Origin of the sequence: Alcanivorax sp. HI0007 (genome assembly GCF_001635525.1) — a bacterium.
Taxonomy (GTDB): Bacteria; Pseudomonadota; Gammaproteobacteria; order Pseudomonadales; family Alcanivoracaceae; genus Alcanivorax.
Map to the genome: position 1 here is coordinate 1 of NZ_LWEJ01000248.1, position 40,438 is coordinate 40,438.

The 40,438-nt window shown below is 59.3% G+C and carries 39 protein-coding genes; 26 read left to right on the forward strand and 13 right to left on the reverse strand.

Features of this window, described 5'->3' with window-relative positions:
* The 21 genes from A3714_RS13345 to A3714_RS13445 all read left to right on the forward strand — a co-directional run.
* Positions 1–678, forward strand: a 678-nt coding sequence (locus A3714_RS13345) for an OB-fold nucleic acid binding domain-containing protein (RefSeq protein ID WP_231867861.1), incomplete at its 5' end; no start/stop codon positions are given.
* A 341-nt stretch (positions 679–1,019) separates the two neighbouring features.
* On the forward strand, positions 1,020–1,991 hold the full coding sequence (locus A3714_RS13350) for an acetyl-CoA carboxylase carboxyltransferase subunit alpha (RefSeq protein ID WP_062818017.1): 972 nt from the start codon (positions 1,020–1,022) through the stop codon (positions 1,989–1,991).
* Between the two features lie 142 nt (positions 1,992–2,133).
* Positions 2,134–3,423: a tRNA lysidine(34) synthetase TilS gene (gene tilS / locus A3714_RS13355; RefSeq protein ID WP_063509001.1), complete on the forward strand. Its 1,290-nt coding sequence runs from the start codon at positions 2,134–2,136 to the stop codon at positions 3,421–3,423.
* A 291-nt stretch (positions 3,424–3,714) separates the two neighbouring features.
* Complete coding sequence (locus A3714_RS13360) at positions 3,715–5,616, forward strand: ATP-dependent DNA helicase RecQ (protein ID WP_063509002.1); 1,902 nt, start codon at positions 3,715–3,717, stop codon at positions 5,614–5,616.
* A 426-nt stretch (positions 5,617–6,042) separates the two neighbouring features.
* A complete protein-coding gene (locus tag A3714_RS13365; protein ID WP_062818020.1) occupies positions 6,043–7,671 on the forward strand; it encodes a CTP synthase in 1,629 nt (542 codons plus the stop codon).
* 17 nt (positions 7,672–7,688) lie between these two features.
* A complete protein-coding gene (gene kdsA, locus A3714_RS13370) occupies positions 7,689–8,531 on the forward strand; it encodes a 3-deoxy-8-phosphooctulonate synthase (RefSeq protein ID WP_063509003.1) in 843 nt (280 codons plus the stop codon).
* A gap of 20 nt (positions 8,532–8,551) precedes the next feature.
* Positions 8,552–9,844 carry a phosphopyruvate hydratase gene (eno, locus tag A3714_RS13375; RefSeq protein ID WP_062818022.1) on the forward strand — a complete coding sequence of 431 codons (1,293 nt, stop codon included), beginning with the start codon at positions 8,552–8,554 and terminating at the stop codon, positions 9,842–9,844.
* A gap of 57 nt (positions 9,845–9,901) precedes the next feature.
* Complete coding sequence (locus A3714_RS13380) at positions 9,902–10,207, forward strand: septum formation initiator family protein (RefSeq protein WP_062818023.1); 306 nt, start codon at positions 9,902–9,904, stop codon at positions 10,205–10,207.
* Positions 10,204–10,917 carry a 2-C-methyl-D-erythritol 4-phosphate cytidylyltransferase gene (gene ispD, locus A3714_RS13385; protein ID WP_082844775.1) on the forward strand — a complete coding sequence of 238 codons (714 nt, stop codon included), beginning with the start codon at positions 10,204–10,206 and terminating at the stop codon, positions 10,915–10,917. The genes A3714_RS13380 and ispD overlap by 4 nt, the downstream gene beginning before the upstream one ends.
* Positions 10,918–10,919: 2 nt before the next feature.
* A complete protein-coding gene (gene ispF, locus A3714_RS13390) occupies positions 10,920–11,405 on the forward strand; it encodes a 2-C-methyl-D-erythritol 2,4-cyclodiphosphate synthase (protein ID WP_063509651.1) in 486 nt (161 codons plus the stop codon).
* Positions 11,402–12,418 (forward strand): tRNA pseudouridine(13) synthase TruD, encoded by a 1,017-nt coding sequence (truD, locus tag A3714_RS13395; RefSeq protein WP_063509648.1) that lies wholly within the window; start codon positions 11,402–11,404, stop codon positions 12,416–12,418. Before ispF ends, truD begins: the two co-directional genes overlap by 4 nt.
* A 38-nt stretch (positions 12,419–12,456) precedes the next feature.
* The gene (locus A3714_RS13400) at positions 12,457–13,119 is read left to right on the forward strand and encodes a protein-L-isoaspartate(D-aspartate) O-methyltransferase (RefSeq protein WP_063509647.1); all 663 of its coding nucleotides are present in this window, start codon (positions 12,457–12,459) and stop codon (positions 13,117–13,119) included.
* A 180-nt stretch (positions 13,120–13,299) separates the two neighbouring features.
* On the forward strand, positions 13,300–14,208 hold the full coding sequence (locus tag A3714_RS13405; protein WP_063509646.1) for a DUF368 domain-containing protein: 909 nt from the start codon (positions 13,300–13,302) through the stop codon (positions 14,206–14,208).
* Between the two features lie 87 nt (positions 14,209–14,295).
* Positions 14,296–15,096, forward strand: a complete 801-nt coding sequence (locus tag A3714_RS13410) for a peptidoglycan DD-metalloendopeptidase family protein (RefSeq protein ID WP_063509645.1) — start codon at positions 14,296–14,298, stop codon at positions 15,094–15,096.
* A gap of 28 nt (positions 15,097–15,124) precedes the next feature.
* On the forward strand, positions 15,125–16,045 hold the full coding sequence (locus A3714_RS13415) for a cation diffusion facilitator family transporter (RefSeq protein ID WP_063509644.1): 921 nt from the start codon (positions 15,125–15,127) through the stop codon (positions 16,043–16,045).
* A 118-nt stretch (positions 16,046–16,163) separates the two neighbouring features.
* The gene (locus A3714_RS13420; RefSeq protein WP_063509643.1) at positions 16,164–16,793 is read left to right on the forward strand and encodes a hypothetical protein; all 630 of its coding nucleotides are present in this window, start codon (positions 16,164–16,166) and stop codon (positions 16,791–16,793) included.
* Positions 16,790–18,328: a GMC family oxidoreductase gene (locus A3714_RS13425; RefSeq protein ID WP_063509642.1), complete on the forward strand. Its 1,539-nt coding sequence runs from the start codon at positions 16,790–16,792 to the stop codon at positions 18,326–18,328. Before A3714_RS13420 ends, A3714_RS13425 begins: the two co-directional genes overlap by 4 nt.
* A gap of 513 nt (positions 18,329–18,841) precedes the next feature.
* Positions 18,842–19,438 carry a hypothetical protein gene (locus tag A3714_RS13430; protein WP_063509641.1) on the forward strand — a complete coding sequence of 199 codons (597 nt, stop codon included), beginning with the start codon at positions 18,842–18,844 and terminating at the stop codon, positions 19,436–19,438.
* A 9-nt stretch (positions 19,439–19,447) separates the two neighbouring features.
* The gene (locus A3714_RS13435) at positions 19,448–21,046 is read left to right on the forward strand and encodes a GMC family oxidoreductase N-terminal domain-containing protein (RefSeq protein WP_063509640.1); all 1,599 of its coding nucleotides are present in this window, start codon (positions 19,448–19,450) and stop codon (positions 21,044–21,046) included.
* Positions 21,047–21,259: 213 nt separating this feature from the next.
* Complete coding sequence (locus A3714_RS13440; protein ID WP_063509639.1) at positions 21,260–22,417, forward strand: iron-containing alcohol dehydrogenase; 1,158 nt, start codon at positions 21,260–21,262, stop codon at positions 22,415–22,417.
* Positions 22,417–22,848 carry a thioesterase family protein gene (locus A3714_RS13445; protein WP_063509638.1) on the forward strand — a complete coding sequence of 144 codons (432 nt, stop codon included), beginning with the start codon at positions 22,417–22,419 and terminating at the stop codon, positions 22,846–22,848. The genes A3714_RS13440 and A3714_RS13445 overlap by 1 nt, the downstream gene beginning before the upstream one ends.
* 77 nt (positions 22,849–22,925) lie before the next feature.
* On the opposite strand, the gene A3714_RS17760 is transcribed toward A3714_RS13445, so the two are convergent.
* From A3714_RS17760 to A3714_RS13490, 9 genes are all read right to left on the reverse strand, one after another.
* Positions 22,926–23,903, reverse strand: a complete 978-nt coding sequence (locus A3714_RS17760; RefSeq protein WP_062817203.1) for an AgmX/PglI C-terminal domain-containing protein — start codon at positions 23,901–23,903, stop codon at positions 22,926–22,928.
* Positions 23,900–24,400, reverse strand: coding sequence for a biopolymer transporter ExbD (locus A3714_RS13455; RefSeq protein ID WP_062817204.1), 501 nt, complete (start codon positions 24,398–24,400; stop codon positions 23,900–23,902). Before A3714_RS13455 ends, A3714_RS17760 begins: the two co-directional genes overlap by 4 nt.
* A complete protein-coding gene (locus A3714_RS13460) occupies positions 24,397–24,927 on the reverse strand; it encodes a biopolymer transporter ExbD (RefSeq protein ID WP_062817205.1) in 531 nt (176 codons plus the stop codon). Before A3714_RS13460 ends, A3714_RS13455 begins: the two co-directional genes overlap by 4 nt.
* 43 nt (positions 24,928–24,970) lie before the next feature.
* Positions 24,971–25,660 (reverse strand): MotA/TolQ/ExbB proton channel family protein, encoded by a 690-nt coding sequence (locus A3714_RS13465; protein ID WP_062817206.1) that lies wholly within the window; start codon positions 25,658–25,660, stop codon positions 24,971–24,973.
* A 140-nt stretch (positions 25,661–25,800) separates the two neighbouring features.
* Positions 25,801–26,088 carry a hypothetical protein gene (locus tag A3714_RS13470; protein ID WP_062817207.1) on the reverse strand — a complete coding sequence of 96 codons (288 nt, stop codon included), beginning with the start codon at positions 26,086–26,088 and terminating at the stop codon, positions 25,801–25,803.
* Positions 26,088–26,840, reverse strand: a complete 753-nt coding sequence (locus A3714_RS13475; RefSeq protein WP_082844774.1) for a tetratricopeptide repeat protein — start codon at positions 26,838–26,840, stop codon at positions 26,088–26,090. Before A3714_RS13475 ends, A3714_RS13470 begins: the two co-directional genes overlap by 1 nt.
* A complete protein-coding gene (locus A3714_RS13480; RefSeq protein ID WP_231866117.1) occupies positions 26,821–29,760 on the reverse strand; it encodes a tetratricopeptide repeat protein in 2,940 nt (979 codons plus the stop codon). The genes A3714_RS13475 and A3714_RS13480 overlap by 20 nt, the downstream gene beginning before the upstream one ends.
* The gene (locus A3714_RS13485; protein ID WP_063508340.1) at positions 29,757–31,673 is read right to left on the reverse strand and encodes a lipopolysaccharide assembly protein LapB; all 1,917 of its coding nucleotides are present in this window, start codon (positions 31,671–31,673) and stop codon (positions 29,757–29,759) included. The genes A3714_RS13480 and A3714_RS13485 overlap by 4 nt, the downstream gene beginning before the upstream one ends.
* Entirely contained in the window at positions 31,670–32,188 is a 519-nt protein-coding gene (locus tag A3714_RS13490) for a hypothetical protein (protein ID WP_062817209.1), read from the reverse strand. Before A3714_RS13490 ends, A3714_RS13485 begins: the two co-directional genes overlap by 4 nt.
* 165 nt (positions 32,189–32,353) lie before the next feature.
* On the opposite strand from A3714_RS13490, the gene A3714_RS13495 reads away from it, so the two are divergent.
* Both A3714_RS13495 and A3714_RS13500 read left to right on the forward strand, forming a co-directional pair.
* Positions 32,354–33,214 carry a fructosamine kinase family protein gene (locus A3714_RS13495; protein ID WP_231866118.1) on the forward strand — a complete coding sequence of 287 codons (861 nt, stop codon included), beginning with the start codon at positions 32,354–32,356 and terminating at the stop codon, positions 33,212–33,214.
* A gap of 11 nt (positions 33,215–33,225) precedes the next feature.
* Entirely contained in the window at positions 33,226–34,341 is a 1,116-nt protein-coding gene (locus tag A3714_RS13500) for a 4-phosphoerythronate dehydrogenase (RefSeq protein ID WP_063508341.1), read from the forward strand.
* Here A3714_RS13500 and A3714_RS18100 read toward each other — a convergent pair.
* Positions 34,313–34,513 carry a PA1571 family protein gene (locus A3714_RS18100; RefSeq protein ID WP_348720684.1) on the reverse strand — a complete coding sequence of 67 codons (201 nt, stop codon included), beginning with the start codon at positions 34,511–34,513 and terminating at the stop codon, positions 34,313–34,315. The genes A3714_RS13500 and A3714_RS18100 overlap by 29 nt on opposite strands.
* 73 nt (positions 34,514–34,586) lie before the next feature.
* Here A3714_RS18100 and A3714_RS13505 point away from each other — a divergent pair, with 73 nt between their 5' ends.
* Positions 34,587–35,729, forward strand: a complete 1,143-nt coding sequence (locus A3714_RS13505) for an ATP-NAD kinase family protein (RefSeq protein ID WP_063508344.1) — start codon at positions 34,587–34,589, stop codon at positions 35,727–35,729.
* Between the two features lie 134 nt (positions 35,730–35,863).
* Here A3714_RS13505 and htpX read toward each other — a convergent pair whose 3' ends face one another.
* Complete coding sequence (htpX, locus tag A3714_RS13510) at positions 35,864–36,760, reverse strand: protease HtpX (RefSeq protein ID WP_062817211.1); 897 nt, start codon at positions 36,758–36,760, stop codon at positions 35,864–35,866.
* 123 nt (positions 36,761–36,883) lie between these two features.
* Between htpX and A3714_RS13515 the strand changes: the two genes are divergently transcribed.
* A complete protein-coding gene (locus tag A3714_RS13515; protein WP_063509037.1) occupies positions 36,884–37,801 on the forward strand; it encodes a class I SAM-dependent methyltransferase in 918 nt (305 codons plus the stop codon).
* A gap of 137 nt (positions 37,802–37,938) precedes the next feature.
* Here the strand turns inward: A3714_RS13515 and A3714_RS13520 are convergent, their stop codons facing one another.
* Both A3714_RS13520 and A3714_RS13525 read right to left on the reverse strand, forming a co-directional pair.
* Positions 37,939–38,454, reverse strand: coding sequence for a hypothetical protein (locus A3714_RS13520; protein ID WP_063509035.1), 516 nt, complete (start codon positions 38,452–38,454; stop codon positions 37,939–37,941).
* A 183-nt stretch (positions 38,455–38,637) separates the two neighbouring features.
* Positions 38,638–39,867 (reverse strand): pyridoxal phosphate-dependent aminotransferase, encoded by a 1,230-nt coding sequence (locus A3714_RS13525; RefSeq protein WP_063509034.1) that lies wholly within the window; start codon positions 39,865–39,867, stop codon positions 38,638–38,640.
* 102 nt (positions 39,868–39,969) lie between these two features.
* On the opposite strand from A3714_RS13525, the gene A3714_RS13530 reads away from it, so the two are divergent.
* Positions 39,970–40,438, forward strand: a 469-nt coding sequence (locus A3714_RS13530) for a DNA-3-methyladenine glycosylase I (RefSeq protein WP_063527192.1), incomplete at its 3' end; no start/stop codon positions are given.

The following is a 40,438-nucleotide window of genomic DNA, read 5'->3' on the forward strand; positions in this document are numbered from 1 at the left end:
CCGGCTACCGCCGTGGAGTGGAAGCCGGCCCGGGCCTGGAACGATGACACCCGCCTCAATGGCGAGCGGGACACCCTGGGCCTGTTCCTTACCGGTCACCCCATTGATCAATACGAGAGTGAAGTCCGCCAGTTCGTCTCCGCCCGGTTGAACTCGCTGCAACCCACGGCCAAGGGTGAGGCCGCTACGGTGGCGGGGTTGGTGGTGGCGCTACGCATCACCCGCAGCAAGCGCAGTGGCGAGCGTATGGCGTTTGTGACCCTTGACGACAAGACCGGTCGGGTCGAGGTGTCGGTGTTCGGCAAGACGTTTGCCGAATATGGCGACCTTGTGCAAAAGGATGCGCTCCTGATCTTCAAGGGAGGCGTGCGGAATGACGACTACACTGGCGGCTTCAATCTGATAGCCGATGAGATCATGGACATGCGTCAGGCCCGGGAAACCTTCGCCCGCCGTCTGCGCGTGGCCGTGCCGGTCAGCGAAGCGCTACCCCAGCGACTGCAACAGACCCTGGCGCCGTATCAGGGCGGTAATACCCCGGTATTGCTGGATCTGGATCACCCGGTTGCCGCCGCCAGCTTCTGGATGGGGGATGCCTGGAAGATCAGTCCCCACGAGTCACTGGTGGAGGAACTCCGTGTGCAGTTCGGGGAAGACGCGGTACGGATGGAGTACTAGTTACAAGTTGAAAGTTAAAAGTTGAAACGCGGGAAGGGCTTGTCGAGCTTCAAGGCCGAGGTCGCGATTCTCGGTTCGGGCCGGGTTCGCGACGGTTGATTGGGTCGGGGGGCTGCGGCGTTACCCGCGTTGTAACTTTCAACTTTGAACTTTCAACTTCTCCTGAAACAGTTTGCAACCTAGCGGTGCGCTTCGCGTCTCGACCTTGTCATCCGGTTACGGCTACACTTGTGCAGGCCAATTTCCGGCGTCATGGATGACGTTTCCGCCAGCCATGCGCCAGACACATGGCGTACTATCCCGGCGCTTGCCAGCAAAACACCATAAACAGGCTCAGACATATGAACCCGAACTTCCTCGAATTTGAACAACCCATCGCAGACCTGGAAGCGAAAATCGAGGAGTTACGACTGGTTGGCAGTGGTAGCGAAGTCAATATTTCCGAGGAAGTGGCCAAGCTGCAGGAAAAGAGCATTTCGCTCACCGAAAACATTTTCAGCAACCTGAGTGCCTGGCAGATCTCCCAGCTGTCCCGCCACCCCAAGCGGCCTTACATGCTGGATTACATCAAGCGGATTTTCGCCGACTTCGACGAGCTGCACGGGGACCGGGCCTTTGCTGACGATCCGGCCATCGTCGGTGGCATTACCCGCCTGAATGCGCAGCCAGTGATGGTGATCGGTCATCAAAAAGGCCGCGAAGTGAAGGAGAAGGTGCGTCGCAATTTCGGCATGCCCAAGCCGGAAGGGTACCGCAAGGCCCTGCGACTGATGGAAATGGCCGAGCGATTCAAGATGCCCATTCTCACCTTTATCGACACCCCGGGTGCCTTTCCCGGTATTGATGCGGAAGAGCGGGGGCAGTCTGAAGCCATCGCCCGCAACCTGCGGGTCATGTCCCAGCTGAAAGTGCCGATCATCGCCACCGTCATCGGCGAGGGCGGCTCCGGCGGGGCGCTTGCCATTGGTGTCTGCGATCATCTGCAAATGCTGGAATTCTCTACCTACTCGGTGATCTCCCCGGAGGGTTGTGCCTCCATTCTCTGGCGCAGTGCCGACAAGGCGCCGGAAGCCGCCGCCGCCATGGGCCTGACTGCCGGTCGACTCCACGAGCTTGGCATTGTCGATCAGGTGATCAAGGAGCCCCTGGGCGGAGCCCACCGTGATTATGACCAAGCGGCCGATGCGATCCGCAAGGCCCTGGTGAAACAGCTGGATGCGCTCAAGGCCCTGGAGATAGACGCGCTGGTGGACCGCCGCTACGACCGCCTGATGAGCTACGGCAACGTGGATAGCGTCCCCGCTGACGAATAACCGATTACTGCCTCCCTGACTACCGGGTTAAGGCCCGGGCCCATGGATAGGGCAAGCGTCCTGCAACTGCTATGCTTGCAGGGTATGCGCTCAACCCTGAAGGTTGATCCTGTCTGTTTCCGTGCGAGTGATGACCTCCCCGATGCCAACGTCGCCACTGATTCCCGATCTGGCAGAACAGGCCCCGCCAGGGCCGCTGCTCCTTGCCTTTAGTGGTGGGCTGGATTCTTCCCTGCTGTTGCAGCTGCTGGTTGAGGCTGGGCTGGGGCCACGGTTGCGCGTGGTGCATATCAATCATCAACTGCAGCCAGACAGCGCGAACTGGGCAGCTCACTGCGAGCAGAGAGTTGCCGGCCTGGCTTTGCCATTCCGGGTGGTCACGGTAACGGTCAATACGGACAAGGGCATCGAAGCCGGGGCCCGCCAGGCCCGCTATCAGGCCCTGTTTGCGGACGCCCGGCATGACGGCGCCACGGTGATCACTGCCCATCACCGGGATGACCAGGCGGAAACCCTGTTGTTGCGATTGTTGCGTGGTGCCGGCGTGCAAGGCCTGGCGGCCATGGGAGCGCTGGATCATCGTCAGGGGACGACCCTCTGGCGCCCCCTGCTGGACCTGCCTCGCTCTGCATTGGAGCGCAGTGCCCGGGAGAGGGGGCTGCAATGGCAGGAAGATCCCAGTAATCAGGATCAACGCCTGCGCCGCAACTATCTGCGCCACAGTATTTTACCGGCCCTGCGTCAGCGCTGGCGGGGTGCCGATGAAATCCTGGCCCGAACCGCCAGGCACATGAGTGATGCCAGTGAATTGCTGGACGAAAGGGCGCAGGAGGATGCCGACGCCTGTGGTGTCAACGGTCAACAATTTCCATTGGCCGGATTGGCAGCCTTGCGCCCGGCCCGACAGCGCAACCTGTTGCGCTGGTGGCTCCATCGCCAGGGCGCCAGTGCGCCCAGCGCCGCGGTGCTTGCCGAATTGCTGGCCCTGCAGGATGCCGCGGAGGATAGCCAGGCCAGGGTGGAATGGGGGCACTGGGCCGTGCGCTTGTTCCGGGGGGCACTGTATTTGCTCCCCCGTGAGGCCCTGGCACCCTGGCAGGGCACCTTGTCCTGGCCGCAGGGGGCGCCGCCGCCATCACTGCCATTCTGGCAACTGTCGCCCACAGCCGGGGAGGGCGCAATAAGCCTGATGCGGCCGCCAGGCGATCTGACCCTGCGTCCCTTTACCGGTGGCACGCGTTTGCTGCGCAACGGCATGCACCAGCGCATCAAGGAACTGTGGCGAGCGGCTGGCGTGCCCCCATGGCAGCGGCATCAATGGCCACTGCTGTATCGGGGCGAGACGCTGGTATCGGTGCCGTTGGTGGGGGTGGCCGATGGCGAAGAGGCTGATCAATGCGAAGAATGGTTTTTGTTGCCGCACTCCCGTTAGCGATGTGAAGTGATGTATGCACCGCGAATGCTGGTTAAGGTGCAGTTCGCCTCCGGCTCAGTGCACCCTGCGATGACATGGGATGGGGGTAGGAGCTGGACGTATCGTTGGCCGTCTCCACACCAATACAGGCGACGAGCCTCATTGGCCAATGTCCTACGGGGTTGATCAACACTGACTGATATAGACGGGGATTTTGGGTCTGTACCCTGAGGTCTTGGATCTGCAAGGTGGCTCCCATGACCTCTGCCTCCTTGCTCTGAACTTCCGTCTGACTACCGAAGAGCCCTCATGCAAGACGTGCAGCAATTACTTCAACAGACATTCAAACTCCAGACCTTCCGTCCCGGTCAGCAGGCCGTCATCGACGCGCTACTGGCCGGGCGTTCGGCGCTGGCCGTGTTTCCCACCGGCGGTGGCAAGAGCCTGTGTTATCAGTTGCCGGCATTGATGCTGGATGGGCTGACGCTGGTTGTGTCGCCGTTGATTGCGCTGATGAAGGATCAGGTAGACCAGCTTAATCGGTTGAATATCCCGGCAGCACGACTGGATTCCAGTGTGGATGCCGGTGAGCTGCAGGCGATCTATCAAGGGCTCGACGATGGCACCATCAAGCTGCTCTATGTGGCGCCGGAGCGCCTCGCCAACGAGCGTTTTCTGGCACGGCTGAAACGCCTGTCGATCAGCATGATGGCAGTGGATGAGGCGCACTGTGTGTCCGAGTGGGGACATAACTTCCGCCCCGACTATCTGAAACTGGCGCAGCTGGCCGGGGATCTGAAGGTTGGGCGGGTGTTGGCACTGACGGCTACGGCCACTCCGCAGGTGGCAGAGCAGATTTGCAGCAGTTTCGATATCGCCAGGGCGGATCATATCCAGACCGGGTTTTTCCGTCCCAATCTGGCCCTGGCGGTGCGCCCTTGCCGCACCGACGAGCGTGATCGGTACCTGCTGGAACAGCTCACCCGCCGGCCTCCCGAGCCCTCCATCGTGTATGTAACCTTGCAGAAGACTGCCGAGACTGTGGCGGCCTTTTTGCAGAAACAGGGATTGAAGGCGCAGGCCTACCACGCCGGGCTGAAAGACGAGCCCCGCCATCAGGTGCAAGAGGCCTTCATGGCGGGTGAGGCCGATATCGTGGTTGCCACCATCGCCTTCGGGATGGGCATCGACAAGGCAGACATCCGCGCCATCTACCACTACAACCTGCCCAAGTCCCTGGAAAATTATATGCAGGAAATTGGCCGGGCCGGGCGCGACGGGGAACCTGCACACTGTCAGCTGCTGGCCAACCCGGACGACCTGACGGTTCTGGAGAATTTCACCTATGGGGATACCCCGGACAGTGGGTCGCTGGCCGCCCTGATTCGCTGGCTTCTGGCACAGCCAGCCCAGTTCGATCTTTCTGTTCATGAGTTGTCCGGCCAATTCGATGTGCGCCCCTTGGTCATCAACACCTTGCTCACTTATCTGGAACTGGATGGGGTGGTGCGCGCCACGGCGCCGTTCTATACCGAATACAAAGTGGCGTTCCCGTCCTCCCGGGAGGAGGTTCTGGCTGGCTTTGACCCGGAACGGGCCGGTTTTCTGGAGCGCCTGTTTGCCACCGGCAAGGAGGGGCGTATCTGGTTGACCCTGCGGCCTATTGATGCCGCCCAGACCCTGGGAGAGGATCGCTTGCGGATTCTCAGTGCCCTGAACTATCTGGAGCTGCAGCAGAAGATCGAGTTACGGGTGGCCGGTGTGCGTCAGGGGTATCGGATGCTGAATGTGCCAGCGGACCCTGAGCCAGTGATACAGCGTATGCAGGAGCAGTTTGCGCTGCGAGAGCAGCGCGATATTCAGCGTCTACAGACTGTCTGTGACTGGGCAGAGAGCACCGGGTGTCACCAACAGGCATTGGTGCGCTATTTCGGCGAGACCCTGGCGGCCCCCTGCGGCCAGTGCAGTGTGTGCCTCGGGGAAAAGCCGCAGTTGCCAGCCCGTCGTCGCAGGGCACCGGACCTGGCACTGATACAGGCTGTCCGTGAGGAAAACCATCAGGCTCTGGCTTCACCCCGGCAACTGGCCCGTTTTCTCTGTGGCATCAGCAGCCCCCGGGCCAGCCGTGCCCGGCTGGCCCGGCACCCGGCGTTTGGCTCGCAGATGGACGCGCCGTTTTCCGAGGTGCTGGCCGCCTGCGAGAGTGCCTGATGTGGGAAACGTGGGGTGTGGCCCCGGGAGGCGTTTCGAGGAGCGAGTTGCGGGTGACGAAAGGCCTGCCCGGTTTTGCATTTCGGGACTCGCACCTCGCAACTCGCTGGGCCTGATAAGTCGCACCGGAAGTCGGAATAAGGCCTTAGGGGATCCGGATGCGTTTGTACCGGGTATCGTCCGGCACCACTTTTTACGCTCACCGGAGCGATTCCGATTGAGGCGCACGACGCCTTCTGTTAACATTTTCTCCCGTCCTGATGTAGCGCAAGCCCCTGAATTTTCAGGTGTTCAACCATCACTTGCGTAGCTGGCCAACCCGATTCAGAAAGCCCCTTGCCCGTGTCATGCGTGCAGGGTGTTTTTTTATTGGTGCCGGTTACACTGGTGAGAGTGCTACCAACCCACTAGCAATCTGGTGAGTGCATGTCACGTTTCATCTTTGTCACCGGCGGTGTGGTGTCGTCTCTGGGTAAGGGGATCACTTCCGCATCCCTGGCCACTTTGTTGGAAGCCCGCGGCCTCAACGTCACCCTGATCAAAATGGATCCCTACATCAATGTGGATCCTGGCACCATGAGCCCTTACCAGCACGGTGAGGTATTCGTGACCGAAGACGGCGCCGAAACCGACCTGGACCTGGGTCACTACGAGCGTTTTATCCGCACTCGCCTGAGCCGCCGCAACAGCTTTACCACCGGCCGTGTCTATCAGGACGTGCTGGACAAGGAGCGTCGCGGCGAGTATCTGGGCGCCACCGTCCAGGTCATTCCCCATATTACCGACGAGATCAAGCTGAAGATCCGCGAAGGGGCAGGGGATGCGGATGTGGCCATCGTGGAAATCGGTGGTACCGCCGGTGACATCGAGTCCTTGCCGTTTCTGGAGGCAGCCCGGCAGATGCGCGTGGAGCTGGGGTCCAGCCAGTCCCTGCTGGTGCACCTGACCCTGGTGCCCTATATCGCCACCGCCGGCGAGATCAAGACCAAACCCACCCAGCATTCCGTGAAAGAGCTGCGTTCCATCGGCCTGCAGCCGGATATTCTGGTCTGCCGTGCGGATGACCCGATTCCGCAGAGCGCCCGGGACAAGATAGCCCTGTTTACCAATGTGGAAGCCCGGGCGGTGATTTCCTCACCGGACTGCAAGACCATTTACCAGGTACCCCGCGGCATGCACGAGCAGGGCCTGGATGCCATCGTGGTGGACAAGTTCGGGCTGGATTTGCCGGAACCGGATCTGAGTGAGTGGGATCGAGTGGTGGAAGCCCAGCTCAACCCGGAGAATGAAGTCACCGTGGGCATGGTGGGCAAGTACATCGAACTGGTGGATGCCTACAAGTCACTCAACGAGGCCCTGATCCACGCGGGCATCAGCAATCGGGCCAAGGTCAATATCCTCTACCTGGATGCGGAAGATATTGAGCGCGAGGGCACCGGCGTGCTGGCCAATCTGGACGCCATCCTGGTGCCCGGCGGGTTTGGCGACCGGGGCACTGAAGGCAAGATTGCCGCGATTCGCTACGCCCGCGAGAACAAGGTGCCATACCTGGGTATCTGCCTTGGCATGCAACTGGCGGTGATCGAATATGCCCGTCACGTGGCCGGCATCGAAAAGGCGCACTCTTCCGAACTGCGTCCGGATACGCCGGACCCGGTCGTGGGGCTGATCACCGAGTGGACCACAGAAGATGGCCACAAGGAGCAACGCTCGGAAGAGTCCGATCTGGGTGGCACCATGCGTCTGGGTGGTCAGGAATGTATTCTGGAGGCGGGCAGCCGTGCGGCCGAGTGTTACGGCAGCACCCGCATCGTCGAGCGTCACCGTCATCGCTACGAAGTGAACAATAATTACCTGCCCCAGCTGGAAGGCGCCGGTCTGAAGATTGTCGGTCGCTCCGTGGATGGTGAACTGGTGGAAGTGATCGAAGTGGCAGACCACCCCTGGTTTGTGGCCTGTCAGTTCCACCCGGAGTTTACCTCCACGCCTCGTGATGGCCATGGCCTGTTCAAGGGTTATGTGGCCGCAGCTCTGGCGGCACAGAAAACACACTAAGGAAAGGTGATCCCGTAATGCAGAAGACCATCAAACTCGGCGAGCTGGAATTTGCCAACGACAAGCCCATGGCCCTATTCGGTGGCATGAATGTGCTGGAATCCCGTGATCTGGCCATGCAGGTGGCGGAAGCCTATGCGGAAGTGACCAGCAAACTGGGCATTCCCTGGGTGTTCAAGGCCAGTTTCGACAAGGCCAACCGCTCCTCGCTGAGTTCCTACCGGGGCCCGGGTATGGACGAAGGCCTGAAGATCTTTGAAGAGATCAAGCAGACCTTCAACTGCCCGCTGATCACCGATGTGCATGAACCCTATCAGGCCGCACCAGTGGCAGAGGTGTGCGATATCATCCAGTTGCCGGCCTTTCTGGCGCGGCAGACCGATCTGGTGGTGGCCATGGCGAAAACCTGTGCCATCATCAATATCAAGAAACCCCAGTTCCTCGCTCCCCACGAGATGAGCCACATCCTGCACAAGTGCGAGGATGCCGGGAACGATCAGCTTATCCTCTGCGAGCGTGGTTCCAGTTTCGGGTACAACAACCTGGTCGTGGATATGCTCGGCTTCGGCATCATGAAGAAGTTCAATTACCCGGTGTTTTTCGACGTGACCCATGCCCTGCAGAAGCCGGGCGGTCGCGCTGACAGCGCCGATGGCCGCCGTGCCCAGGTGGCCGAACTGGGCCGTGCCGGCATCAGCCAGGGTATCGCCGGACTGTTCCTGGAGGCCCATCCGGATCCGGATAATGCCAAATGCGATGGCCCCTGCGCCCTGCGACTGGACCGTCTGGAGCCATTCCTTGCCCAGATGCAAACCCTGGATAATACCGTCAAGGCACTGCCTGCCTTTGAAAACAACTGATTGAAGAGAGATTGACTGTCATGTCCAAGATCGTTGACATCAAAGCCCGCGAAATTCTCGACTCCCGTGGCAATCCCACCATTGAAGCCGATGTGGTTCTGGAATCCGGTGCTTCCGGCAGTGCCTGTGCCCCCAGCGGCGCATCCACCGGCTCCCGTGAAGCGCTGGAACTGCGCGATGGTGACAAGGCCCGATACCTGGGCAAGGGCGTTACCAAGGCCGTTGGCAATGTGAATTCTGCCATCCGTGAATTGCTGGTGGGTATGGACGCCTGCGACCAGAAGGCGCTGGACAAGGCCATGATCGATGCCGACGGCACCGAGAACAAGGCCAAGTTCGGTGCCAATGCGATTCTCGCCGTGTCCCTGGCCGCCGCCAAAGCCGCTGCCATCGATCAGGGCAAGCCCCTGTACGAGTACATTTCCGACCTGCAGGACGACGATAACGAGTACTCCCTGCCGGTGCCGATGATGAACATCATCAACGGCGGCGAACACGCGGATAACAACGTGGATATCCAGGAGTTCATGATCCAGCCGGTGGGCGCGCCCACCGTGGCCGAGGCCATCCGTTATGGTGCTGAGATCTTCCATGCCCTGAAAGGCGTGCTGAAAAAACGTGGGCTGAACACCGCAGTGGGTGACGAAGGCGGTTTCGCCCCGGACCTGCCCAGCAACGAGGCCGCCCTGGAAGCGATCATGGAAGCCATCGAGATTGCCGGCTACAAAGCCGGTGATGACGTGACTCTGGCCCTGGACTGCGCTGCCAGCGAATTCTACAAGGATGGAAAATACGTGCTGGCCGGCGAAGGCCGCAGCATGAACTCCGAAGAATTTGCCAGCTACCTGGCAGAGCTGTGCGACCGTTATCCGATCATCTCCATCGAAGACGGCATGGATGAATCTGACTGGGATGGCTGGAAAATCCTGACCGAGAAGCTGGGTAACAAGGTGCAGCTGGTGGGCGACGACCTGTTCGTGACCAACACCAAAATCCTCAAGCGCGGTATTGATGAAGGGGTGGCCAACTCGATCCTGATCAAGTTCAACCAGATTGGTTCTCTCACCGAAACCCTGGATGCCATCAAGATGGCCAAGGATGCAGGATATACCGCGGTCATTTCCCACCGTAGCGGTGAAACCGCCGACAGCACCATCGCCGACCTGGCCGTTGCCACTGCCGCCGGCCAGATCAAGACCGGCTCCCTGTGTCGCTCGGATCGTGTTGCCAAGTACAACCGTCTGATTCGCATTGAGCAGGAACTGGGCCGTGCCGCCTACCATGGCCGCAAAGAGTTCAAGTTCCTCGGCTAAATGATGTCGGAGACCAAGCCCAGCAGAGCAGCCAAGGGATCGGGAAAGCGGGAGGCCATGCAGTTGTCTCCCGCCAGACAGATCGTGATTGCGCTGCTGGCGCTGGTGTTCGTCGGTCTGCAGGCTCGCCTGTGGTTCGGCGAAGGCAGTGTTCGGCACGTGGCCACCCTGGAAAAAGAGGTGGCCGCACTCAAGCAGAGCAATGCCAAATTGAATGAGCGGAACCGCTTGATGGCTGCTGACGTGAGAGATCTCAAGCGGGGCACCGAAGCGGTGGAAGAGATTGCCCGAAAGGACCTGGGCATGATCCGCGACGGTGAAACCTTCTTCCTGATTCTAGAACAACCCCGGGGCGGCGAGTGAATCCAGTCATTGGCGGCCCCCTCTATGCGGTGGTACCGGCTGCCGGTATCGGTGAACGCATGGGGGCAGGTTTTCCCAAGCAATACCTGTCCCTGGCCGGGAAAACCCTGGCCGAACATACCCTCAATCGTCTGTTGTCCTTTGCGCCTATCGACAGGGTTCTGGTGGCCGTATCCGCGCAGGACCCCTGGTGGCCGACCCTGGGGGTTTCCTCTCATCCCCGGATTGCCACCGTTACCGGTGGGGCGGCACGGGCGGAATCCGTGCGCAATGGTGTTAGCCAGGCCCTGGCGCTGGGTGGAGAAAGTGCCTGGGTGCTGGTCCATGACATGGCCCGACCCCTGGTGCGGTTATCGGATATTCAAAACCTGCTCGATCAGACGGACAGGCAGGGTGCCATCCTGGCACTGCCCGTGGTGGATACCATCAAGCAGGCGGATGACAGTAACCACATTTCGGCGACCCTGAATCGTGACTGCATCTGGCGAGCCCTGACACCGCAACTGTTTCCCGCACGCCGGCTGCTCGACGCGCTGCAGGGCGATCTCACCGGGATCACCGATGAAGCGTCCGCCATGGAAAGAGCCGGTTGCAGTCCGGCGCTCGTGGCCGGCCATGGCGACAATATCAAGATTACCGTGCCGGAAGACCTGGCCCTGGCGCGCTATTATCTGGGCCGCCAGCTGGGCGATGAGGAGAACATGTTGTGAGTATCCGTATCGGTCAGGGTTTTGATGTCCATGCTTTCACAGAAGGTGACCATGTCATGCTGGGTGGCGTGGCGATTCCCCATGACCAGGGGCTCAAGGCCCATTCAGATGGGGATGTGGCGCTGCATGCTCTCTCGGATGCCTTGCTTGGCGCTCTGGCGCTGGGTGACATCGGCCATTATTTCCCCGACACAGACCCGCAGTGGAAGGGCGCGGATTCCGGCAAGCTGCTTGCCGCGATTTATCAGGATGTGACCGCCGCCGGCTGGCAACTGGGCAATGCGGATCTGACTGTTATTTGCCAGGCCCCCAAACTGGCACCCCATATCGGCGCCATGCGTCAGCGTATTGCTGACCTGCTCGGTTGCAGCGCGGCACAGATTTCGGTGAAGGCGACCACCACCGAAAAGCTGGGCTTCACCGGCCGCAAGGAAGGCATTGCAGTGCAGGCGGTCGTGCTGCTGGTGGCAACAGCGGGGCCCCGATGAGCCTGCCTCGCGCCCATGGTGGCCCGGCGGCCAGGGGAGTATTGAAAGCCTCTCCTGCGGATTTCCAGGTAGTCGAACATATGCACGTGCGCCCGGAGGGCGAGGGTGAGCATCTGTGGCTGGAAATCGAGAAATGTGGCTGGAATACGGAAGATGTGGCCTTGCTGCTGGCCAAGCAGGCGGGCGTTCACCGTCTGGCCGTGGGGTACAGTGGACTCAAGGACAAGCATGCCATTACCCGCCAGTGGTTCAGCCTGCACCTGCCGGGCAAGGACGATCCTGACTTTGTCTGGCCTGAAGGACTGCGGCTTTTGCAGGGGATACGGCACCGGCGCAAGCTGAATCGGGGTACCCATCGGGCCAATGGTTTTGTGCTTCGCGTTACCGGTTTTCAGGGTGATCGTCAGACTGTGGAGCAGCAACTGGTGGCCATTGATCGCCAGGGCGTGCCGAATTATTTCGGCGAGCAACGCTTTGGTCGTGGTGAAGGCAATCTGGTTCGCGGTACAGCATGGTTGAGTGGCGGCGAAGCGCCCCGCAAGAAAGCCCTGCGCAGCTTATGGCTGTCAGCAGTGCGCAGCGACCTGTTCAATCGTGTGCTGGCCGAGCGCGTTGAACGCCAATGCTGGGACCGGGTACTGGCTGGCGACCTGCTGCAGCCGGAAGGAAGTCGTGGTCTGTTTCCGGCGGACGAGGATCCTGACGCCGGGGAAAGGGTGATTGCCGGTCAGGTTCATCCCACCGGCCCTTTGCCGGGGGTGCCGGGCATGGCATCATCTGGCCCTTGCCGGGAACTGGAGCAGCAGGTGCTTGCTCCGCATGCCACCGTTATCCACGGCCTGTGCAAGATGGGTGTTGACGAAGCTCGTCGGGCCACACGCTTGCCGGTACGGGACTTGCAATGGTCCTGGCAATCGGAAAGGGAAGGAGAAGCGTGTCTGGAGCTGGCGTTTACGCTGCCCACAGGCGCTTTTGCCACGACAGTGATGGCGGAAATTATAAAGCCTGAATAATCCGCCGAGAGGCAAATCCAGAGGCAAAAGAAGTACAGATGGATATCCAACTTAGCGGCATCGGCATGACCTCTGCACGGACCCGGGATCGTCTGGTGCAGCGGCTACGCGATGCCGGCATCAGTGATGAGCGGGTACTTGATGCCATTCGCAATACTCCACGTCACCTGTTTATTGAAGAAGCCCTGGCTCACCAGGCCTACGACGATACCGCGCTGCCCATCGGCCACGGCCAGACCATTTCCCAGCCCTGGGTGGTGGCACGTATGACCGAATTGTTGATCGCTAACGGCAGGCCCACCAAGGTACTGGAGATCGGTACCGGCTGTGGTTATCAGACAGCGGTGCTGGCCCAGTTCTGTGATGCACTTTATTCCGTGGAACGGATCCGGCCGTTACAGGATCAGGCGCGCAAGCGGTTGATAAAGCTGGGCCTGGCGCGGGTACAACTCAAACATGCGGATGGTGGTTTCGGCTGGAAGAGCGAAGCGCCTTTTGATGGCATTCTCGCCGCCTGTGCCCGTGCAGAAATTCCCGATGATTTGTTGTCACAACTGGCAGACGGCGGTCGTCTGGTGATGCCGGTGGGAGGTGACCGTCAGCAGATCCTCACGGTCGTCGACCGCGACGGAGACAAGTTTCATGTGCAATCACTGGATGCTGTTCGTTTTGTGCCGTTCCAGCGTGGGATAATGCGATAAGGCAGCTACAAGCTTCAAACTACAAGCTACAAGGCGCGACCAGGATGGAAATTAGCGAATAAGCATTGCCCGCGGCCAATCGTCTGGAGCGCGGATCTGGTGGCGATGAAACTACAATACTGAGCCCGTGTTGCAGCTTGAAGCTTGTAGCTTGCGGCTTATCAACAACGCAGGGGCAACATGATCCGACCCGGTATTTTTTTTCGCGGCATGGCCATGGGCGCGGCCGATGTGGTGCCCGGTGTGTCTGGTGGCACCCTGGCATTGATCACGGGCATTTATGAAGAGTTGATCGATACCCTGGGGGGGCTGACACCGCGCCTGCTGAAGGTGTGGCGCCAGCAGGGTTTCATGGCGTTCTGGGCCCAGGCCAACCTGACTTTTCTGATCACCCTGTTAGCGGGCATCGTCACAAGTATTGCCCTGCTGGCCCGCCTGATAACCTGGCTGCTGGATACCCATCCAGTGCCGGTATGGGCCTTCTTCAGCGGCCTGATTCTGGCCAGTATCTTTCTGGTGTTAAAACCCCTGCAACAGCGAGGGGGCGCTCAGGTTATGGCGTTTCTGGCAGGCACCGCCGTGGCCGTTGCTATCGGCTTGGCCCCCGCCCTGTCGGCAGTGGGGAGCGGCGCCACGGTGTTTTTCTTCAGTGGCATGCTGGCTATCTGTGCCATGATCCTGCCCGGCATTTCCGGCAGTTTTATCCTTCTTTTACTGGGAATGTACCAACCGGTGCTGGAGGCGGTGAAGCAAGGTGAGATACCGTTGTTGCTGGCTTTTATGGCCGGCTGCGCCATCGGGCTGCTGAGTTTTGTGCATGTGCTTAAATGGACCCTGCACCGTTACCACGACACGGTAATGGCGTTGCTCGCCGGGTTTATGGCAGGTTCGCTGCTGAAATTGTGGCCCTGGCGGATAGCGGAAGGTGAGGGTGTGGCTGATCGCTGGCTCACACCCGCGCAATACGCCACCCTGACCGGCGAGGGGTCGCAACTGGGACTGGCCCTGTTGGCCGCGCTGCTGGCGTCCGTGCTGGTGTGGCTATTGTATCGGCTGGCGCCGGTGCATAATGTTGCGCAGGGCTCGTAGCCAATGCATTTCGGTACCGCGGGCGGGTACCCTTACGACGGAGTGGGTAATGGTTTGCCAACAGGCGACAGGTAGCAATTCCTTCTGATGCGTACCCTGGCGACGGCATTGATATTCCTGATGGTCAGCGGCTGCAGTGCGCGTAATTTCGCGCCGGTTGTTGATATCTACGGACAAGAGCCGCGAACCAGCAAGGTAACGGCGGGGACCCATGAAGTGCGTCGCGGCGAGACGCTTTACTCCATTGCCTGGCGTTATGGCTGGGACTATCGAGAGCTGGCCCGCGCCAACCGCATACCGGCGCCCTATACCATTTATCCGGGACAGCGAATTTCCCTGGCCTTGAAAGCCCCCGCCAGCAGTGGCTCACCTTCGTCAACCGGCAACAGCAAACCGGCGACGCAAACCGCAAGCAAACCTCAACGCCAACCCGTCAGTAAGCCGGAACCGGCCAAGCCGCAAACCCCGCCTGCATCCAAACCGTCTGATACAGCTTCTGCCGGTTCCACGGTGGGTCCGGTGAGCTGGCGTTGGCCAGCAGGGGGCCAGGTTGTGGAGACCTTTTCCAGTGCCAACCATGGTCGCAAGGGGATTGCTATTTCCGGTAAAAACAACAGCCCGGTGGTGGCAGCCGCAGACGGCCGGGTGGTGTATCGCGGCAGCGGCTTGACCGGGTACGGCAATCTGCTCATTCTCAAGCACAGTGATCGCTGGTTAAGTGCCTACGCCCATAATGACAAGATGCTGGTGAAAGAGGGCGATGCGGTGAAAGCCGGACAGCAAATCGCCGCCATGGGAGCCACCGGTACTTTCCGGACTCAGCTGCATTTCGAGATTCGCAAGGACGGCAAACCCGTGGATCCGCTCCTCTATCTGCCGAAGAAATAGCCTCCATGGTTGCTAACGGAATGCATTCATGACCAGTGAAAACCGCCGGGAACATCGCCTGTTGATGATCGCCGCACTGGCGTCAATCGTCACCGCGTTGCTGCTGATTGCCGCCAAGACGGTGGCGTGGCTGATGACCGGGTCGGTGAGTCTGCTGGCATCCCTGGTGGATTCGGTGATGGATTCGCTGGCCTCGCTGATCAATTTCTTTGCCATCCGCTATTCCCTGGTGCCCGCGGATGAGGAGCATCGCTTTGGCCATGGCAAGGCGGAAGCCCTGGCGGGTCTGGGGCAGGCAATTTTCATTGCCGGCTCGTCGCTATTCCTGATCCAGCAGTCCGTTTTCAAATTGATGGATCCGCAACCGATTGAGCAGAACGCCGTGGGGGTCGCGGTGATGGTATTTTCCATCGTGCTGACTTTCGGACTGCTGCTGATCCAGAAATTCGTGGTCAGAGAGACCGGTTCAACCGCCATCGAGGCGGATTCGCTTCACTATCTGTCAGATCTGTCTGTCAATGCAGGGATCATCCTGGTGCTGGTGGTCAGCCAATACGGTTTTCTGTGGCTCGATGGGGCCATGGGGCTAGTGATAGCCCTGTTTATTCTTTACAGCGCCTGGTCGATTGCCGGCGAGTCCATCCAGTTGCTGCTGGACCGTGAGATACCCGGTGATGTGCGCGATGTGATTGGCGCCATTGTGGCGGAGCATTCCCCGGCATTGGGTTTCCATGACCTGCGTACCCGCCAGTCTGGGCGCACCCAGTTTATCCAACTGCATGTGGATATGGATCAGAACCTGTCATTGCGGGAAGCCCATGATCTGGCCGAACGTATCGAGCGGGGAATCCGTCAGGCTTATCCGGCGGCGGATGTGATTATCCATCAGGATCCGGTGGCGGTGGGCCCCAGCGTGCCGGTATCCCGTCCAGAAAAAAGCGATCCCTGATCCCTGTTTACCGGCCAATTGTTCTGTGCGGTCAAGTCGCCCTGTCTGAGTAAACACATTGTATTCATGTGGTCTTTTGAGTAGCTTCAAGGCTGTATTTTTGCGTTGAGGACAGACCATGAAAAGCCAGCTTCAGGCGCGGCGGATTTCCGCCATGTGGCAACAGGGCATGGCCCGCCGACGGTTTCTGAAATGGGGCCTGCTGGGCTCTGCCGGCGTGGCTGCGGTGGCCGCCGGCGGCTTTGCCTTGCTGCGCCGTTCCCCCCTGGATCAGCAATCCTCACCGGCCTGGGCGAAGGGCCTGTCCGATGCGGAATACCATCTTTTCAATCGTGCCCGGCAGGTACTGTTACCCGTTGACGGCACAGCGTTGCTGCCCAGCGAACAGGTGCCAGTGGTGCAAAATGTGCAAACCCTGTTGGGACACCTGCACCCGCTGACGCGCAAGGAGGTAGCCTCCGGTCTGGGTCTGTTCGACAACGCTGCAGTGCTGAGCCGGGGCAGTCGTTTTGTGGACCTGAATGATGAGGATGCCCGCGCCTATTTCGATAGCTGGGGGCAGGGCAATGTGATCCAGCGAACCTTGGCCACCGTGATCAAGCAACTGGTCTACAGCGCTTATTGGCAGGACCCTGCCACCTGGCCGCCCACCGAGTTCGATGGCCCGGTGAGTGACAAGTGGGGGTTGGCGTATCTGGGCAATGCACCCCTGCCGGAGAGTGTGGCTGACGGGGAGGCACGGGCATGAGCGAAGTGAAATGGCAGGCATCCGGTTTGCGTGTTCACCAGGCCAGTGATGTCACCCGTGACCAGCTGCAGCTGGACGCCGATGTGGTGATTGTCGGTTCCGGGGCGGGTGGGGCGGTGAGCGCCTATGAACTGGCCAAACGAGGTTTCAAGGTAGTGGTACTGGAAGCGGGTCCGTATGTGCCCTCCAAAGACTTCACCGAGAACTTTACCGACAGCCTGGATACCCTCTATCAGGATCACGGTGGTCAGAGTAACAATGATGGCGATTTGCTGGTCTTGCAGGGGGCCTGTGTGGGCGGCTCCACCGTGGTCAACGGTTGTGTCTGCTTCCGTACCCCGGATTTCATTCTTCAGGACTGGCAGCGGGATTTCGGGCTGAATGAACTCACCGTTGACGAACTGGCGCCGTACTTCGATGAAGTGGAAAAGAACCTGGCGGTTCATGATAACGGTGAGCACGAAATCCCCCGGCACGGTCGCCTGATTCGCGCCGGCGCCAACCGACTGGGCTGGTCGGTGAAACCTCTCAAGCGCAATATCCGGCAATGCGGGCTTACCGGTCATTGCCTGTCCGGCTGCAAAACCGAACGCAAGCAATCCATGCTGGTCACCTATCTGCCCTGGGCTGCGGCCCATGGCGCGCAGATTTATGCGGATACCCGGGTGGAAAAAATCCTTACCCGTGACGGCAAGGCCAGCGGTGTGGAGGCGATCATCACTGGCCGCGACGGGGCGGTGGCGGCAACACTGACGGTGTCTGCGCCCCGTGTCATCCTGGCCGCCGGGGCGGTTCAGACTCCCTTGCTCCTGCTCAAGAGCGGACTGGCTAACCGGTCCGGTCAGGTGGGCAAAAACTTCGCCTGCCACCCCTCATTGTATGTGCCGGCCCGTTATCCGGAGCCGGTATACCCCTGGCGTGGCGCCATGCTGGGGGTCTATGTGGATGAGTTCATGTATCCGGACAAGGGCGGTTTTGTGCTGGAAGATGGGGGAGCAGGGCTGGTGGAGCTGACCATGGCCGCAGAACCCGGCACCGGCAAACCGTTCATGGACTACATGGCAAATGCCAAGTATCTGGCCGGACTGGTTACCCTGATCCACGATCATAATGTGGGCAGCATTGAATGGGATGGCGAGCGCAAAAAAATCAACTACAAGCTCAGTGATACCGACTTTCCTTCCATGCAGCGGGCGTTGAAAGCCGCTGCCCGGTTGCACCTTGCCTCCGGGGCGACCGAAGTCTATGTGCCAGCCAGTGATCAGCGGGTTATCCGTAGTGAAGCAGAGATTGATAGTCAGGTGGACAGCCTGGAAAACCTGCCTCAGCACCTGCGCATGGTCAGCTACCACCCGCAGGGTACCTGTCGGATGGGAGCCGATCCGGCGCAAAGCGTGGTCGCCGCCAATGGCCAGACCCATGATGTGCCAGGCTTGTACGTGGCAGACGCGAGTGTGCTGCCCACTTCCATCATCGTTAACCCGCAGATTACCGTGTATGCCCTGGCGACACGGATTGCCCGCCAGATGGCCTGACTCAGGTCCTGCGACCCGACCGGGAAATGCCTGACAGGGGGGCAGGCTGTTCCCGGTCATCGGGGAGCCCCTGAATCCCCCCTTGAATGCCCGGTCTGGATGACCCGGGAGCATGGGCTGAGCACGCCAGAGCCAGGGCCTGCTCTGAAGGGCCCATGGGCTGCGTGCTGTCGCCGGGAACGGGAACCACCGGCATCCTTCTGGCCACGCTGAGTACCCAAGGGGGTATTCAGGGCTCCCAAGGGCTTTGGCGTTTGTAACGGTTTGTTATAGACTGGGGTCTGCGTCCGTAGCTTCATGGCGATGCCTGACGTAAGCCGTTGCCGTTACAGTAAATTTTCTTCAGTCGGTTGTATTGCCAGATACGCCGCTTGTTCACGAAAAGGCCTGTGACAACAACGTCTTCGCCATGCATCCCCGCTAGGGCCACGGATTCGGATCGCTAAAAGATTACCGCTCCACCAATAACAACAAGGGCCCAATGGACGCCGGGCCTGCCCAGGAGAGGGTTCGATGAATAACAACAAGCGTGCGCCGCTGCCCGGCTTCCTTGCCGGCCTGGAGCCGTTGAGCCGCCGCAGTTTTCTGCGTAGCTCCGTGCTTGCCAGCGCTGCAGTCACTTCCGGTTGTGCCAGCATGTTCGGGCGCAGAGACGCTCCGCAAACGCTGCAATATCACAGTCTCAATCAGGATGAAGCCCGGGTTATCAGCCGCCTCACGGAAGTGATGCTGCCCACGGCTCAATACGGACTGCCGTCCAGCACCGAGGTTGTGCCCACCGTCAAAAACGTGGATGCCATGGCACAGCGGATGCCTCAGCAGACCCGGGAGTTGCTTGGTCTCGGGATCTGGGTATTCAACAATCGGCCAATGGTCAGCTTCAAGTTCAGTCAGTTCACCTCCCTCTCCGACGACAAGGCCCTGGATTACGTCAACGCCATGCAGCAAGGCTCCTTTTTCGAGCGAGGCCTGATGACCACGTTGAAAGCGCTGGTGGCGTTGAACTATTGGCGCGATGAGCGCACCTGGCCGGGACTGGAATACCACGGTCCGGTAACCGAAGTGTGGGGCGTACGACGCCTCGGTAATGCGCCGTTGCCGCGAGCCTGAGGGGGAATTATGGCTTTTGTACGTGTCGCCCGTGACGGTGTCCCTGTCACTGAGGCAAAAGATGTGGCCCTGGACGCAAACCTGGGCAAACGGTTTACCCTGAAAACCGATGTGGTTGTGGTTGGTTCCGGCGCGGCCGGTTCCATTGTCGCCTATGAAATGGCGAAAGCCGGCCGGGACGTGTTGGTGCTGGAATCCGGTCGCTATTACCCCAGCTCCAAGTTTACCGAACACCTGGGCGATACCATGACCCAGATCTATCAGGATCAGGTTGGCCAGGTGAATACCACTGCGGACATCATCTTTGTCCAGGGGGCCTGTGTCGGTGGCTCCACGGTGATCGGCGCTTGCGTGATGGAAGAGCCTGGCGATGAGGTACTGGATCGCTGGGCCAGTGACTATGGTCTTGAGAACCTGGCGGCGAAAAAATTCCGCCCCTATCTGGATGGGGTGGCCGACCAGCTGCAGATCCACATCAATGAAGCGCACGAAATCAACGCCTGCGCCCACAAGGTGATTCAGGGCTGCGAGAAAATGCAGTTTTCCTGGAAACCGGCCCAGCGCAACGTGAAACAATGTGCCCTTACCGGGCACTGTCTGGCAGGCTGCCCCTCCGACCGAAAAATGAGTTCCCTGGTGACCCATCTGCCATGGGCGGCCGCCCATGGCGCGCGGATTTTCTCGGATACGGAAGTGGTCCGTGTGCGCACCCGTGATGGTCGTGCCCGGGGGGTGGAAGCGCGCATTACCGATCCCGACAGCGGCGCCCACGTGGCTGACATGCAGGTGGATGCGGACATGGTGGTACTGGCCGCCGGGGCTATCCATACGCCACTGATCATGCAGCGTAGCCAGCTGGCGGATCGCAGTGGTCAGCTGGGTCGAAATCTGTCTATTCAGCCTTTCACTCAGGTCCTGGGTAAGTTCAAGGAGCCGCTCTATGGCTTCCGTGGAGCACTGGTCGGCGTGCAGGTTGACGAGTTTACCCGCAGCGATGGTTACACCATTTTCTCCGGCTTGGCTGAACCGGAATCCCTGTTGGCTCAGGGTGACATGAAGGCGGGCAAGGCCCATATCGACTTCATGAAAGACTACAAGTACTACGCCGGTGTAAATGCCTTCAGCACCGACCAGGGCAGGGGATATGTGGAATGGTCCGGGGATGCCTACAGCGGTGACAAGACCATCCACTGGAATCCCAACCGGGAAGAATTCAATAACATGAAGGCTTCCGCCGCCCTGGCAGCACGTATTTTCTTTTCCGGTGGTGCGGAAAAGGTTTACATGCCGACGTTCCAGAATCTGGAGGTGGATTCCGTGTTCGCCTTGGATGAAACCCTGGAAAAGGTGGATTACGGTCTGAAGGGCATGTACACCTTCCGGGCCAACAGCTTCAGCCCCCACGGAACCTGTCGCATGGGATCTGACCCCTATGAGGCGGTGGTGGCTCCCACTGGCCAGGTCTATGGCACTGCGGGGTTGTTCGTGGCGGATGCCAGCCTGATTCCGGCACCCATGACCGCACCGATTCAGTGGACCGTGCAGGCCCTGGCCCAGTACGTCAGTGACCAGATCAACGAAAACGCACACAATTACTTTATCGGTTGACCGCTAACGGCTCGGGACAACCGTGTCCCGGGCCTGCCTTCCTGTCCGATTCCGGTTTGATTCTGTTAACGCCATTGTCTCGGGTGAAGCGGATTTTTGGCGTGCGTCGACAGGCTGGCGCGACGCAAAATGCCGCTCCCACGGCGTCATCCGCCATCCCCGCCTGTGCTAGCATTGATGCCTCAGTCGGCACGTTTTTTCAGGAGAGTCATCATGCCGGGTTTCGAATTCGCAACCACCCATCGTGTGCTGGTAGAGGCGGGTGCTGCCGGCCGTCTGCCGGCCCTCTGTCAGGAGCGCGGCGCCAGTCGGGTACTGCTTGTCACGGATCCGGGTATTCGCAGCACGCCACTGCTGGAACCGGTGGAAGACAGCTTTCGTCAAGCGGGTATGCCGCTGACCGTCTTTGATCAGGTTAGCGCTGATCCGGCAGATACCATTGTGCTGGATGCCGCACGGCAGGCGAAGGAAGCGAAAGCAGATCTGGTGATTGGCTTCGGTGGCGGTTCCTCCATGGATGTGGCCAAGCTGGTGGCGTTGCTGGCACACCCGGATGCCAGCCAGCAATTGTCGGATATCTATGGTGTGGGAATGGCAACCGGACCCCGCTTGCCGCTGATACAGGTGCCAACCACGGCGGGCACCGGTTCGGAGGTGACTCCGGTGGCCATTGTCACCACTGGTGCCACCACCAAGGCGGGTGTGGTGGCGCCATCGTTGCTGCCGGATCTGGCGGTGCTTGATGCAACGCTGACCCTTGGCTTGCCGGCCCATGTAACGGCGGCCACCGGTGTGGATGCCATGGTTCATGCCATTGAGGCCTACACCAGTGCCCACAAGAAAAACCCCTATTCGGATATGCTGGCCCGTGAAGCACTACGCCTGCTGGGGGGCAACCTGGTGACCGCGGTGAAAGAGGGCGACAACCTGGCGGCCCGGGAAGCCTGTTTGCTGGGAGCGATGATGGCCGGGCAGGCGTTTGCCAATGCACCGGTGGCCGCGGTCCATGCGCTGGCTTATCCCCTCGGCGGCCATTTCCATATTCCCCACGGACTGAGTAATTCCCTGGTGTTGCCGGAGGTGCTGAAATTCAACGCCACCGTGGCGGCCCCGCTGTATGCGGAGTTGGCGCCGATTCTCAGCGACCGGCCCTTCACGGATGCCAATGACGGTGCCCAGGCGCTCATAGCAGCCCTGGAGGCGTTGATCGATGCGGTTGGCTTGCCGGTGCGTTTGCGCGATGCTGGCGTCACGGAAGAGAGCCTGGAAACCCTGGCATCGGATGCCATGCTTCAACAGCGCTTGCTGGTCAACAATCCCCGGGACGTTTCCGAAGCGGATGCGTTGGCAATCTACAAGGCGGTGTACTGATGGCAGAGAAAGGGAGCCGGCCTGAGCGCGGGGAGTATGGTTATCTGTGTCCCGTTGACAGTCGCTGGAGCGATAACGATATCTACGGTCACATCAATAATGTGGTCTATTACAGCTATTTCGATTCCACCATCAACCGTTACCTGATCGACGAGGGCGGCCTGGATATTCACGATGGGCAGCAGATTGCTTTTGTGGTGAGCTCGGGTTGTGAATATCTGGAAGCCGCTGCCTATCCGGATTCATTGGTGGTGGGCATGAAGGTGGAAAAACTGGGCAGCAGTTCGGTGCGCTACGGTCTGGCCCTGTTCGGGGCTGAAGGGCCGGCGAAGGCCACCGGCTTTGTGGTTCACGTTTTTGTGAACCGGGAAAGCGGACGGCCGGTACCGATCCCGTCGTCGTTGCGCGCAGCGCTGGAGGCGCTTGCCTGACAGGCAGGACGAGGTTGCCCCATCACAAAAAAAGCCCGGCCTTTTGAGCCGGGCTTTTTTGTGGCTGATCGTCCGGATCAGTTCGGGAAGAAGTTCAACTTGTAGTCTCCCTTCCAGGTTTCCACATTCATGGCACCGAAGTTCATGCCTTTGGCAATTAGCATGATGCGTCTTTCCAGTTGGCTGTCGCCCAGCTGGCTGGATTTCACTTTCACATCCTGTACCTCGCCGCTGGGGGCAATCACCAGGTAGAGCACGACAGTCCCCTGCAGGGCAGGGTTGCTGCGCAGCGCCCGCTGGTACTGACTGTTGAACTTGCCAGCGTAACGGTCGAATACGCGACGTAGCTGCTCCTGGGTGCGGCGGCTCTTGCCGTCACTGCCCTTGCGGGTGGTGCTGGCTGCCTGACCGGATTCGGCGATCTTGCTATCCACCTTGCCGCCGCCAACCGTGCCGGCCGACAGGGTGCCGCCACCGCCGCCACCGCTGGATGCTCTGGCGGTGGCAATTCCTCCGGAGCCGGCACCGGCACGCTTGCCGATCAGGTCACGTTCGGCCTTGGCGGCGCTATCCCCACCGGTACGCAGGTTGTCGCCGGCATTGACCAGGGGACCGATATCATCCAGCCCGGCCAGTGAGTCTCCCAGATCTTCTTCCAGCTTGGCCTGGGCTTTTTCCCGTGCCTGTTCCCGTTCCACCTCAGCAGGCCGTGGTTCCGGTTCTGGCTCAGGCTTGGGTTCCGGCTTTGGCTCTTCCGGTTCGGGCTTTTCTTCAGGCTCTTCTTCCTCAGGTTCGGGCTCCGGTTCGGGTTCTGGCGGTGGCGGTTCTTTTTGTTTTTCAAGAACCAGCTGTGCCAGTCGTTCCGGGATTTCCTGCTGTTCTCGCGGATCCGGTTTTTCAATGGTCACTGATTCCACCACGATCATCAGCAGCAGCGACAGAATCAGCAAAATGACAATGATGCCGTACAGTCGCCGGTCTTCCCCCTCTTGTTTGTCCCAGGGCAGTGAGCCATCGATGAGTATGCGCAGCGTGTTATTGTTTTTCTGCGTCATTCAGACTCCTCCTCTGCCACTTTCAGGACAGCAAAGGCGACCTTGGTATAGGGCGTTTCCATGCAGCTGCGCATCAGTTTCTTGATCACTGCATAGGGCACATCCCGGTCAGCCTGAATCATGACTTCCCGCTCTTCTTCCGAATCCAGGGCAAGTGCCCGGGAAGCCCGGAATTTCAGCTCTTCTACCAGAGCCTCAACGGTGCGCTCTTCCTGTGCTCTTACCGCCTGGGTATCGGCAATCTTGCGCCCATCAATCACCACCGAGGAGGGGCTCACCTGAATAATGAGCACATCGTTAGGCAGTTCCTGAGCGGTGGATTCCGGTAACTGGATATCCTGATCATCCGGCAATTTGGCGGCATTGTTGTTATTGACCAACAGAAAGATCAGCAGGATGGTGAAGATATCCATCAATGCGGTCAGGTTCAGGGTGGCAACCATCTTGTGGCGACCATGGTGTCGTGCCATACGGCGTGCGCGGGCAGACTTTTTCATGCCTCACCTCCCGCTGCCGCAGTCTGATCCTGGGGTGCCGAGCCAATGCTGATACTCGGGAACAGCTCTTTCTTGATGGTCTGGCCATTGATCTGCGTGTTGTAAAGACGCACTGCGTCCATGGTGTGGATCATCACCTCATAGGGGGTGTCATCCTCACAGAGCAGGGTAATGGCTGTCTCTTCAGGGAATTTCTCTTTCAGGGTGACAAGATAGTCGTGCAGGGCTTTACTATCGTGTTTGTCCCCCTGGTTATCGACAATTTTCAGTACGGCACTGGTGTTGCGGTCCACCACTTCATAGCGGTTACCGTAAATCAGTACTTCGAGTACCAGTTTGTCTTTTTCGTCGTCTTCCGAGGGAGTGCTGCTGTCATTCACCGCGGGCAGATTCAACTGCAGGATGGAGACCTGCGCGAAGACCGCGTTGATCAGCAGAAAAGGAATCAGCACTACCATCAGATTCAGAAAGGCAGTGATGTTCAGTTCCACATCGGTGTCGCGCGAACGTCGTCTGCGAAATCGCATACCAGATCCTTACACCAGATTGGCGAAAACAAGAAAATACGGCTTATTGGCCGTCGTTCTTGCGCTCTTGCTGGGCAGAAACCTGGCGGAAGACGTTAACGAATTTCACCGAGGCCATTTCCATGCTGTCCACCAGTTTGCCGGCCATGGCGTTGATAAAGGCAAAGGCCAGAAGCATGGGGATAGCGGCAATCAGGCCGAAGGCGGTGGTGTTCATGGCCACGGAAATGGAGGCAGACAACAGATCGGCTTTCTGTGCCGGGTCGGCACTGGCTACGGCGGTAAACGCGCTGATCAGACCCAGAATCGTCCCCAGCAGGCCGAGCAGGGTGGCGATGTTGGCAAAGGTGCCGATGTAGGGAGTACGGGCTTCCAGGCGCGGGATGATTTCCATCAGGCCTTCTTCCATGGCCAGTTCGATATCGTCGTGACGCTTGGCAGTCTTGGCTCGCTCAAGACCATAGCCGATCACCTTGGCCATGCCGGTATTGCTGTTACTGACCACATCCAGGGCCTGACGGAATTGGCCTTTGGCGATCAGCGGGTAAACATCTTTCCAGGTTTTCTGGTTCTTTGCCTTGGTGGCCTGGAGGTAAATGATACGTTCCAGGGACAGGGCTAGGCCCAGTGCCAGGACAACCAGAATGGGATACATGAAGAAACCGCCATCCTGAATAAAGGTGATTGCGGTCTCAACAACGCCGGTGTTCTGCGCGGTGGCGGTGGTGGGCATGGACTTCTCCTGCGGTATACCTGTTAGAGTTATTGTTTCCCATGCGACATTGCCCGGACTCGGGTTGCCGCACCTTCCCCAAAGTGCCAATTTTTATCAGAAAAAAGGCGTGGGTGCATCTAATGATATTGATGGATGTATTATTTCAGGAACAGATCGTCGTTATCCGGCTCCTGATTGAGTAGCTGGTGATACTCGATTTCCCGCATCAGCACCTCCTGATCAAGGGGTTCCAGTACCCGATTGAGCAGGGACGAGGTGGGATCTTTTTTCTCAAGCTTCACCTCACGGTCTTTCCAGGGCACCACATTCAATACCGTGGGGGCTTCCTGGGTGCCGATCACATTGGTTGACGCTTCCTGTCCAGTGTCATCAGCCTGGCTGACGCAGGCACAGGCGAGGGCAGCCATGACGAGTAATAGTCGCATCAGTTCAGTTCTCCATTCTTGTTCCCGGCATCCTGGTTTGCCACTGGCTGGGCGGGGGACTCCGGCGCCCGGCGTTGCAAGTCCACAATCCAGTTGGCGACGTTCTCATCGGGCTGTTTCTGTAGATTCTGGTAGGCCTGGAAATGCTTCAGTGCCAGATTCAGATCCTGCAAGTAGAGCTCGGCGAGCACGGCCATGTTGAAATGGGCACGGGCATATTTTGGATCCAGAACCAGCGCCCGTTCGTAATGAATGCGCGCATCATCGAACTTTCCCTGTTCCCGCAACGCCAGGCCAAGGCCATTGTGGGCATAAGGGTTTGCATCGTTGATGGCCAGGGATTGTTCGAAGGCCTGCTGTGCTTTGGGGTAGTCCTCCTGTTCCATGTAGATCAGACCCACATTGAGCGCAGGACCGGACAGTTGCGGAAAACGCTCACTCAGTGAGCGAAACATCACCAGGGCTTGCTTGTCGTTGCCAGCCATTCGTGCCTGCAGGGCACGGGCATATTCCGCCATGGCCTGCTCGGCGATCTTTTCCACCTTGGGGTCATGGGGGACTGGCGGAATATGAATGGCGTCACTGTCGGCGGCAGCACCACCGTCTTTCTGTTGCTCATATTTGCTGGTGCCGCCTTCGCCGGAGCCTTCCAGTCCGAGGCCGTCCTTGCTGGCACAACCTGACAGCACCAATGCAGCGAGCAATGCGGTGGCCGCGCCAAGGCGGCCGCGATCAGTAAATAATGTCCACATAGCTTTCTACCTGTTCAAACTTCGCATAGCGGCCGGGAATCAATTCTGCCAGGGCACCAAAACTTTTCTTTACCCACTGGTCATAGATGTCATCAGTCACCAGGTTGGTATTGGCGATAAGAATATCGATGGCCTGGTCCTCGTAGGGGAAGGCCTTGTCCTCCAGAAGCATGGTGTACTCTTCCAGCTCAAGTTCATCCAGGCCTTTGGGGCGTTCGGATGCGATCAGATCTCGGGCCAGAACCCGGTACATCTCACCAATCTTGTAGTTGGCGGCGGTGGCGTATTCTGCCACACCGATATCGGCGACCGCCTGATAATCCGCAAGGGCTTTTTTCATCACATCGGTCTTGGCGGCCAGTGAGGTCTTCAGGGGTTGGCTGAGCGAGATACGCTTGAATTCCTGGAAGTTGGGCTTTGCCAGCGTAAAGCTGGCGTAGGCGGCCAACCAGGCAACCCGGTCGTTGGCCTCGTTACCGGCTTCCCGGTAACTGGTGACCAGTTGTTGCAGCCAATAAGTTTCCCGTTCGCTGTTGCCGGTTTTCCGGTTCAGCTCCACCAGCCGGAACTGGGCCTCAGAGCGGAAATCATAGGGCTGTGGCCATTCCTGCAGGTATTGCTGATAGAGGGCGATGGACGCCTGGGGTTGTTCGGCCCGGTCCTGCATTTCTGCCGCTTTCCACAATGCCTGGCGGGACAGTTCCGGATCATCACTCTTGTAATTGGCGGCGATCAACTGCAATTCGCCGGCGGCCGCTGTGTAGTTGCCTTCTTTCTCGTAGGCAATGGCGAGCTTGTCCGGAATGGTGTCGGTCAATGGATCGTCGGGATAGCGTTCGCGGAAGGCTTCCAGAACCGGGATTGCAGCGGTGCTGCGCCCTTGGTTAATGAACAGGGTGGCGGCATCGAATTCTGCGTTCTTGCGCACCGCCGCTTCCGGTACTGTCTGGCCCACCCGCAGGAAGGTGGCAGCAGCGATATCCAGATTGCCTTGTTCCTGCTGCTGCTCGGCCTGGCGGTAAATGCTGACGGCGAGTTTTTCCCGGTACAGGCTGCGCTGCTCGTGAGACATCTGCATATCAAGCAGTTTGCCATAGGCCATTTCCGCCACCTTGAAGCGACCCAGGTCGAATTCGCCATTGGCAATGGTGGCCCACCCGTAGCGCATTAGCTCGGCAGAAGGCGGCGGCTGGCGGTTGACCAGAATACCGGCGGTCTTGACCGCACCTTCCACGTCACCCAGTGCCAGCTGATCCTCGGCGGTGTCATGCAGCACATTGGGGACTTCCGGGTGCGCGGGGAAGCGTTGGCCGTATTGCTGAGCACTGGCAATTTTCTTTTTCCGCCAGGCGTTTTCCTGTTCGGCGTCCGGATTGCCGTCGAGAATTTTTTGGTAGGCAACCAGGGCATTGAAGGCGGCGTCTCCCCCTTTCTCGTAATCCGGGTATTGATAGGCGGTGCGTTCAAACTCGCTGATCGCGGTGGCGTAGTCCTCTGCGGCGTAGAGCACTTCCGCATAGCGGTGATTGACCTTGCCCTGGTCTTCGCTGGCTGGCGGGGTATTCAGGTATTCCTGGTACCAGCGGGCTGGCTCGCGGTAATCCGCGGGCTTGCCGGATTGCTGGGCGAGCACATGGTGGTATTCGGCCAGGTCAAGAATATGTCCCTTGAGCAGCGATACATACTGTTCGCGAATGTCCGGGTGGCGTCCCCAGTAATCGCTGTTGATGCCATAGTGCTGGATAAACTTCTCTTTTGCCGGAAGCACCAGGGTAGGGAAGCCGCCTTTCTGATAGGCCTCGATCTGCAGACTGGAGAACTCCGGCGCCAGGGTCGAATCCGGATACACCTGGACGAACATATCAAAGGCTTCTGCCGCATCCCGGAAACGCTCCTGGCCAAGATAGACCTGGCCAAGAGAGCGGTAAATCGCCGGTTCATAGTCCCGGTTGCCGTTGCGGGCAAACCAGTTTCTCACCGAATCCGGACCATCCAGATTACTGAAGGCCAGGCTGACCACGCGCTGGGTATCAGTGAACAGCTTGTTTTCCATGCTGGTGTCGTCAGCCAGTTCGCTGCTGCCGTTCAGATTGTCCAGCAGGGTGAAGAAGCTGCCCTGGGCCAATTCATAGTCACCCAGTTTGTAATGGCTCCAGCCTCGTTTGTAGAGTGCCTGGTTATAGAATTCATTGTCGGTGCCACGCTTTATCACGTCCGCGTAGGCCTGTTCGGCGTACTCATAGTCGCCATCGGAAAACAGCATTTCACCGCGGCGGAACTGGGATTCCAGGGCCCATTCACTGTTCGGGTATTGGCTGACCAGAGCGTCCAGACTGGCCTGGGCCTGCTCCAGGTTGCCATCCATGGCATAGGCCTTGGACAGCAGGTAATAGGCTTCGGCCCGTTGGCCGGGATCGTCGGTACTATTGAGCAGCTCCTGATACAGGGAAATGGCGGTGTCGTAGTCCACATCATGGTCCGCCAGTGAGGGAGCCATGGTGCCGGCCAGATCCAGCAGCGCCATCTTACGCTCGTTATCCGGGGTGGTATTCACCTGTTCCATGGTGTTGTCGTAAACCACCTTGTCCACTTTCTGTTCCAGATCACTGTCATCCTCGCTACCCATTTCCTGTTCGGTAGCCGATGTCAGTGCCAGGTCCGCCATGCGACGCAGGGTTTTGGCCCGGCGTTCCGGATCATCAAACAGTTCGGCAGCCTGGCGATAGCTGTTCAAGGCATCCTGGGTGCTGGCGCTTTCCAGTTGCTGCTCTTCAATGATGATGTCGGTACTTTCCAGATCCGCCAGGGTTGTCCCGCCGAAGCGAGCCTGTTGTTCCAGGGTGCCGTTTTGTGGGGCAGACGCGCAGCCGCCCAGGGCAATCATTGCGGCGGCCAGGCCATGCAGGCGAAATCGGGTCACGATCCTTTCCTCTGTGTACTGCCGTCGGATACCGAAGAGTCTTGCAGGCGAGCAACGGCCAGATGGGCCTCGGCCAACTGGTCGGCCAGTCTTTGCTGGTTGGCGAGCAGAAGCGCAAGGGCGTCGGCTTTCATGCTCTTTTCCAGAGCCTCAAGTGTGTCTTCGGTAAGACGTTTTATTGTTTCAATTCGCTGGGTTTGCCCGGCCAGTCGCTGGCCCAGGTCGTCCCGTGTGCGCAGGGTGGCATCACGTATTTGCTGTTGCACAGCAGCGATTCGTTCGCCAAGCACGCTGCTTTCTTCCCGTAATTGGGTAGCAGCTTGCTCCTGTTTTTCCCGTTGTTCTATCGACTGGTGGGCAATATCCCACAACAACAGGCCGCGAACCTTGCGCAGCCTCAGTGCATTGGCGTGGGTGGAGCCGGGCAGCGTGCCGAACTGGCGAGCCAGGGCATCCACTTTTTTCCACATGACAGCCTGTTCCGGGGTGGCCACGTCCGCGGGGTTGCTCATATCAACGAAGTTGGGAATGGCGGCGGAGACCCGGTCGCTGGCCATGGCCAGCTGTTCCTGGCGGCTCATGTGACGGGTCATTTCCCCGCGTACATGGGGCAGATTGCGACTCAGGCGTTGTTGCTGGATTTGGTGGGTTTCCTGGAGCGCAGGCAAGGCCTGCTGCCAATTTTCTACCATGGTCTTGATCTGGTGGATCTGCCGGTAGTGCTCGAATCGCTGGGCGAAGTCGTTGCTGGAAAAAAGCTTGTACAGATAGGAAAGCTCACTGCCCTGGGCAAGATCGCCGCTGTTGGCCGGGAGCAGACCGGACTGGTTGCGATCCTCCGGTAACAAGGCCTCTGACCAGCCCGGCTTGGCGATATTATCGATGGCCCGCTGGACATCCTTCAGGGCCTGGCGATATTCGGCGGCGGCATATTGGTAACCAGCCAGCGCCTGGGGCAGCCCGCCCAGCTCTTCATAGGCGCGCGGGGCAAGCATCAGTGCTTCCTGGACGGACGGGTGGCTGCTGTTGCGCCGAACGGCTTCCAGCCACAGGGGCAGGGCACGCTTCACCTCGCCGGCCCGGTAGTTTGCCAGGCCCAGAGCCAGCAGGGCATCTTCGGAAAAGGGGCCATCGCTGCGTACCTGACGCAGGTCGGCGCGGGCGCTTTGCAGGTTGCCTTCGCGTAATGCCGTCAGGCCAGCAGCCAGAGCTGCCCGGTCACGCAGGGCGAGCGCCTGATCGGAACTGCCTCCGGCCTCCAGCAGGGATTTCAGCAAGGCCACTCCCTGATCGCGATGGCCGCCACGGATCAATGCCACACCCATGTTATAAGTGGCATAGCGGCCTTCGTCCGTGCTGAGGGGGACCGAGTGCAGGTAATCCAGGGCGCCGGTGAAGTCTTCCTCGGCCATCAGGATATTCGCCAGCATCAGGCGCCGCCGGGCGTCGTCAGCCGGGTCCAGGCCTTCCACGTTATCACCGTCGAGGATCATAGCGGCTTCTGCCAGATTGCCCTCGCGGTAGTGTAATGCGGCTTTATGAAGCCAGGTTTGCGCCCGGGTCCGGCTAAGAATGTCCTTTTCCAGTAGCCGGTTGAAGATCACCTCGGCCTTGCCAGGCAGGCCGTAAGTGACATACAGGTCCCCAAGCAGCAGTTCCGCGTAATCGGTATCCTCGTTGAACAGCGACAGCTCCTGATTGACCAGAAGCTTGTTGATCGCATTGAAATTGGCGTGTCGATAGTAGTCGAACATGACCTCGCCAAAGGCCAGATAACGATGTTCTTCCATACCAAGCGGAACGGGGCCTTCGTTGATATCATCGAAAAACTCGACCTTGGCCGCCTGGGCAGGGGATAACAGAGTGGCGAAGCACGCCGCGACCAGCCACCGTTTTCGCCGCCGCTGTATCATTGCTGGTTCCACTCACGGAATTCAAACTTGTGTTGCTGCTTGTTCAGGTCATCCACCACCTGCATTTCCACCATTTTTTTGCCAGGTCCCTTGGTAAAGGTATAGCTGGTGGTCTTCTGGTAGTCCTTGCCGAGGGGGTCGTAGCCGGTAATGGTGGCTTCCATCACGTGACGACCACTGGCCAGGTTGCCGGTGTAAAGGCGCTGGATGCCCCCTTTGGTGAGGGCTTCGAATTCCTGGTCGCTGTAGAAATGGTAGCCCACATGCTCGCCATCAATGGTCAGATTGATATCAACCAGGCGAATGGGCGTGCCCACATCCACGGACACGAAGATACTGGTCTGTGGGCTGGCGTAGAGCAGCTCCTGTTCCAGAAGGGTCAGGTCACGGTTCAGGTCCAGCGCTTCGCTTTTCAACTGGCGGATCTGTTCGGACAGACCGTCGTCATCAGCGGCGCTGGCGAACGAACACAGGCCGACAAGGAAGGCGCCGCACAGGGGCAAGATTGCTTTCATGGGGTGGCGATCGCTTTATGTTGTTGTTATTGGCCGGTAACCCGGCTGGCGTAATGCCTAGTTGTAATCAGAAGAATGGCTTAAATCAAGGGGAACAGTCAGTCATTATTGGCCGCGAGAGCCGATTTTGGTGGCTTCTATAGTCAAAGAGTTGCGTTTATTTTTATGAAATTACCTGTATTGCTGCAACAGGGGCTCAATGAAGCTGGCCTGGAGGGCAACTGGACCCTGACGCCGATGGCGGGGGGCGACACCGCCCGTAGCGCAATGCTCGAGGACGGAGAGAGCCGTTATTTCGTCAAACAGCATCGCAATCCCTTGTTGCTGGAGGCGGAAGCCCTCGGCCTGGAGACGCTGGCACCCACCCTGAGAGTTCCCCGGGTGGTGCATTGCCATTCGGCCCCGGAGGGCGGGGTGCTGATTCTTGAATACCTGGACATTGCCCCTCTCACGGGTAGCAGCCAGTGGATGGCCGCCGGATCAGCACTGGCCTGTCTGCACCGCACCGAGTGCCCGGTCCTCTATGGCAATCACCCGGACAACTTTATTGGCGGCAGCGCACAGAGCAATACGAGCCACAGCGACTGGGTGGCCTTTTTTGCCAACGAAAGACTGCTTCCCCAGTGGCAACGGGCGCGGCAACGGGGGTTGCCGACCACGGCGGTTGAACGGACCGGGCAGGTCATTGACCAGCTGCACCGCTGGCTACCTTCCCGGCCACCCTGTGCCCGGCTCCATGGTGATCTCTGGCAGGGCAACCTGGGTCAGGTTAACGGCGAGCCGGTGTTCTACGATCCGGCCTGTTATCATGGCGACCCACAGGTGGACCTGGCCATGCTCAATCTGTTTGGCGGAGTGCCTGCAGCGTTCTTTGAGGGCTATCAGTCGGAGTCTGCCACGGTGTTGCAATACCGGGCCTGGCCAGTCTATGACCTGTACCATTGGCTAAATCACTACAACCTTTTTGGTGGCCAGTATGCCCGGGCAGTGGATGATACCGCCCGTCGTCTGCTGGCTGCCCGCTGACGAGAAAACCGATGCATATCGTTGCCGATGCCAATATGCCCGGGCTGGAGCCCTTTGCTGCCATGGGGACCGTGACACGGGTGGAGGGGCGCAACCTGACCCGGCAGCAACTGGGGGAAGCGGACGTCTTGTTGGTCCGCTCGGTGACCCGGGTGGATGCGGCGTTACTGGCAGGGTCCCGGGTCCGCTTTGTGGGCTCGGCAACCATTGGCACCGACCATGTGGACCTGACCTATCTGCAACAGCAGGGCATTCGTTTTGCGCATGCGCCGGGCTGTAACGCCCGGGCAGTGGCCGAGTATGTGCTGCAGGCGGTGCTGTTGCTCTGTCAGGCACGCAACCGGTCATCCCGTGGCGCTTCGGTGGCAGTGGTGGGGTTGGGAAATGTTGGGCACCGGGTGGCGGACTGGCTGGCTGATCTGGGGATGCAGGTGCGTGCCTGCGACCCGCCGCTGGCAGAACAGGGCTACAGCGGCCCTTATCGTCTCGAATCCCTGGATGCCATACTCGATGCGGACCTGATTACCTTGCATGTGCCGCTGACAGACCGGGGTGAGCATGCTACCCGGCATTTGCTGGATGCGGATCGGCTGGCGCGGTTATCAGCATCACAGATGTTGATCAACACCTGTCGGGGGCCCGTGATTGATAATCAGGCCCTGCTGGCAAACCTGCAGGCGGGCCAGGGCCCGGCCACGATTCTGGATGTCTGGGAAAGTGAACCCCGGGTGCCGCCTTCGCTGTTTGAGCAGGTTCTTCTCGGCTCTCCGCATATTGCCGGATACAGCGCCGAGGGCAAGCTCAAGGGGACCCAGATGCTTTATCTGGCGTTCTGTGACTGGCTGGGAGTGACGGCAGCCCCCGCTCCCCAGGCAGCAAGGAATGGCATTATCCGCCAGGCGGTGGCAAACGAAGAGGATTTGCTAAGGGTGTTGCAGGTGGCATACCGGTTAGCAGTGGACCACCAGGCGCTGGGAAACAGCCTTGGTGCCGCGGAGCCGGCTACGGCCTTTGACCGGCTGCGCAAGGAATACCCGGTGCGCCACGAGCTTCATGACTGGTGCCACCAGGGTGAAATCGCCGCGCCCTGGCAACGGATCATGCGCCGGCTTTTTGCCCGGGATTGAGTGAACGGGCAGGGGGCTGCCAGCTCTTTTCCAGGCGCTGGAACGCCTGCTGGATCATCGCTTCGGTAATGGGAATTTCCCGGCCCTGCTCATCAATGATGGCACCACCGTGGAAAGGATTGCCGGGTTGCTGGCTGTCGAGATTCATGGCTGCATCCCTGTAAATATGCATGATTAAGTTGTTTATTTAGGCGCTGGTCCCCGTGGACAGCAATGCCATTTTTGTATCTGGATATGACCGCTTTATGAAAGTCGACCAAAGTCTCTGCCTCGGTGTTCTGGTCAACCCCTACGCGGGCCTGGGTGGCAGCGTCGCCCTCAAGGGCAGTGATGGTGAGGCAACCCGCGAAGAAGCCCTGCGACGGGGTGCCGAGCCGCAGGCGCCCGCCAGAATGAGCCGTGCACTCAAGGCCCTGTCCGCAGCTCGAAACCTGAGGGTGCTCACCTGGGCCGGCGAGATGGGCGAGGCAAGCTGCCGCGAAGCCGGGTTGCCCTGTCAGGTCATCGGTGAGTCCGCCATGCCCAGCGGTCCCCAGGACACCCACAGGGCTGCAGAAGCGCTGAAAAACGCCGGGGCGGAGCTGATCCTGTTCGCCGGCGGGGATGGTACTGCCCGGGATCTGGTGGATGCGGTGGGACAGGGAACGCCGGTGTTGGGGGTACCTGCCGGCTGCAAGATGCACTCTGCGGTTTACGCCATCAATCCGGAAGCGGCAGGCAGCCTGCTGACAGAACTGGCCAGCGGCGAACTGGTGGGTTTGCAACTGGCAGAAGTACGGGATATCGATGAGGACGCTTTCCGTGAGGGAGTTGTCCGTGCCCGTCATTATGGCGAGCTACGGGTTCCTGCCGAGGCCCGTTACCTGCAGCAGGTCAAGTGCGGTGGCCGCGAAGTGGAAGACCTGGTGGTGACGGAAGTGGCGGCCTGGATGGCGGATAACCTGGAAGACGACACCTATTACCTGATGGGCTCCGGTTCCACCGTGGCGCTGGTCATGGAGCAACTGGGTCTGGAAAACACCCTGCTGGGGGTGGATCTGGTCTATAACCACGAAGTGGTCGGTCGGGATCTGGGCGCCAGGGCCCTGCTGGAGGAAATCGGCGATGCCCCGGCCCGGGCGGTTATTACCGTGATCGGCGGCCAGGGGCATCTGTTCGGCCGTGGCAACCAGCAATTCAGTCCGGCGCTCATTCGGCGCCTGGGCAAGGACAATATCCAGATACTGGCAACCCGCACCAAACTGAAGACGCTGGCAGGGCGACCACTGGTGGTGGATACCGGCGATGCAGAGCTCGACCGGGAGTTGTGTGGGCTGTGGCCGGTGACGACCGGCTATGAAGATCAGGTGTTGTATCGGGTGAGTACAGAGGCAGTTAACAGTGAATAGTTAACAGAGGACAGCGTCGCGGAAGAGGTTGTCATGCTTTGGAATGCAAGAGGCCGCGCCAATGGTTTGGGCGCGGCCTCTTGCGTCTCAGGAGCTAAGTGCGCTGATCGCGCACTGTTAACTGTTCACTATCCTCAGCCGTGCCGCTTTTCCTGCAGGGCGGCAATCCGATCATCCAGCGGCGGGTGAGAAGCAAACAACGCTTTCAGGCCCTTGGCGAGGCCGGAGTTGATACCGAAGGCAACCAGGGTGTCGGGCATCTGGTTGGGCATCTGGGATTCCGCCTTCAGCCGTTGCAGGGCCGAGATCATGTCGCGGCGGTCTGCCAGCTGGGCGCCGGCCACATCGGCCCGGTATTCCCGGAAGCGCGAGAACCACATGACAATGGCGCTGGCAGCGATACCGAAGATGATCTCCGCCACGATCACCACAATGAAGTAACCGAAGCCTAGGCCGCCACCGCCGTCACGGCGCATGAAACTGTCCACCACATAGCCCACCACGCGGGCGGCAAAGATAACGAAGGTGTTCACCACGCCTTGTACCAGGCTCAGGGTAACCATGTCGCCATTGGCCACATGGCCGATTTCATGGGCCAATACCGCGCGCACTTCTTCCGGACGGAAGCGGGACAGCAGACCCTGGGAAACCGCTACCAGGGCGTCATTCTTGTTCCACCCGGTGGCAAAGGCATTGGATTGCTGCGCCGGGAAAATCCCCACTTCCGGCATTTTGATGCCAGCCTTGTCAGACAGCTCTTTGACGGTCTGCAGCAGCCAGCGCTCCGCGTCATTGCCGGGTTGCTCGATGATCTTCACCCGCGCAGACCATTTGGCCATGGGCTTGGAGATCAACAGGGAAATCAGCGAGCCGGCAAAACCGAATACGGCACTGAAAATCAGCAGGCTGGTCAGGTCCAGCCCGGAACCGCTGGCGGCAAAATAGGAATTCACCCCGAGCAGGCTCAGAGTAATGCTGGCGACCACAATCACCGCCAGGTTAGTCAGCAGATAAAGCGCTATGCGCATCATCGTCGGTTGTCTCCACGTCTTATCGGAACACTTGATTATGGGGGCGAAGGCCGTGAAGGCAAGGTATACTGCGCGGCAAACGTACCCGCCACATGCTCTCCCGGTCCTATGCATTCCTCCCAATTGTCAGACCTGCTTGCCCCGTATCTGGTTCCCCCCTCGCAGCCTCGCCATCGTCTTTTTCACGGCCGGGGGAAAACCGTACCCGCCCTGGAGTGGCTAACCGTCGATTGCTTTGCGCCGGTACTGGTCGCCACGGTATTCCGGTCCCAGGACGAGACCACCTTGCAGGAGCTGGAAAACTGCCTGACCGCAAGGCTGAACGACCTGGGTTGTGACACCCTGGTGATTCAGCATCGCTATGACGGCAAAGCCGACAATGTGCTGGTATGTGGTGAGCTGCCGGAGTCGCCCCTGGCGAAAGAGGATGGACTGGTCTACAAGCTGGATTTCCAGCGCGGACAGAATCTGGGTTTCTTTGCCGATATGGCGCAAGGGCGGCGCTGGATTCGTGAGCGCGCCGAGGGCAAGAAAGTCCTCAACCTGTTCAGCTTTACCTGCAGTTTTTCCGTGGCGGCCCTGGCCGGTGGTGCGGAATCGGTGGTGAATATTGATCTTTCCGATCCGGCGCTCAGGCTGGGGCAGCAGAACCACGGACTTAACGGGTTCGAGAATGCCAGGGTGCATTACCTGCCACACAACATTTTCCGTAGCTGGAAAAAACTCCACAGCCTGGGCCGTTACGACATTATCGTGATCGATCCACCCAGCGCCCAAAAAGGCAGTTTCATGGTCGAAAAAGACTATGCCAGGGTGTTGAAGAAGCTGCACAAACTGCTCGCTCCCGAAGCGGAAATTCTCGCCTGTGTGAATGCGCCGTGGCTGGATTATGGCTGGCTGGAAGCCTGTGTGGAGCAGAATCTGCCGGGAGCAGAGCGGGTAGGGCGTTTACCGGGGGCTCCGGGATTTGACGAAGTCGGGGAACCTGCGCTGAAGACGGTGCATTATCACTACCGTCGACCGGCAGAGCTCGATAGTTGAGACGGATCGCTGGCTCCTGCATTTGCAACAGTTACCGTAGGGTGCACTGAGCCTAAGGCGAACTGCACCGATCCGGCGTTTGATGGTGCAGTTCGCCTTAGGCTCAGTGCACCCTACGCATAGGCAACGGACGGGGATTAAAAGCCGTCTTCGGTGGCGAAGGGCGGGTTGTCTTCCGGCTTCAGCAGATCGGCGAACTCTTCGGCTTGAACCGGTTCCGGCTGCCGTGACAGCAGATAGCGGACCACCGCTGTGGTTCGCACCGAATCCCGGGCACGAATGGCTTGCAGGAACTGTTCGGCCAGTGTCGCCTTTTCGTGCTTTACGGTGGCGGGCAAAGATGGATCGGGTTGCTCGAAACGCAACTGGCTGATGGCGGTCAACACTACGAAAGCCTTGTTGGTCAGTATCGCCTGCTCAATCCCTTCCTGAAAGATGGTCGCCTCATAGCGAAGCCAACCTTCTTCAGCCAGCCACATCATGGCGCCCAGGCAAGCCATGTGTCGGCTGCTGTGCAGCCCCACATCGTCCACTTCCGTCGGCCCGATAATATCTTCCACATACAACGCCCCGGGGCGCGGGAAGTTCATATACGCCTGCATTAGAATGCGGGCAACATCATGGCTGAAGTCGTCGATGTGCAGGTGTGACATGTTCAATGCTTCCAGGCAACTGCAGGAGTATCGCTGGCGGTGTGATAACGAGAGTTTCGCGTTGCGAGCAGCGGGTTTCGAAAGTCCAAACCTGAACAAATGGGAGCTTGATTTTCGCTTCTCGAAACTCGCACCTCGTTACTGGGTTATCGCGCCGCGAGCGACGCTCCTACAGGCGTTTTTTTATTTTTTTCGTACCCGATCAAGATAACGTGCAATCCGGCCGATGGAATCTTCCAGGTCGTCCACCCGGGGCAGGAACACCACGCGGAAGTGATCCGGCTCCGGCCAGTTGAAGGCGGTGCCCTGGACAATCAGTACCTTCTCTTCGCGCAGCAGGTCCAGCGCAAAGGCTTCATCGTCTTCAAACGGGAAGACCTTCGGATCCAGCTTCGGGAACAGGTACAGGGCGGATTTGGGTTTTACGCAACTGACACCGGGAATCGAGTCGAGCATTTCCCAGGCCAGATCCCGCTGGCGTCCCAGTCGCCCGGTGGGGAGCACCAGATCGCCAATGCTTTGATAGCCGCCCAGGGCTGTCTGGATGGCATGCTGGCTGGGCACGTTGGCACACAGGCGCATGCTGGCGAGCATATCCAGGCCTTCGATATAGCTCTCTGCCCGGTGTTTGGCGCCTGAGATCACCATCCAGCCGGCGCGGAAACCGGCGGCGCGATAATTCTTGGACAGGCCGTTGAAGGTGATAAAGAGAAGATCGTCGGCCATGGAGGCGATCGAGGTGTGCTCTTCGCCGTCGTAGAGAATTTTGTCGTAAATCTCGTCGGCAAACACGATCAGGTTGTTTTCCCGGGCAATCTGCAACAGCTCTTGCAGCATGGCCGGTTCGTAGTTGGCGCCGGTGGGATTATTCGGGTTGATGATCACCAGGGCCTTGGTGTTCTTGTTCACCTTGGCACGGATATCTTCCAGTGACGGTTGCCAGTCTTGCTGCTCATCACATAGATAGTGAACCGGGGTGCCACCGGACATGCGCACGGCCGCGGTCCAGAGTGGGTAGTCCGGTGCCGGCAACAACACTTCATCACCGCTGTTGAGCAGCGCCTGCATGGACATGACGATCAATTCGGAAACACCGTTGCCGATGATCACATCATCCACGGTGACGCCTTCGATGCCTTTGGTCTGGGTGTACTGCATCACCGCCTTGCGGGCCGGGAACAACCCTTTGGAGTGACAGTAACCGGTGGATTCCGGCAGATTGCTGATCACGTCCTGAAGCAGCTCTTCCGGAGCCTCGAAGCCAAATGGGGCCGGGTTGCCGATGTTCAGTTTGATCACCCGGTGACCTTCGTCTTCCAGGCGATGGGCTTCACGCAGCACCGGGCCGCGGATGTCGTAACATACGCCGCGTAATTTGTCGGATTTGTTGACGTGGTATTGGTCGATGGTCATGCCGGTCCCGTTGAATTGGATAGAGCCAAGAGGCTGATTCTACAATGTCCCCAAATTACTGTATATCGAGTCACTACAAACGATATGGAACTGGAGCAGGCCGTGACCCCATTCAAGGATTTGCTGGCCCTGGCGGTAACCCGCAAGGGCTCCCTGAAAGCCGTAAAAGGACAGTTGCCGACTGTGGCAGATGCGGGCCTGCTGCGCAGCCGTGATGATGCCTTCTACCTGTCGGCGCTGACCCGCCGCATTTTCCGGGCCGGCCTCAAGCACTCTTTGGTGGACAATAAATGGCCGGCGTTCGAGGAGGCCTTTTTCGGCTTTGATCCGGAAAAACTGGTGCTCATGCCCGACGCCATGCTGGATGAGCGCATGCAGGACACGCGTCTGATCCGTCATTGGGGAAAAATGAAAGCCATCCGTCACAATGCCCAGCTGGTGCTGGACCTGGCGGAGGAGTACGGCAGCGTCGGCAACTGGCTGGCGGATTGGCCCGCCGATGACACCGTGGGCATGTGGCTGCTACTCAAAAAACGCGGTAAACAGCTGGGGGGCAACTCCGGGGCGGCTT

Bases quoted from the DNA above. Each gene is read 5' to 3' on its own strand.
- A3714_RS13445 (WP_063509638.1), top strand. From the start codon at position 22,417: ATGGCAGAGAAAGGGAGCCGGCCTGAGCGCGGGGAGTATGGTTATCTG.
- A3714_RS13500 (WP_063508341.1), top strand. From the start codon at position 33,226: ATGCATATCGTTGCCGATGCCAATATGCCCGGGCTGGAGCCCTTTGCT.
- A3714_RS13495 (WP_231866118.1), top strand. From the start codon at position 32,354: ATGAAATTACCTGTATTGCTGCAACAGGGGCTCAATGAAGCTGGCCTG.
- A3714_RS13490 (WP_062817209.1), bottom strand. From the start codon at position 32,188: ATGAAAGCAATCTTGCCCCTGTGCGGCGCCTTCCTTGTCGGCCTGTGT.
- A3714_RS13425 (WP_063509642.1), top strand. From the start codon at position 16,790: ATGAGCGAAGTGAAATGGCAGGCATCCGGTTTGCGTGTTCACCAGGCC.
- A3714_RS18100 (WP_348720684.1), bottom strand. From the start codon at position 34,513: ATGCATATTTACAGGGATGCAGCCATGAATCTCGACAGCCAGCAACCC.
- A3714_RS13380 (WP_062818023.1), top strand. From the start codon at position 9,902: ATGCAGTTGTCTCCCGCCAGACAGATCGTGATTGCGCTGCTGGCGCTG.
- A3714_RS13430 (WP_063509641.1), top strand. From the start codon at position 18,842: ATGAATAACAACAAGCGTGCGCCGCTGCCCGGCTTCCTTGCCGGCCTG.
- A3714_RS17760 (WP_062817203.1), bottom strand. From the start codon at position 23,903: ATGACGCAGAAAAACAATAACACGCTGCGCATACTCATCGATGGCTCA.
- A3714_RS13520 (WP_063509035.1), bottom strand. From the start codon at position 38,454: ATGTCACACCTGCACATCGACGACTTCAGCCATGATGTTGCCCGCATT.
- A3714_RS13410 (WP_063509645.1), top strand. From the start codon at position 14,296: ATGCGTACCCTGGCGACGGCATTGATATTCCTGATGGTCAGCGGCTGC.
- A3714_RS13400 (WP_063509647.1), top strand. From the start codon at position 12,457: ATGGATATCCAACTTAGCGGCATCGGCATGACCTCTGCACGGACCCGG.
- tilS (WP_063509001.1), top strand. From the start codon at position 2,134: ATGCCAACGTCGCCACTGATTCCCGATCTGGCAGAACAGGCCCCGCCA.
- kdsA (WP_063509003.1), top strand. From the start codon at position 7,689: ATGCAGAAGACCATCAAACTCGGCGAGCTGGAATTTGCCAACGACAAG.
- A3714_RS13365 (WP_062818020.1), top strand. From the start codon at position 6,043: ATGTCACGTTTCATCTTTGTCACCGGCGGTGTGGTGTCGTCTCTGGGT.
- truD (WP_063509648.1), top strand. From the start codon at position 11,402: ATGAGCCTGCCTCGCGCCCATGGTGGCCCGGCGGCCAGGGGAGTATTG.
- A3714_RS13350 (WP_062818017.1), top strand. From the start codon at position 1,020: ATGAACCCGAACTTCCTCGAATTTGAACAACCCATCGCAGACCTGGAA.
- A3714_RS13405 (WP_063509646.1), top strand. From the start codon at position 13,300: ATGATCCGACCCGGTATTTTTTTTCGCGGCATGGCCATGGGCGCGGCC.
- A3714_RS13360 (WP_063509002.1), top strand. From the start codon at position 3,715: ATGCAAGACGTGCAGCAATTACTTCAACAGACATTCAAACTCCAGACC.
- A3714_RS13455 (WP_062817204.1), bottom strand. From the start codon at position 24,400: ATGAAAAAGTCTGCCCGCGCACGCCGTATGGCACGACACCATGGTCGC.
- A3714_RS13440 (WP_063509639.1), top strand. From the start codon at position 21,260: ATGCCGGGTTTCGAATTCGCAACCACCCATCGTGTGCTGGTAGAGGCG.
- eno (WP_062818022.1), top strand. From the start codon at position 8,552: ATGTCCAAGATCGTTGACATCAAAGCCCGCGAAATTCTCGACTCCCGT.
- A3714_RS13420 (WP_063509643.1), top strand. From the start codon at position 16,164: ATGAAAAGCCAGCTTCAGGCGCGGCGGATTTCCGCCATGTGGCAACAG.
- A3714_RS13470 (WP_062817207.1), bottom strand. From the start codon at position 26,088: ATGCGACTATTACTCGTCATGGCTGCCCTCGCCTGTGCCTGCGTCAGC.
- htpX (WP_062817211.1), bottom strand. From the start codon at position 36,760: ATGATGCGCATAGCGCTTTATCTGCTGACTAACCTGGCGGTGATTGTG.
- A3714_RS13485 (WP_063508340.1), bottom strand. From the start codon at position 31,673: ATGATACAGCGGCGGCGAAAACGGTGGCTGGTCGCGGCGTGCTTCGCC.
- A3714_RS13525 (WP_063509034.1), bottom strand. From the start codon at position 39,867: ATGACCATCGACCAATACCACGTCAACAAATCCGACAAATTACGCGGC.
- A3714_RS13505 (WP_063508344.1), top strand. From the start codon at position 34,587: ATGAAAGTCGACCAAAGTCTCTGCCTCGGTGTTCTGGTCAACCCCTAC.
- A3714_RS13415 (WP_063509644.1), top strand. From the start codon at position 15,125: ATGACCAGTGAAAACCGCCGGGAACATCGCCTGTTGATGATCGCCGCA.
- A3714_RS13465 (WP_062817206.1), bottom strand. From the start codon at position 25,660: ATGCCCACCACCGCCACCGCGCAGAACACCGGCGTTGTTGAGACCGCA.
- A3714_RS13460 (WP_062817205.1), bottom strand. From the start codon at position 24,927: ATGCGATTTCGCAGACGACGTTCGCGCGACACCGATGTGGAACTGAAC.
- A3714_RS13475 (WP_082844774.1), bottom strand. From the start codon at position 26,840: ATGTGGACATTATTTACTGATCGCGGCCGCCTTGGCGCGGCCACCGCA.
- A3714_RS13435 (WP_063509640.1), top strand. From the start codon at position 19,448: ATGGCTTTTGTACGTGTCGCCCGTGACGGTGTCCCTGTCACTGAGGCA.